Raw genomic sequence first — 54,861 nt, forward strand, 5'->3', positions numbered from 1 at the left:
CTCGGCCAGGAATTTGCGTTGGAAGTGCGCGAGATCGCGCCGGGGGCGAATGCGAGGGAGGCCTTTCGCGGGCTGGTGGAGAACGGCAACCGGTTCGTGCTGACGGACGTCTCGGCCGAACAGCTCGTCTCGATCGCCGATCTGGCGGCCGAAGCCGGCGTGATCCTGTTCAATGTCGGGGCGCCGGATGACATTCTGCGCGAGGAGGAATGCCGGGCGAACGTCTTCCACACGGCGCCGACGCGCTCGATGCTGGCCGACGGGCTGGCGCAGTATCTGATGTGGAAGCAGTGGCGGCGCTGGGTGCTGATCCACGGCTCGCACGCGCCGGACCGGCTGTTCGCCGAGGCCCTCAAGCGGGCGGCGGAACGCTTCGGCGGCGAGATCGTGGCCGAGAAGCTCTACGAGGACCGCGGCACGGCGCGGCGCGCCGATTCGGGCGTCACCCAGATCCAGCGCGAGATGCCGGTCTTCACGCAAGGGCTGCCGGAGCACGACGTGGTGCTGGTGGCCGACGAGAGCGAGGTGTTCGGCACCTATCTGCCCTACCGCACCTGGGTGCCGCGGCCGGTGGCCGGCACGGCGGGGCTGGTGCCCTCGGCCTGGCACCCGGCGAGCGAGCAATGGGGCGGCACGCAGATCCAGAACCGGTTCGCGGACAGGATCGGCCGGCGCATGGTGTCGAAGGACATGTCGGCCTGGACGGCGGCGCGCTCGATCGGCGAGGCGGTGACGCGCACGGGCAGCGGCGATCCTGAAGAGGTGGCCGCCTTCATCCGTTCCGACGATTTCGCGGTGGCCGCCTTCCGCGGCCAGAAGCTGACCTACCGCGACTGGAACCAGCAATTGCGCCAGCCGATCTTTCTGGGCGACGGGCGTTCGGTGGTGTCGACCTCGCCGCAGGAGGGTTTCCTGCACCAGGTCTCCGAGCTCGACACGCTGGGCGTCGACCGGCCGGAGACGCGCTGCGTGCTTGACTAGTTTTTCACCGATCGGGAGGAGCCTGCATGCATAGAACCCTGTCCGCGCTCGCCGGCGCCGCGCTGGCGGCGGCGCTCGCCACGCCGGCTTCGGCCACCATGGCCTATGTGTCGAACGAGCGGGGCAACACCGTCAGCGTCATCGACACCGAGACGATGGCGGTGGTCGAGACCATCGAGACCGGCCAGCGCCCGCGCGGCATCACCATCTCCCATGACGGCAGGTTCATCTATCTGTGCGCCAGCGACGACGACACGGTGGAGATCATCGACACGGAGACGCACCGGATCGTCGGCACGCTGCCGTCGGGGCCGGACCCGGAGCTGTTCGTGCTGTCGCCCGACGGCAAGACGCTCTATGTGGCCAACGAGGACGACAATCTGGTGACCGTGATCGACATCGAGAACCGCAGCGTGGTGACCGAGATCCCGGTCGGGGTGGAGCCGGAGGGGATGGGCATCAGCCCCGACGGCAGGACGCTGGTCAACACCTCGGAGACCACCAACATGGCGCATTTCATCGACACGGAGAGCCACGAGATCACCGACAACGTGCTGGTCGATTCGCGCCCGCGCTTCGCCGAGTTCACGCCCGACGGGGCGGAGGTGTGGGTGAGCGCGGAGATCGGCGGCACGGTGTCGGTGATCGACAACGAGAGCCGCGAGATCAAGCACAAGATCACCTTCGAGATCCCGGGTCTGAGGCCGGAATCGATCCAGCCGGTGGGGGTGCGCATCACCAGGGACGGCACCAAGGCCTATGTGGCGCTCGGCCCGGCCAACCGGGTGGCAGTGGTCGACACGAAAACCTACGAGGTGCTCGACTACATCCTGGTCGGCCAGCGCGTGTGGCAGCTCGCCTTCACGCCGGACCAGGCGATGGTCATCAGCACCAACGGCATCTCCAACGACGTGACCTTCATCGACGTGGCGAGCGACGAGCCGGTGCAGTCGGTGACGGTGGGCCAGCAGCCCTGGGGCGTGGTGGTGGCGCCGGAATGATCACACAAGCGGAGGGAGGAAGACCCATGAAGAAGCTGGCGACATTGCTCCTGGCGGCAAGCCTTGCGCTGCTGCCGCAGGGCCTCGCCTGGGCGCAGGACGACGACGATGACGACGACGGCCCGGAGATCACGCTATCGAGCAAGGACGTGCCGGAGCTGGTGCTGGGCGCGCCCGACGACGACTTCGCCGTCAACCGGCAGAACTTCGAGCTGGTGGCCGGCCAGGCCTATCGCTGGCAGATCACGTCGAAGGGGCGGCTGGAATACAAGTTCTTCACCGACCTCTTCCGCAATGTGTGGATGAACCAGATCGTCATCGAGGACCTGGAAGTGCACATGAACGGCGCCCCCGCCTGGCTCGAATTCGACGCCCCAGGCACCATCCAGGTCCAGTTCGTCGCCGCAAGACCAGGCTTCTTCACATGGTCCGTCCCAGACCTTGAAGACAGAGGCATGAAGGGCACGATTGTGATTAAGTAGCGTCCGGGGGAAGGTGCGAAGGGAGGCTTAGGCGTGCGGCATGCACAGGCGGGAAACGGACCGGACACGGTGGCGGCGCTCGCGGTCGAGGCGGTGAGCCACACCTACGGCCGCAGCCAAGCGCTGGACGATGTGAGCTTCGCGATTCCGCCGGGGCGCTTCACGGTGCTTCTCGGGCTCAACGGCGCGGGCAAGACGACGCTCTTCTCGCTGATCAGCCGGCTTTACGCCACGCAAAAGGGGGCAATCCGCATTTTCGGCCATGAGATCGGGCGCTCCCCGCGCGAGGCGCTGAGGCGTCTCGGCATCGTCTTCCAGGCGCGCACGCTGGACCTCGACCTCACCGTGCGGCAGAATCTCGCCTACCACGCTTCGCTGCACGGCATTGGCGCGGGCGCAGCGCGCCGGCGCATCGCTTCCGTCCTGGAGACGGTCGAGATGAGCGACCGCCTCGGCGACAAGGCGCGCAGCCTGTCGGGCGGCCAGATGCGCCGCGTCGAGATCGCCCGCGCGCTGCTGCACGAGCCGCGGCTCATGCTTCTCGACGAGCCCACCGTGGGGCTCGACATCCAGTCGCGTGCCGCCATCCTGGCCTTTATCCGCAGGCTTGTGAACAGGGACGGCATCAGCGTCTTGTGGGCGACCCATCTGATCGACGAGGTCGAACAAGGTGATGATGCGGTGGTGCTGAGCGCGGGTAAGGTGACGGCCAAGGGACCGGTCGCCGATGTGGTGAAGGCGACGGGCACGGCGGATATCGCAGGAGCCTTCTCGCATCTGTGCCGGGCCGGCTTCCAGCGGGAGGAGCATTCGCCATGAGCACACCGGCGAAGGAATCGGCAGCCGCCACCCCCCTGCCCGCAGAGCGCTTCGGCCTGCGCAACTATCTCGTCTGCCTCAGGGGCATTCTGGTGCGCGAGGGGTTGCGCTTCCTGCACCAGCGCGAGCGTTTCGTCGCCTCTCTCGTGCGGCCGCTGATCTGGCTCTTCATCTTCGCCGCCGGTTTCCGGCAGGTGCTGGGCGTGTCCATCGTGCCGCCCTACAAGACCTATGTCCTCTACGAGGTCTACATCACCCCCGGCCTGGCCGGCATGATCCTGCTCTTCAGCGGCATGCAGTCCTCGCTGTCGATGGTCTACGACCGCGAGATGGGCAACATGCGCACCCTGCTCGTCAGCCCCTTCCCGCGCTGGTATCTGCTTGTCTCCAAGCTTCTCGCCGGGGTCACCGTCGCGATTGCCCAGGTCTACGTCTTCCTGGCGATTGCTTGGTTCTGGGGCGTCAAGCCGCCGCCACTCGGCTATCTCTTCGCACTGCCGGCGCTGTTTCTGTCGGGGTTGATGCTGGGCTCGCTCGGCATGCTTTTGTCCTCGCTCATCAAGCAGCTCGAGAATTTCTCCGGCATCATGAACTTCGTGATCTTTCCCATGTATTTCGCCTCCTCCGCGCTCTATCCGCTGTGGCGCGTGCAGGAATCGAGCCCGCTCTTGTACAAGATCTGTCTCGCCAACCCCTTCACCTATGTGGTCGAGCTGATCCGCTTCGCCTTCTACCAGGAGGTGGAGTGGACCTCGCTCGCCGTCGTCATCGGGTTCACGGCCGTCTTTCTCGTCGGCGCGATCATCGCCTACGACCCCTCGCGCGGGCTCATGAACCGGAAACAGGAAACGGGAGGAAATGCCTGATGTGCTGGAAACGGCTTGCAAACCGCTTGGCCATCGCCGGCCTGGCGATGACGATCGCGGCCCCGGCCCTGTCGTTCGAGGAACAGGCGGATGGATTCTGGCCCTGCGTGCAGCGCAAGGTGCCGCAGCTTTCGCTGCCGCAGATCTGGAACGGGCCGCAACTGCCCGAAGCGGCCGAGAACTGGCAGGAGGATCCGGAGGTTTCCGCCCTGGTGACGGATGTCGCCCAGCGGCGCGTGCCGCTCGAAGAGGCACAACAGCAGATCCGCGATTTTGCCGGGCAAGTCTCCGAGGACAAGCGCGAGGAGCGCCTGTTCAAGCTGGTGCGCGGCCTGTTCGATCAGATGGATTCGGAACGTTCGGAGGTGATGGCCGGGATCGAGCGCTACACGCGCAAACAGGTGCGCATGGCCGACGCGCTGCGCCAGCAGACGGACGCGGTCGACCGGCTGCGTAAGGACCCGGACGCCGATCCGCAAGCGGTGGCCGAACGCGTCCGGCAGCTCGATTTCCAGACACGGGTCTATCAGGAACGCGCGCAATCGCTGACCTATGTCTGCGAGGTGCCGACCCTGATTGAGCAGCGGCTTTACCGGCTCGCCAACACGGTCGCCACGCTTCTCGCGCCCTCAAACGGTGGGTGAGACGGCATCGGCGGGATAGAGCTTGCCGACCAGCGGCAGTTGCGCTGCGCCCTTGCGCGTGAGGAAATCGTGGAATGCGGCCATGGTCGGCGAGATGCTCCGGTCGGAGCGCCTGACCGCGAACCATTGCCGGCGAATCGGCAGACCCGCCACGTCGAGAATGACCAGCCTGCCGGCCTCCACCTCGGCCTCGATCGTATGGGCGGAGATGAAGGCGATGCCGAGCCCGGCCATCACCGCCTGCTTGATGGTCTCGTTGGAGTCCATCTCCAGCCCGAGATTATCCACCCGGCCGGGAATGTCGCTGAAGAATATCTCCAGCGAGATGCGCGTGCCCGAGCCGCGCTCGCGGATCAGGAAGTTCTCGCCCGCGATGCGCTTCTTGGGGATGTCGTGGACGTCCGCCAACGGATGGTCCGGCGGCGCGACGATCACCAGCGGATGGTCCCCGAACGGCACGGCTTCCACCGGCACGCCCCCCTTTGGCGGGCGGCCCATCAGGGCGACGTCGACGGCGTGGCTCTTCAGGTTGTCGATCGTCTCGGCGCGGTTGCCGACCAGAAGGTGCATCTCGATATCGGGATGCTCCCGCATAAAGGCCGCCATCATGCGCGGCGCGAAATATTTCGCCGTCGAGACCACGCCGAGCCTTAAGCTGCCGGCGCGCACGCCCTTGATCGCGTCGATCGCGTCGACCATCAGCCGCAGCCGTTCCTCGATCGCCTGGGCAGCGTCGGTGGCGACGAGCCCTGCGGCAGTGGGACGCATCCCCGTCGCGGTGCGGTCGAAGAGCTCCAGGCCGAGTTCCTCCTCAAGCTGGCGAAGCTGGATGGTGACGGCCGGCGCGGTGAGCCCTAACGCCTTGGCTGCATTGACGATTTTGCCGTGTTCCGCAATCGCCTGAAGGGTCCGCAACTGTCTCAGAGTGAGGTTTCGCATGTCATAACATAAGCAAAATTTAGTACGTCCGTAAAGTAATTAAAGTGTACTTAACATCGCGGCGCTGCTCTCCTGAAGCCGATCCGAGAGCGGGTCGCCAAGAGGAGGACTTAGCGTTGACCGCCACGCTCGATGCGTTTCTGAGTTCCTACGCCCTTCAGCAGGATAGCGTCCGGCCGGCCGTGGTGGCCGTCGTGCACCAGCTTGCCGCGGCGGCCCTGAAAGTCCGCCATGCGATCAACCAGGGCCCGCTGGGGACGGAATTGCGCGCCAAGCGCGGCTCCCACGGCGACGGCGACGACCAGAAGGGACTGGACGTCTATGCCGACCAGCTCTTCCTGGAGGCCTGCCGCAACGCACCGGTGGCGGTCTACGCCTCCGAGGAGCAGGAAAACGCCGTCCGCCTTGACGGCACCGCCCCGCTTGCCATCGCCATCGACCCCGTCGACGGCTCCTCGAACATCGACACGAACGTTTCCATCGGGACCATCTTTTCTCTTCTCCCCGCAGCTGGCGTGCCGGGTGAAGACCCGGCCGCCCTTTTTTTCCAGCCGGGGAGCAGGCAGGTCGCGGCCGGTTTCTTCATCTACGGGCCGCAGCTGGCATTGGTGCTGACGCTCGGCAGCGGCACGCATATCTTCGTCCATTCCGCGCGCCTCGGTACCTTCGTCCAGGCGCCCGAGAGCCCGGTCATCCCACAGCGCACCCGCGAGTTCGCCATCAACATGTCGAACTACCGTCACTGGGACGGCGGCGTGCGCCTCTATGTCGATGACTGCCTGAAGGGCAGCGAGGGTCCGCGCGAGGCGAACTTCAACATGCGCTGGAACGCCTCCATGGTGGCCGAGTGCTACCGCATCCTGATGCGCGGCGGCATCTATCTCTATCCCGCCGACGAGAGGAAGGGCTACCACAACGGGCGTTTGCGCCTCGTCTATGAGGCGAACCCGGTCGCCTTCCTGGTCGAGCAGGCCGCCGGCGCGGCAACCAACGTGATGACGCGCATCCTCGACCTTACGCCCGAAAGCCTGCACCAGCGCGTGCCCTTCGTCTTCGGCTCCGCCGAGGAGGTGGCTCGGGTTACACGCTATCAGGCAGAACCCAGCATGATCGCCGAGCGCGCGCCGCTTTTCGGCCGCCGCGGCCTCCTGCGCGCCTGAGGGAGGCAATCATGTCGGCACGTCATCCCATCATCTCCGTCACGGGCTCATCGGGTGCGGGAACCACCTCGGTCAAGAGGACCTTCGAGCAGATCTTCCGCCGCGAGAAGATCGAGGCCGCCTTCATCGAGGGCGACGCCTTCCATCGCTACGACCGCGAGGCGATGAAGAAGAAGGTCGCGGAGGAGGCCGAAAACGGCAATCCCAACTTCACCCATTTCAATGTCGAGGCCAATGAGCTCGAGACCCTGGAATCCGTTTTCGAGGAATATGGCCGCCGCGGCACGGGGCGCACGCGCACCTATGTGCACGACGCGCAGGAGGCCGAGCAGTACGGCACCCCGCCGGGCACCTTCACCGAGTGGCGCGATTTCCCGCCGAGCCAGCTTCTCTTCTACGAGGGCCTGCACGGCTGCGTCGTCACGGACAAGCTGAACCTCGCCAAGTATTGCGACCTGAAGATCGGCGTCGTGCCGGTGATCAATCTGGAATGGATCCAGAAGATCCACCGCGACCGGGAAGCGCGCGGCTATTCCGTCGAGGCGGTGATGGACCTGATTCTGCGGCGCATGCCGGACTATGTCCGCTACATCACGCCGCAATTCACCGAGACCGACATCAACTTCCAGCGCGTGCCGATCGTCGACACGTCGAACCCCTTCATCGCGCGCTGGATCCCGACGCCGGACGAATCGATGCTTGTCATCCGTTTCGCCAACCCGCGCGGCATCGACTTCCCGTATCTCCTGTCGATGATCCACGATTCCTTCATGTCGCGGGCAAACTCCATCGTCGTGCCGGGCAACAAGCTGGATCTGGCGATGCAGCTCATCCTCACGCCCCACATCCTGCAACTGATCGAGCGCCAGAGGCGCGTGTCCTGAGGAGGAGACGATGACCCATCAAGCAGCCGTCCAGACCGCCGCCTCCGCCGCCGTTTCCGAGCGCGACATGGCCAACGCGATCCGCGCGCTTGCGATGGACAGCGTCCAGAAGGCGAAGTCCGGCCATCCCGGCATGCCGATGGGCATGGCGGATGTGGCGACCGTGCTCTTCACCCGCTTCATCAAGCTCGATCCGGCCCGCCCGGACTGGCCGGACCGCGACCGCTTCGTGCTGTCGGCCGGCCACGGCTCGATGCTGCAATACGCGCTGCATCATCTCATCGGCTATCAGGACATGCCGATGGAAGAGCTGAAGCGCTTCCGCCAGCTTGGCAGCCGCATGGCCGGCCATCCCGAATACGGCCATGCGCTGGGCATCGAGACAACCACCGGCCCGCTCGGCCAGGGGATCGCGACCGCCGTCGGCATGGCGCTTGCCGAGCGCATGATGGCCGCACGCTTCGGTGCCGACCTGGTCGACCACGACACCTATGTGATCGCCGGCGACGGCTGCCTGCAGGAAGGGATCAGCCACGAGGCCATAGACCTCGCCGGACATCTCCGGCTTAGCCGGCTGATCGTTTTCTGGGACGACAACTCAATTTCCATCGATGGCCCCACTTCCCTGTCGACATCGATGGACCAGCCGGCGCGGTTTGCCGCCGCTGGCTGGCAAATTCAGGCGGTGGACGGCCACGACCCAGAGGCTGTCGCCGCCGCCATCGAGCGCGCCAGGGCGGACGACCGGCCGTCGCTGATCGCCTGCCGCACCACCATCGGCAAGGGCGCGCCCAATCTGGAGGGCTCGGAAAAGACCCACGGCGCGCCGTTGGGCGAGGACGAGGTCGCCGCCACGCGCGAGAATATCGGCTGGCCGTACCCGCCCTTCGTCGTGCCGCAGGAGATCATCACCAATTGGCGTGAGGTGGGAGTGCGCGGGAAGAAGGCGCGCGAGGCATGGGAGGGCAGGCTTGCCGCCTCCCCGTCTCGCGCAGCCTTCTCCAAGGCTATCGCCGGCGCCCTGCCCGAATCCGTGTTCGAGGCCATTCGCGCCTTCCGGGCCGACCATGCGCAGAAGGCCACCAAGGTGGCGACACGCAAGGCTTCCGAGATGGTGCTTTCGGTCATCAACGAGGCGACCGGCCTGACCGTCGGCGGCTCGGCCGACCTCACACATTCGAACCTGACGGTGACCAAGGGCTTGCGCTCCGTCGCGCCGGGTGACTATTCGGGCCGCTACATCCATTACGGCATCCGCGAGCACGCCATGGCCGCGGCCATGAACGGTATCGCGCTCCATGGCGGGCTTATCCCCTATGGCGGCACGTTCGTGTGCTTTGCCGACTATGCGCGCGGCGCGATGCGCCTGTCGGCCCTGATGCGCCAGCGCGTAATCTACGTAATGACGCACGATTCCATCGGCCTCGGCGAGGACGGACCGACGCACCAGCCGATCGAGCACCTGGCGATGCTGCGGGCGACGCCGAACCTGAACGTCTTCCGGCCCGCCGATATCGTCGAGACCGCCGAGTGCTGGGAACTGGCGCTCAGGAGCGAAGACCGGCCGAGCGTGCTCGTGCTGTCGCGCCAGGGCCTGCCGGCGGTGCGCCCGGACGGTGGCAACGGCAACCTTTCGGCGCGCGGCGCCTATGTGCTGCGCGAGGCAGGCGGCGAAAGGGCTATCACCTTGCTCGCCACCGGTTCGGAGGTGGAAATTGCGCTGGCCGCAGCCGGCCGCATGCGCACCGACCACGGCGTCGAGGCGGCGGTGGTCTCCATGCCCTGCTGGGAATTGTTTGCCGAGCAGAATGCCGAATACCGCAGGGCCGTGCTGGGCACGGCGCCGCGCGTCGCGGTGGAGGCCGCCGCGCGGCTCGGCTGGGACCGCTGGATCGGCGAGAACGGCGCCTTCATCGGCATGGAAGGTTTCGGCGCCAGCGCGCCGGCGGGCGACCTCTACCGGCATTTCAACATCACTGAGGCAGCCGTGACCGAGGCGGCCCTGCGGCTCGTCCCGTGAGAAGGGACCGACGGTTCGTGCCGCGATGCATGGGATCTGGCTGCATGCACGCATCGTGCGGCGCAAACGAAACGATGACAGAGGAGGCCTGACCGTGGCGCTGATTACGCTCAGACAATTGCTCGACCACGCCGCCGAACACGGCTACGGCGTGCCGGCGTTCAACATCAACAATATGGAGCAGGGCCTCGCCATCATGGAGGCGGCCAGGGCCTGCGATGCGCCGGTCATCATGCAGGCCTCGCGCGGGGCGCGTTCGTACGCCGGCGACATCATGCTTTCGCGGATGATCCAGGCGCTTTCCGAGATGTATCCGGAGATCCCGATCTGCCTGCATCAGGATCACGGCAATGACGAAGCCACCTGCCTTTCCGCCATCCGGCATGGCTTCACCTCGGTGATGATGGACGGCTCGCTGACGGCGGACGCGAAGACGCCTGCGAGCTACGACTACAATGTCGAGATCACCGGGCGCGTGGCCCGCATGGCCCACTGGGTCGGCGCCTCGGTCGAGGGCGAGCTGGGCGTGCTCGGTTCGCTGGAGACTGGTGAGAGTGAGGCCGAGGACGGGCACGGCGCACAAGGCAAGCTCTCGCACGACCAGCTGCTCACCGATCCCGACCAGGCGGTGGATTTCGTCACCGCTACGCATGTGGACGCGCTGGCGATCGCCTGCGGCACCTCGCACGGCGCCTACAAGTTCACGCGCCGGCCGGACGGAGACATCCTGGCCATGCATGTGATCGAGTCGATCAACGAGAAGCTGCCCGACACGCATCTCGTCATGCACGGCTCCTCCTCCGTGCCGCAGGAGCTGCAGGACGTGATCAACCGCCATGGCGGCGAGATGCCCCAGACCTACGGCGTGCCGGTCGAGGAGATCGAGCGTGGCATCCGCCACGGGGTGCGTAAGGTGAATATCGACACCGACTGCCGCATGGCGATGACCGGGCAGTTCCGCCGCATCGCGACGGAGAACCCGGCCGAGTTCGACCCGCGCAAGTTCATGAAGCCGGCGATGGACGCGCTGCGCGATCTGTGCCGCGACCGCTTCGAGCGCTTCGGCACGGCCGGCCGCGCCGCGAAGATCAAGGTGATCCCCCTGGACGAGATGGCCAAGCGCTATGCCGCCGGCCAGCTCGATCCGCAAATCGCAACCGCCAAGGCCGCCTGAGCAAGCGACCGACACAAGAAGAGGACCAGTGCCATGGCAGACACCACAAAGACCGTCACCGGAGCCGAGCGCTACAAAGCCGGCGTCATGCAATACAAGAAGATGGGCTATTGGGAGCCTGACTACGAGCCGAAGGACACGGATATCATCTCCCTCTTCCGGATCACGCCGCAGGACGGCGTCGATCCGATCGAGGCGGCGGCGGCGGTAGCGGGCGAATCCTCGACGGCCACCTGGACGGTGGTGTGGACCGACCGGCTGACGGCCTGCGAGAAGTACCGCGCCAAGGCCTACCGCGTCGATCCGGTTCCCAACGCGCCGGGCCAGTACTTCGCCTACATCGCCTACGATCTCGACCTGTTCGAGCCGGGCTCCATCGCCAACCTGACGGCGTCGATCATCGGCAACGTCTTCGGCTTCAAGCCCCTGAAGGCGCTGCGGCTCGAGGACATGCGCCTGCCGGTGGCCTATGTGAAAACCTTCCAGGGCCCGGCGACCGGGATCGTGGTCGAGCGCGAGCGGCTCGACAAGTTCGGCCGGCCGCTGCTCGGCGCGACGGTCAAGCCGAAGCTGGGCCTGTCTGGCCGCAACTATGGCCGCGTCGTCTACGAGGCGCTGAAGGGCGGGCTCGACTTCACCAAGGATGACGAGAACATCAACTCGCAGCCCTTCATGCACTGGCGCGACCGGTTCCTCTACTGCATGGAGGCGGTTAACAAGGCGCAGGCCGAAACCGGCGAGGTCAAGGGAACCTATCTCAACGTCACCGCCGCCACCATGGAGGACATGTACGAGCGCGCGGAACTGGCGAAGGAGCTCGGCTCCTGCATCGTCATGATCGATCTCGTGATCGGCTACACCGCCATCCAGTCGATGGCGAAGTGGGCGCGCAAGAACGACATGGTCCTGCACCTGCACCGCGCAGGCCACTCGACCTACACCCGGCAGAAGAGCCACGGCGTTTCCTTCCGCGTCATCGCCAAGTGGATGCGGCTTGCCGGCGTCGACCACATCCACGCGGGAACCGTGGTCGGCAAGCTCGAAGGCGATCCGGCGACGACGAAGGGCTACTACGACGTCTGCCGCGAGGAGTTCAATCCGATGCGGCTCGAAAACGGCATCTTCTTCGACCAGAACTGGGCATCGCTCAACAAGCTGATGCCGGTGGCCTCGGGCGGCATCCATGCCGGCCAGATGCACCAGCTCCTCGACCTTTTGGGCGAGGATGTGGTGCTCCAGTTCGGCGGTGGCACGATCGGCCATCCGATGGGGATCGCCGCGGGCGCGACGGCAAACCGCGTGGCGCTGGAGGCGATGATCATGGCCCGCAACGAAGGCCGCGACTACGTCAACGAAGGGCCGGAGATCCTGGAGGCTGCGGCGCGCCACTGCCTGCCGCTCAAGCAGGCGCTCGAGACCTGGAAGGACGTCACCTTCAACTACGCTTCGACCGACTCGCCGGACTTCGTCCCGGTCGCAACCGCAGCGGCGTAGTGACCATGGCGACGTTCCTGATTGCGCTCACGCTGGCCCTGATCCTCTCACCGTTCACGTGGGAGAGGAACGCCGCCGTGGCCCTTCGGCCCGCCGCCTGGCCGCGCCACCCCGGGCAGCCGCAACGCGGCTGCCGAGAGAGCCGAACGCACCGGACGCAGATGAAGTGATCCGGTCCAATTCAAGAAGATGGAGAACACGATCATGCGCGTGACACAAGGAGCCTTCTCATTCCTCCCCGATCTGACCGAAGACCAGATCCGGGCACAGGTGCAGTACTGCATCGACAATGGCTGGGCCGTGAGCCTGGAGTTCACGGACGATCCGCACCCCCGCAACACCTATTGGGACATGTGGGGCCATCCGATGTTCGACAACCCGGACGCGGCCGCGCTCATCATGGAGCTCGATCAGTGCCGCAAGGTCTATGGCGACCGCTACATCCGCGTGGTGGCATTCGACGCTACTCATGGATGGGAGTCGGTGAAGCTCTCCTTCATCGTCAACCGGCCGGCTGAGGAGCCGGGCTACCGGCTGGAGCGCGAGGAGATCGGCGGCCGCATGCTCCGCTACACGACGAAGCCCTACGCGGCGGACCGCCCGGCGGGAAACAGGTACGCGTGAACCCCTCCCCGCACGTCATCCAGGAAGACGGAGCGGTAGCGGAGGCTGTCCGGGTCCATTCCGAAACATGGCCGTGTCACGGAATGGATCCCGGCTCGCGGCCGCAAGCCGCGAACATGAACAACGACAACTGCACCCGAAAGGCAGGAGATTTCCATGTCGGCAGCAGCAATCACCGAAGAGACACCGCAAGAACTTCCCACCGCTGTCGATCTGCACGCGGAGTTCGAGGCTTCCGGCGTCAAGGATGTGCTGGCCGAGCTCGACCGCGACCTGATCGGCCTGGCGCCGGTGAAGAAGCGTATCCGCGAGACGGCGGCGCTTCTGCTCGTCGAGCGCGCCCGTCGCAGCATGGGGCTCGCCCACGATACGCCGACGTTGCATATGAGCTTCACCGGCAATCCCGGCACTGGCAAGACGACCGTGGCGCTGAGGATGGCCGATCTGCTCCACAGGCTCGGCTATATCCGCAAGGGCCACCTCGTCTCGGTGACGCGCGACGATCTGGTGGGGCAATATATCGGCCATACCGCGCCGAAGACGAAGGAGATCCTCAAGAAGGCGATGGGCGGCGTCCTGTTCATCGACGAGGCCTATTACCTTTACCGACCCGAGAACGAGCGCGACTACGGACAGGAAGCGATCGAGATCCTGCTGCAGGTGATGGAGAACCAGCGAGACGATCTGGTCGTCATCCTGGCCGGTTACGGCAGCCGCATGGATCGCTTCTTCGAGAGCAATCCGGGTTTCCGCTCGCGTATTGCCCACCACATCGATTTTCCCGATTATGAGAGCGAGGAACTGGTCCGGATTGCGGAGAAGATGCTGGAGCAGCAGAGTTACCGTTTCGATGAAACCGGCTTGAAGGCCATGCGCGATTATATCCGCAGGCGAAGGCAGCAGCCGCACTTCGCCAACGCGCGCTCGATCCGCAATGCGCTCGACCGCGCGCGGCTGCGCCAGGCGAACCGACTGTTCCAGACCGCGGACGGGCCCGTCGGCGCCGACGCCCTTTCGACCATCTCGGATGAGGACATCCGGGCGAGCCGCGTCTTCGAGGCGCAAGCGCAGGAGACGACATGACGAGGCAAACCATCATTGCGCCGTCGGTGCTTTCGGCGGACTTTTCCCGCCTTGGCGAAGAGGTCGAAGCGGTGGCCCGCTCCGGCGCGGACTGGATCCATCTCGACGTGATGGACGGCCATTTCGTGCCCAACATCACCTTCGGCCCACCGGTCGTGAAGGCGATCCGCGGCCGCACGGACAAGGTGTTCGACTGCCATCTGATGATCGCGCCGGCCGATCCCTACATCGCCGCCTTCGCGGAAGCCGGCTGCGACATCATCACCGTTCATGCCGAGGCCGGCCCGCATCTCGACCGCTCGCTGCAAGCGATCAAGGCGCTCGGCAAGAGGGCCGGCGTCTCACTCAATCCCGGGACGTCCGAAAGCGTGATCGAATATGTGCTCGACCGGCTCGACCTCATTCTCCTGATGACCGTCAACCCCGGCTTCGGCGGACAGGCCTTCATCCCGGCGGTGCTGGACAAGATCCGCCGCGTGCGCGCCATGGTCGGCGACCGCCCGATCGACATTCAGGTCGATGGCGGTATCGCGCCGGAGACCGCGGGTGCGGTGGCCGCCGCCGGCGCCAATGTGCTGGTGGCCGGCTCGGCCGTTTTCCGCGGCGGTACTGCGGAGGCTTACCGGAGCAATATGGACGCCCTGCGCCAGGCGGCGCGGGATGGACTGCGGGAGGCGGCGTAAGCCGCCTTCGATTTGATGGCCGCCGGGGTCCGCCTTATCCCCGTCGCGATTGCGCCCCAGCATGCCTTTCGGGCGACGGGGCTTCATCTGTTTTTCCCCTGAAGGAAGGAGCGCCGATTGATCATGGGCAGGAATGTTTTCGACGGACAGCCCCGGGCCGTCCTATTCGACCTTGACGGAACGCTGATCGATTCGGCACCCGACATCACCGCCGCCGCCAATGAACTGCTCGAGCTCTACGGCCTGCCGCCGCTGACGCTTACCCAGGTCAGGTCCATGATCGGCGAAGGCGTCAAGAAACTGGTCGAGCGCGCCTTCGCCGCCTCTGGCGTGCCACTTTCGCAGGATCGGCTGGAGGAGGCCAACCGCGCCATGGCCGGCATCTATGCGCGGCACCTGACCGGCCTGACCGAGCTCATGCCGGGCGCGGCGGAGACGCTTGCCCAACTGCACGCCTCCGGCATCCGTCTCGGTCTCGTCACCAACAAACCGCAACTTGCGGCCCGTTCCATCCTCCTGCATTTCCATCTTGCCGAACGGTTCGGTGCGATCGTCGGCGGCGACGCCGTGGTCCGTGGAAAGCCGTCGCCGGACCCGTTGCTCTTCGCACTGGAACAGCTCGGCGTCCCGCCGGAAGAGGCGCTGATGGTCGGTGACAGTGCGACCGACGTCGCCGCCGCGCGCGCGGCCGGCGTTCCCGTCGTCGTGATGCGTGGGGGCTATACGCGTGTGCCGGTCGAAGAGCTGGATGCCGATCTTGTGTGCGAAGGTCTTGCGGACCTGCCGGCGGCGCTGCGGCACATGCGCAGCGCGGCTTGATACCGGGCGGCGGCATTGAGGGCCGCCGCGCGGAGGCGGCGGCCGAAGTGAAAATTCATTCGGAGAATTGAGCGATATAGGCGATCACGTTGGCGACCACCTCGTCATCCTTGAGACCGGGAAACGCCATCTTGGTGCCCGGCACCACCTCACGCGGATTCTTGAGGAACTCTGACATGCTCTCCTCGTCCCAGACGAGGCCGTTTTCTCCGGCCTCGACCATGGCGGTGGAGTATCTGTACCCCTCGACCGCGCCCGCGGTTCTGCCCATCACACCCATCAGCGTGGGGCCGACCTTGTTCCTGTCGTCTTCCACATTGTGACAGGCCATGCATTGGGTGAAGGCCTGCTTCCCGGCTTCGGCATCCTGGGCATGAACAGGGCCGGCCAGCGCCATGACCGGCAAAACGAGTGCAATGAATCGCATAGGCATTTCCTCGGTTTTTCTAGGTGCCCTGGTTATGGTGCCCGGGTCGTGTCCGTCCGCACCCCTCGCGCCGGGCGTCGAGGTGTGGCAGCACTATATGGCAGGCTAGCTTGCGGGGCCAGGAAGTCAACAAGATGAGGAGGGGTTCGGAGCGTGTGCCGAGCGTGTTGACGCCGTGATACCTTGCGCGTAGCTTATTTTGAGATCGGTTTCCCGCCCGGGCACCGTGGGAAACCGTGGCGCCCTCCGCATAGCGCGGAGGCGCATGGGCTTGACTGCGTGATCAACCCAGAGGTGCCAATTGAGCCTGATTGATCTCGTTCTGACGGTTTGCCTGGTGGCAAACGCGAATGCGTGTCGCACCGAGCACATCTACTTCGAGCACACGGGCTCGATGATGCAATGCATGCTGCGCGCCCCGATCTATATAGCGCAATGGACCGAGGATCATCCCGAGTTCCGGGTCGTACGCTGGCACTGCTCGGTCCCAGAGTACACGGACATCTAGAGGCTGTTACGGACTTTGGACGGAGGCTGCGTTGGGCATGGAAGGCCGGATGTCGGAAGAAGAACGCGGCCGGCATGATATGTACCGGCAAGGCCTTCGACGCGGCAGGCCGGCACACCCCTCATCCAGGGTCCCTAAGAGCCTCTAAGATACGCCGACGACGGGGAGGAAGACGGCGCATGTATTCGCGACGCGATGTTCTTTATCTGGCGCTTGCGCTTGCCGCACAGGCGGGTCTCGCACTCCGGCCGTATCCGGCAGCCGCGGCCGAGAGGGTCCGGGTGGGCGTGCTGAAATTCGGCACGGTGAGCTGGGCGCTCGACACGATCAAGCATCATGGCTTCGATATAGAGAACGGCATCGATCTCGACATCGTCCATTTCGCCGGGGAGGACGCCTCGAACGTCGCCATGCTGGCAGGCGAAGTCGACATCATCGTCTCCGACTGGCTGTGGGTGTCGCGCCAGCGGGCGATGGGCGACGATCTCACGCTGCTGCCCTATTCCGCCGCCGTGGGGGCGATCATGGTGCGGGAGGACTCCCCGCTCACCACGCTCGCCGACCTGAAGGGCCGGAGAATCGGCATTGCCGGCGGTCCGCTGGACAAAAGCTGGCTTCTCATCCGGGCGGTCGCCCGCCGCGACCACGATCTCGATCTGGCCGGCGAAAACGAGCTCGTCTACGGCGCGCCGCCGCTGCTGGCGGAAAAGGCGATGCAGGGCGAGCTCGATGCGGTGCTGAACTTCTGGCACTACTGCGCGCGACTCGAGGCGGACGGTTTCCGGCGCCTGTTCGGCGCCGACGATGCGATCCGCGCCCTCGGTGCGTCCGGCAAGGTTTCGGCGCTCGGCTACGTTTTTCACGAGTCCTGGGCGGCCCGCAATACTGCCGCCATCACCGGCTTCGCCAGGGCCTCGGCGGCGGCGAAGGAACTGCTCGCCACCTCCGATGAAGAGTGGCAGCGCCTGGCGCCGCTCGCGCGTGCACAGGGCAAGGAGTTGGAAAAGCTGCGCGAGCGCTATCGCGAAGGCATCCCAAGGCGCCCGATATCCGACGAAGAGGCCGACGCGGCCAGGCTCTACGACATCCTAGCCCAGATCGGCGGGGAGGCGCTGGTGGGACCCTCCCCTGACATGGCGCCCGGCACCTACTGGACCGGTGTGATGCGATGACGCTCGTGCGTGGTGCACTGCAGGGCGAACGGACGGCCCTGGGCGGCGCGCGGGGTGTCCTGCGGGCCCTGGCGCGGTCTCACCTGCTCACCGTTTTCCTCTCGCTTGCCGGCTTGTGCCTCGTCTGGCAGCTTGCCGCCAACGCCTGGCCGAGCCGGGCGCTGCCGACGCCGCCTGCGGTCTGGGACGCGCTCGTCCGGCAAGCCGCAAGCGGCGAGCTCTTCTTCCATCTCGGCATGACACTCGGCCGCGTGGCGGCCGCCTTCGTCCTGGCTATGGGGATCGGCTCGGTGGTCGGCGTGCTCCTGGGCATAAGCCGGCGCGCGGACCGCTTCTTCAACGCCTGGGTGGTGCTGTTCCTCAACATCCCCGCGCTTGTCGTCATCGTGCTCGCCTATATCTGGTTCGGCCTCAACGAGATCGCCGCCATCGGGGCGGTCGCCGTCAACAAGATTCCCAATGTGGTGGTGACGATGCGCGAGGGCGCGCGGGCGCTGGAGCCGCGCTACGCGGAGATGGCCGCCGTCTACCGGCTGGGGCCGTTCGACCGCGTCCGCCATATCCTCGCTCCCCAGCTTCAGCCCTATTTCGCGGCCGCCGCCCGCTCCGGCATCGCGCTCATCTGGAAGATCGTCCTGGTGGTCGAGCTGCTCGGCCGGCCGAACGGCGTGGGGTTCCAGATCCACCTTTATTTCCAGCTCTTCGACGTGGCGTCGATTCTGGCCTACACGCTGGCCTTCGTCGCCATCATGCTTGTGGTCGAATTACTCCTGGTGCAGCCCTTTGAACGATACTCCACCCGTTGGCGCGGAAAGCCCGCTTAAGGTCGACATCGCCGAAAAGGCATTCCGTTCCGCCGAGGGCGTGCCGCTGGTGGCGATCCGCGACCTGTCCTTCGAAGTCCCGGAAGGGGAGTTTGCGTGCCTCCTCGGCCCGTCTGGCTGCGGCAAGACGACCACGCTGCGCGTCCTTCTCGGCCTCGACAAGGAATTCTCCGGCACGTTCCGGCTCCCCGACGGCAGCGACGGGCGGGTCGCCGCCGTCTTCCAGGAGCCCACGCTTCTTCCCTGGCGCACGGTGGAGCAAAACGTGCGCCTCGTCCTGCCCGGAAAGGAACGCGACAAGGACCTCGATTCCCTGTTCCGGAGCCTAGGGCTGACCGCGGTGCGTGCGCTCTACCCGGCGGAGCTTTCGCTGGGGCTGGCCCGTCGCGCGGCTCTGGCGCGGGCCTTCGCCACCGAGCCGGCCGTCCTTTTCCTCGACGAACCCTTCGTCTCGCTCGACGAGCGGACGGCCGAAAGGTTGCGCCATCTCCTGCTGTCCGTCTGGTCCGCGCGCCGCACGACGGCGCTGATGGTCACGCACAACCTGCGCGAGGCACTGATGCTGTCGGACCGCATCATCGTGCTTTCGCCGGGACCGGCCCGGGTTCTCGGCACCTTTCTCGTCCGCCTGCCGCGGGAATACCGCAAGCCGCAGACGATGGAGGATCTCCTGCGTTCCTTCAGGGAAAGGTTCCCCGAGCACCGTTGAGACCGCCGGGTGGCCGCAGACGTGCATTGCCGTCCTGGGTCAGAAGCAGCGCATGTCCGCCTCGGCCTGAGCGCGCCTGAGGTTGGCCGTCGTGTTCCTGGCCGGTGCCGTCTGGCGGAAGATCACCCCTTTCTCGCCGGGGAGTTGTCCCATCCGCTGGAACGTCTCGGCCGCCTCGTATTCCTCGTACGGGATGATCGTGGAGATGACGTCGATCGAACACGAACATCGCTCCAGCGTCTCGCGCGTTTGCCCGTTGGCGATCATGCAGCCGAGCACGTAATCGGCGACCGCGACCGTGGGATAGCTGTTGGCCGCCTGCGCCGAAGCGCCCGGCAGCAGAAGTATGGCCGGCAGGCTGAAGAGGATTGCCTGCATTCCCGTGCGTTTCTTCATCATCATCCTCCGCTAGAGGGCAGCATGGGAACAAGTCGGCGGCCCCGTCAAGCCGTTTCGCGCCGATGCGGAAAGTTTACAAGCGCGCAGTCCATGTAAGCACTCTCCTTTTCACCTGCAGAAAGTGGCCTCCTTCGGGTTTCGCAAGAAAAACACGCGCTTGCGCCAAGTTTTTTCAAGTTGAAGCAATAATTTTCCGGGGATTTCGCGTCGCACCAAATCATTGCTGCACTGCAATGTAAAACGCTGAATTTTTTCTCTTGTGTGCCGCGATCTTCTAGCATAACCTTCCCCTGTTTCCGGCTTCAAGGACTTCTCTGTCTTAGGGAGCGGAGTTTGTCTTTCGTAGGCCAAGTGAGGTGGGCAGTTATGGTGCCCGCTGCTCATCTGGCTTAGGTCGTGACACGCTGCCGGAAATACTTCCCCTCACAATATCGCAGACGTGCCTCCTGGGAGGAGTCACACGCGATTGTGGTCTGTGAACGTCGGGAGGATTTCATGCGTGTACTCAAGAGAAATGCCCTCATTCCGCTGACTGTGACGGCTTTGGCCTGTTCCTTCGCTTTTGGAGCCCAGGCCAATGAACAGCTTCAGCAGATGTCGGGCGACGACAAGAACTGGGTGATGCCGACGGGTGACTATGCCAACACCCGCTATTCGGAGCTGGACCAGATCAACAAGGACAATGTCTCGGACCTGCAGGTGAAGTGGACCTTCTCCACAGGTGTTCTGCGCGGCCACGAGGGAGGACCGTTGGTCGTCGACGACGTGATGTACTTCAACACGCCGTTTCCGAACATCGTCTACGCCCTCGACCTCAACGAGGACGGGCGCATCCTGTGGAAATACCAGCCGGAGCAGAATTCCGACGTCATTCCGATCATGTGCTGCGACACGGTCAACCGCGGCGTTGCCTACGCACCTGCGGAAGGCGATCGCCCGGCGCTGATTCTCCAGTACCAGGCCGATACGACGCTGGTCGCCCTCAATGCCGAGACCGGCGAGGTGGCCTGGGAAGTGCAGAACGGCGAGCAGACCGACGGCAGCCTGGCCGAATCGGGAACGTCCGCGCCGATGGTCGTCGGCGACAAGGTCTATGTCGGCATCTCCGGCGGTGAGTTCGGCGTGCGCGGCCATTTCACGGCCTACAATCTCGCCGACGGGTCCGAGGCCTGGCGCGCCTATTCGACGGGACCTGACAGCGAGACGCTGATGGACCCGGAGAACACCACGCATCTGGGCGAGCCGGTCGGAGTCGATTCCGGCATTGCCACGTGGGAAGGCGACCAGTGGCAACAGGGTGGCGGGACCACCTGGGGCTGGTACGCGTATGATCCGGAGCTCAACCTCGTTTATTACGGCACCGGCAACCCCTCGACGTGGAACCCGGTACAGCGCCCCGGCGACAACGCCTGGTCGATGACCATTTTCGCGCGTGACGCCGATACCGGCATGGCCAAGTGGGTTTACCAGATGACGCCCCACGACGAGTGGGACTACGACGGCGTCAACGAGAACATCCTTGTCGACGGCATGGAGATCGACGGCGAGTCGCGCAACGTGCTGGTGCACTTCGACCGCAACGGCTTCGCCTATACGCTCGACCGCGAGACCGGCGAGCTTCTCGTAGCCGAGAAGTACGACCCGACGGTCAACTGGGCGACCCATGTGGAAATGGATCGCGACAGCGACCAGTACGGGCGTCCGCAGGTGGTGCCGGAGTATTCGACACAGCATAACGGCGAGGACACCAACACGACGGGTATCTGCCCGGCGGCCCTCGGAACCAAGGACCAGCAGCCGGCGGCCTATTCGCCCAAGACCGGTCTCTTCTACGTGCCGACGAACCATGTCTGCATGGATTACGAGCCCTACCGGGTGAGCTACACGGCCGGACAGCCCTATGTGGGCGCGACGGTGTCGATGTATCCCACGCCCGACAGCCATGGCGGCATGGGCAACTTCATCGCCTGGGACGCTGCCAAGGGTGAGATCGTCTGGTCGATCCCCGAGCGTTTCTCGGTGTGGTCGGGTGCGCTCGCCACGGCCGGCGACGTGGTTTTCTACGGCACGCTCGAAGGCTACATCAAGGCCGTCGATACGGAAGGCAACGAGCTCTACAGGTTCAAGACGCCCTCCGGCATCATCGGCAACATCAACACCTACGAGCACGACGGCAAGCAGTACATCGCGGTGCTGTCGGGTGTCGGCGGATGGGCCGGTATCGGCCTGGCCGGCGGCCTGCTGGAAGCCGAAGGCGCTGAAGCCTGGCAGACGGCTGTGGCCGGCGAGCGGGCTCCGACCGATGAGGAAACGGCGATCGGAACCGCCGGCCTCGGCGCGGTCGGTGGTTATGCCGCGCTGGCCGACTACACCACCTTGGGTGGTCAGCTGACGGTGTTCGGCCTTCCGGACTGATCCGGCAGACCGAAATGAACGGTCCCGCAAGGGGCAGTAAATCGGGAGAGTTCGGATCGCACCGGTGCCGTATCCGGGCTCTCCCACCTCAAGACAAGCGAGATAGGGAGCCCCCTCTGCGCCGGAACGACGTGCGCAGTGCCAGTGGCTGAACAAGAGGTCCTCAATGGCAGTTCGTATCGCACTCTCGGCCTTCGCCGCCACATTGCTCACCCTGGGTGTCGCCCACGGCCAGGACGGTCGGGACACCAAGGAGAAGGCGGCGGCCGTGAGCGAGGAAGACGGCAAGTATTTCGACGCGAACGGCGTCCCGACCTTCAACATCCAGGACGATGGAACGGTTGACTGGTACACCTACAGCGGATACCGCCGCTATCATGGCGAATGCCATACCTGCCACGGGCCCGACGGCGTGGGATCGTCCTATGCACCTGCCCTCGTCGATTCGCTGAAGAGGATGGATTACGGCACTTTCCTGTCGGTGGTAGCACAGGGTCGCAAGGATCTCGGCGCCGGCAAGGAAAACGTCATGCCGGCCTTCGGCGACAACAAGAACGTCTACTGCTTCATGGACGACATCTACGTCTATCTCAGGGCGCGGGCCGTGGGCGGCATCCCGCGCGGGCGGCCTCCCAAGAAGGAGGACAAGCCCGAGGCCGCCCGAGAATTTGAAGCAAGCTGCATGGAGGGATGACCGTGTCGGACCGCAGGCTCTCCCGCATCGCCGTGACGCTCTGCCTGCCCGTTCTGGCGACGGCGGTTGCCCTCGGGGCGACCGCTTCCCGGGCGGCCGGGCCGAACGCGGCGTGGGAGCTGGTCGACCCGGATCACCTGCGCGTTTGTGCGGATCCCTCCAACATGCCCTTCACGGACGAAAGCGAGGAGGGTTTCGAAAACAAGCTCGCCGAGCTGGTCGCCGAGAAGCTCGGGCGCGAGAGCGTCCGCTACGAATGGTTCCCGATGGCGACCGGTTTCGTGCGCAACACGCTGCGGTCCAACCGCTGCGACGTGATCATGGGCTATGCCCAGGGCGACGAGCTCGTGCAGAACACGAACGCATATTACCGCTCCGCCTATGTGCTGATCTACAAGAAGGGTGACGGCCTCGACGGCGTGGAAACGATCGAGGACGGCAAGCTTGCAGACAAGCGGATCGGCATTGTCCAGGGCACGCCGCCGTCCAGCAACATCGCCGCGGCGGGGCTGATGAAAAACGCCAAGGTCTACCCGCTGATGGTGGACACGCGCTTTGCGCCCAGTGTCGCCGAAACCATGGTCGCGGACCTTGTCGAGGGCAAGATCGACGCGGCCGCGGTTTGGGGGCCGATGGCGGGCTATTACGTGAAACAGGCGGATGCCGACCTCGTTATGGTGCCCCTCGTCAAGGAACAAACCGGTTCGCGGATGACTTACCGCATCACCATGGGCGTGCGGCCCTCGGACCAGGAATGGAAGCGGACGCTCAACCGGTTCATCCGGGACAATCAGGACGAGATCAACCGCATTCTGCTCGAATATAACGTCCCGTTGCTGGATGAGCAAAATCAAGCGATTACCCAGTAATGTGGGACCATGTGAAAAGGAGGTGAGCGCGCACGGTGTTTGTTTTATAATGTTTGAGAACCTATATATTCATTTGTCCATTTTTGCGAGGAAGTGGACCCGCTATTGCAAAGGTGCTCTGCAGTGGCGGCAAGCAACCGGTGACTTCGGTCGCCAGCAATAGGAGGAAACTCATGAAGAAGAATTGGAAGAAACCTTCCATGTGCCAGGTGCCGGCCGGCATGGAAATCTCGCGGTATCTCCCGGCTGAGATCGCTCCCAAGAAGTAAGCTGCGGTGCGCGTGCCCGTGAGGGCACGCGCATTTTCTCGCAGAGGGAAGGTCCTGCGCTTGGCGTCAATGGCGTACTGCGCCGTGGGTGCCAAGCGGTCTTTGCTCTTTTCGCGAAACGGAGAAGGATGCGCCTCAAGATCATCGGATCGGCGGCGGGTGGCGGCTTTCCCCAGTGGAACTGCAATTACCGGCTAAGCCGCGCCGCGCGAACCGGCGCCCAGAGCGTGCGCGCACGCACCCAGTCGAGCCTCGCCGCCTCGGCCGACGGCAAGCGCTGGGTTCTCTTCAACGCTTCACCCGACATCCGGCAGCAGATCGCCGAAACGCCCGAACTGCAGCCGGCCGCGGACGGCCCGCTGCGGGCCACGCCGATCGCCGCGGTGGTGCTGACGAACGCCGATGTGGACCACATCGCCGGGCTGCTCAGCCTGCGCGAGCGACAGCCCTTCGCGCTCTACGCCACGCGGCGCGTGCTGGACGTGCTCGAGGAGAACCCTATTTTCAAGGTACTCGATCCGGCCATCGTGCCGCGCCGCGAACTTGCCACCGACGGCGCGTGCGATCTGCGCGACGCGGCCGATGTGCCCACCGGGCTTACGGTGGAAGGCTTTGCTGTTCCCGGCAAGGTGGCGCTTTATCTGGAGGATTTGAGCCGTCCGGACGCCGATTACGGGTCCGAGGAGGGCGACACGATCGCGCTCAGGATCCGCTCGCGCGAGGCGGACGCCGCCGCTTTTTACATCCCCGGTTGCGCGCGCATCAGTGCGGATCTCCTGCGCCGGCTCGACGGCGCCGACTGCCTGCTCTTCGACGGCACGGTCTACACCGACGACGAGATGATCACGGCCGGCGTCGGGCGGAAGACGGGTGCGCGCATGGGCCATATCGCCATGTCCGGCGAGAACGGCTCGATCGCCGGGCTTGCTGAGGTGGCGATCGGGCGCCGCGTCTTCGTCCACATCAACAACACCAATCCCGTCCTCGATGAGGCGTCGCGCGAGCGCCGGGCGGTGACGGCGGCCGGCTGGGAAGTCGCCCACGACGGCATGGAGATAACGCTTTGACGGATTTCGCCAACGCAGCGCAAAACGGGCTCTCGGCAAGAGAGCTCGAAGAGGTGCTGCGCCAGGTCGGCGCCGAGCGCTACCATAACCGGCATCCCTTCCACCGGCTGATGACCGAGGGCGCGCTGACGAAGGGCCAGATGCAGGCCTGGGCGCTGAACCGCTACTGCTATCAGGCCGTCATTCCGCGCAAGGACGCCATGATCCTGGCGCGCAGCGACGATCCGGCCTTCCGCGCCGCCTGGCGCACGCGCATCGAGGACCATGACGGCGATGACGGCTGGAGCGGCGGTATCGCCCGCTGGCTGAAGCTCGCAACCGGTCTCGGGGTCGATGCGGAAATGGTGAAGAGCAAGCGCCGTGCCCTGCCCGCCACCCGCTTTGCGGTCGGGGCCTACCTCTCCTTCTGCACGGAACGGCCGCTCCTGGAAGCGGTGGCCTCCTCGCTCACCGAGCTTTTCTCGCCCGTCATCATCGGCGAGCGGGTGCCGGCCATGCTCGCCAGATACGACTACATCACCGAAGAGACGCTCGCCTATTTCAAGCCACGTCTCGGCCAGGCGCCGCGTGACGCGGAATTCGCGCTCGCCTATGTGCTGGAGCGTGCCGACACGCCGGAAAAGCAGCAGGCGGTTATCGACGCCCTCGTCTTCAAGTGTGATGTGTTGTGGTCTATGCTGGACGCACTGATGCATTCCTATGGCGAAAAGGGTCATATCCCGCCGGGGGCATTCCGGCCGGAGGAGCCGTGATGCAAGTGCTTTGCGAAAGGGCCGTCGTTACCCGCCGCGCACGCCCCGTCCTGCCGCGGCATGTCCGCCTGCAGTTCGACCCCGTTCGCCAGGCCTGGGCCGTGCTTTCGCCCGAGCGCATCTTCTGGCCCAACGAAATCGGCGTGGACATCCTGCGCCGCTGCGACGGGCAGACTTCGGTGCGCGCCATCGTCCAGGCGCTCGCCGCCGAATACGACGCGGAGGAGGAGGACGTCGAGGACGACGTGCTGGCCTTTCTGCAGGAATGGTCGGACAATCTGCTTGTGAGGCTGTCATGAACGCCCCTCTCCTGCCCCCGATCGCCATGCTGGCGGAGCTGACGCACCGCTGCCCGCTGCAGTGTCCCTATTGCTCGAACCCGCTGGAGCTGATGAAGGCCAACCGCGAGATGGAGACGGGCCCTTGGCTCGATCTGTTCGACGAGGCGGCGGATATGGGCGTGCTCCAGGTGCACCTTTCCGGCGGGGAGCCGACCTTGCGGCGCGATCTGGAAGAGATCGTTGCAAGGCTCGCCGCGCGCGGCGTCTATAGTAACCTCATCACCGCCGGTGTCGGCCTTTCGGCACAGCGCATCGAGGCGCTGGCCGATGCCGGGCTCGACCATGTGCAGCTTAGCCTCCAGGGCGCCCGGTCCGAGACGGCGGAGCGCATCGGCCATTACAAGGGCGCGCTCGAAAAGAAGATCGAGACGGCGCGGCACGTGCGTGCGGCCGGCCTGCCGCTCACCGTCAACGCGCCGATCCACCGGCACAATATCGAGGAGGTGGAGGAGTTCATCGATCTTGCGCTGACCCTCGACGCCGAAAGGCTGGAGATCGCAAATGTGCAGTTCTCCGGCTGGGCGCTGCTCAACCGCAAGGCCCTGATGCCCAGCCGCGCGGCGATCGAACGCGAGATCGAGATCGTCGAGGCCGCCCGTATCCGCCTGCGCGGGGTGCTCAACATCGATTTCGTGCCGCCGGACTACTACGCCATCTACCCCAAGCCCTGCATGGGGGGCTGGGCGCGCGATGCCTTCGCCGTGGCCCCGGACGGCACGGTGCTGCCCTGCCATTCCGCGCAGACGATCCCGACGCTTACCTTCGAGCGTTTCGGCGAGCGGTCGCTTTCCGAGATCTGGGCGGATTCGCCCGCCTTCACCGCCTTCCGCGGAACGGACTGGATGCAGGAGCCCTGCCGCAGCTGCGAGCGGCGCGAGATCGACTGGGGCGGCTGCCGCTGCCAGGCGATGGCGATCGCCGGAGACGCAGCGGCCACCGATCCTGTCTGCTCCAAGTCGCCGCTCCACGAGCGTGTGCTGGCGCTGGCCGAAGAGGCGGACGAGGATGCCGCCTTCACCTACCGCCGCATCCGCGCGCTGCAGCCTGTTTGAAGGAATAGGCGCCAGGGCGCGAAGGGGACTCAATAGCTCTTTGATGCGCAACTCCCCATCCCACGCGGAACAATGCAAGGACCTGTTCGGTTGGGTGGGAACCCGACCGGGATAGGTCTCGTGTGCGGGCCGGGATAGAGCATTTTGCAGCCAAGTGGACTCACTTGGCGTGGCACAAATGCAGCCAAAACAAATAGATAGAGCACCCAAGCGAACGAATGTGAGCGCACCCTGCCCTAGTGGCCGGCTGATTGGAGCGGTGAGGATAGGCACGATGGATGAACGGCAAGCCACGCCCCCGGAAGAGTTTCCGCTGCTGCGCTCCCGTTCCGCCGAAATGTTCGGCGACCTCCTTCTGTGCGCGGCGGTGCGCCAGCTTGTCGAGACCGGCGGCGAGGCGGCCGTCGATGCGTTGCGCAAGCGGGCGGAAATGCGGATCCAGGAGAGTGCGGACCGCACAGCGGAAGACGACAGGCCCGCGCGATTGGCACTCGAAGAGCTGGAGCGGGCGATACAGCTCGCACAGACAGGGCGAAGCGAACTGCGTGGCTGGGACGGTGACGCGCCGCCGAGCCTCGAGGAGCAGAAGAAATCCTCCCTGCCCCGCCGTACCGATATATGAAACGCCCATTCCCTCCGTGCGAAAAAGGGGCCGGCGCCCCCGGGAGTGAGGGGCGTTGAGACCGGCCCCGCGGGTACCGTGAAGGTCCGCCGCAAATCGAAGGGTTTCATGATTCGCGGCGCACAGTCCAGGCAAGCGACGCATTGAGCGGTTGAAAACCCGGGAACTTGGCCGTTTGTCGGTTGTTGGGTCTTCGGGCAACGGATGGAGACCGCAAAAATGAGGTTCATTTCGACCAGAACACATGGAATCGCCGATTATCTCATCGGCATCCTGTTGATCATCGCTCCGTGGCTCCTCGGATTTGCCAATGGCGGTGCCGCCCAATGGGTGCCGATTATTCTCGGGCTCGGCTTGATCGCCTACAGCCTGCTCACGGACTATGAGCTGGGTGTCTCGGCAATGATCCCCATGCCAATTCACCTCGGTCTCGACATCGCCGGTGGCGCGATCCTGGCCGTTTCGCCCTGGCTCTTCGGCTTTGCGGACACGGTGTTCTGGCCGCACCTGATCGTGGGCCTGGTCGAGATCGCCGCGGGCCTGACCACCCGGAGGGTGCCCGGGTATGCCCGCGCCTCCGAGACGATGAGCCCGCGTTGAGGTGAGGCGCAGTTTCGGAGTCGGCGCGTGCCCGAGTTCGGATTCGATCTCCAGAAACTGGCCAGCGACGTTGCCCTGGTGCTGCTTGCATTCGTGCTGGCGCTGCCCATCGGCTGGCAACGCGGCAAGGGTCACCACAGCGTCGGATTTCGCACGCTGCCCATCGTGGCAGTCGCCTCCTGCGGCTTCGCCATTATCATCGATACGTCGGCAGCCGAAAACATCGAGGCGCGGGCCCGTGTCCTGCAGGGCGTTGTCACCGGCATCGGCTTCATCGGCGGCGGCGCAATCCTCAAGCACGGAACCAGCATCAGGGGCCTGGTGACCGCGGCCAGCATCTGGAACGCCGGTGCGATCGGGGTCGCTGTCGGGTTCGGCCGTGCCAATATCGCCCTCGTTCTGAGCCTCGTGAATTTCACGAGCCTCGTGGTGCTGAGCCTGTTCGGCGTGCATGACAATGACGGCGAATGAAGCTGGGAACATTTCCGCCCGCCGTCGATTGGACAGCCGTCAAAATAATGGAGACCGATGATGCCGGATCCCAGAGACCATCTGTTATCGTGGCTGAAAGATGCCCACGCGGCCGAGGAGCAGGCCATTACCATGCTCAGCAATCTCGACAGGCGTATCGAGAACTACCCCGAACTGAAGGCCCGCATCGAACAACACATCGACGAGACGCGGCGGCAGAGCGCGCGGGTCGAGGAATGCCTCAAGAGTCTTGGTTCCGATACCTCGATGCTCAAGGCCGTAGGCACCAAGCTGATGGGTCTCGGCCAGGGCATCAGCGGGATCTTCACCAGTGATGAAATCGCCAAGGGCGTGCTCGCCTGCTACACCTTCGAGCATATGGAAATCGCCAGCTACAGGATGCTGGTCGGGGCCGCCAAGCAGGCTGGAGAACCGGAAGTGCAACGCGTCTGCGAGGAAATTTTGGAGGAAGAGAAGGCCATGGCCAAATGGCTCGAGGACCATTTGGAAGACCTCACGCAAAAGTTTCTCGCCCGCGAGGCAACCGAGGCGACGGCGAAACATTAAAGCCGGTGCACACGCAAACCGGGCTTTGCCGCTCACGCGACCGGGCGCGCGCGGCGGCAGCGTCCGGTATTGGCTTCAAAAGAATTTTGCATGATCATAATACTGCGCCGAACGAAACTGCCGCCGTCATGTCCCTTGACCTCCACCCCTCCGACATTGCCGAAGCCAAGCGCCTGAACCGGAAGCTCGCCTGGATGCCGAAGTTCAGGCCGCGGGGCAGGATCAAGGCGGCGCTCATGCAGGGCGCCATGAAGGTCATGCAGATGAAGCCGCAGTCTTATCTCAAAAGGCTCGGCGTCACCGTGGAGACCCGCCATGTCGAATATGGGGGAAACAGCGTTTCGCTGCGCATACTGAGGCCTGACGGGCCGCCGAGGGGTATCTATCTCGACATTCATGGCGGCGCCTGGATCGTCGGCAACGCGCGCTGTGACGACCCCTGCAATGCGATGATCGCCGTGGAGTGCGGCATGGCGGTCGTCAGCGTCGACTATCATCTCGCCCTCGACAACCGGCTCGACCTCAGCATCCGCGATTGCCGGGATGCGGCCTTCTGGCTTGTGGAGAACTGCGTGCGCGAATTCGGCACCGACTGCATTGTCATCGGCGGTGAGTCGGCCGGCGCGCACCTCGCCGCCTGCACGCTGCTCGCCATGCGTGACCGCGGACTGCAGGCAAAGATTGCGGGGGCGGTGCTGTTTTACGGCGTCTTCGACCTGTCGGGCAGCCGAAGCCTGCGCGCGGCGGGACCGGAGACGCTGGTGCTGCACGGCCCATCCGCGTTCAGCAACCTCAAGCGTCTGACGGCAGACCGCAGTGAGGCGGAAAGGCGCAGACCGGACATCTCCCCGCTCTACGCCGATCTGCGCGATCTGCCGCCGGCCCTCTTTCTGGTGGGGGCTCTCGATCCGCTTCTGGACGACACGCTGCAGATGGCCGAGCGGTGGCAAAGCGCCAACGTCAATGTCGAGCGCGTCGTTGTGCCGGAGGCGCCGCATGCCTTCAACCGGCTGAACACCGGGCTTGCCCGCAAGGCCAACGCCTATGTGCGCAGGTGGGTGGCATGCAACATTGCCGCAACGGCGTCCCGCCGGGTGGAAGCGGCCTGAACGGTCCGGAGAGCATCTTTTCTCGCCCGGTCCAGGAACCTTTGCCCATACGGAATATTTCCCGCAAGGCTTCCCACCCGTGGTGTGGCAGCGTCTTGCAACGGCGATGCACAGCAGCGCCCCTTCAGGAGTTCCGGCCATGGCCAAAAAACAGAAGACGATGAACGACCTCTTTCACGACACCCTGAAAGACATCTACTACGCGGAAAAGAAGATCTTGAAGGCGCTGCCGAAGATGGCGCGCGGCGCGGAGTCGGAGGAAGTGCGCCGGGCGTTCGAGAAGCACCGGGACGAGACGGAAGCGCAGGTCGAGCGTCTCGAGCAGGTTTTCGAGATCATCGGCAAGTCCGCCAAGGGAAAGACCTGTCCGGCCATCGACGGGATCATCGAGGAAGGCGCCGAGATTCTCGACGAGTACAAGGGCGCGCCGGCGATCGATGCGGGCCTCGTAGCCGCCGCGCAGTCCGTGGAGCATTACGAGATTTCGCGGTACGGTACGCTGAAGCGCTGGGCGCAGCTCATGAAGATGGACGATGCGGTGAAGCTGCTCGACCAGACTCTGAGCGAGGAGATCAAAACCGACGAGGCATTGACCAAGGTCGCCGACAAGGTTGCCAACGAGGAGGCGCTGCAGGCCAAGTAATGAGACGGTAGAACGCGCCATGGTGACACAGCGCCAGGCAGCAGGTGCCGGCCAGACGCCGGCACCTGCCTCGCCGCAACGCAAGATCCTCGTCGGGCTCGGCCGCGGCTTCGGCGGGGCCTTGATCTTCAGCCTGCCGATGCTGATGACCATGGAGATGTGGTGGCTGGGCTTCTACATGGACCGCTTCCGCCTGGCACTGCTGTTGATTCTCAACCTGCCGCTTCTGACGATCCTTTCCCACTATGCCGGTTTCGAGGAGACGTTTTTCTGGCGTGACGACCTGCGCGACATGGCCGTCGCCTACGCAATCGGTATCGTCTCCAGCTTTGTCGCTCTGAGCGTCTTCGGCATCATCACCTTGGCCATGCCGCCCGGAGAGTTTGTCGGCAAGATCGCCGTCCAGTCCGTGCCGGCCAGCATCGGTGCACTGCTCGGCCGCAGCCAGCTCGGCGGCGGCAAAGCCCGTCCCGAGGGCGGCACGGAGCAGGCGAGCTACGCCAGCGAGCTTTTCCTCATGGCAGTGGGCGCGCTTTTTCTGGGCCTCAACGTGGCGCCTACGGAAGAAATGGTACTGATCTCCTACAAGATGACGGAATGGCACGCGCTGGCGCTGATCGTGCTTTCCATGCTGCTGATGCACGCCTTCGTCTATGCGGTGGAGTTCAAGGGCAGTGATCCCGCCCTGCCGCCCGGCACACCGTGGTGGAGCGCTTTTTTGCGCTTCACGGTCGCGGGATACGCGATTGCGTCGCTCATCAGCCTGTACACCCTATGGACGTTTGGCCGGACCGATGACGTTTCGCTCGTGCAGATCCTGATGTCGGTGGTCGTTCTCGGTTTCCCCGCGGCCATCGGCGCGGCCGCGGCACGGTTGATCATCTGAGGCGGACGCGAATGGAGCAGCGCACAAAACAGACGGGCCGCGCACACGCGAAAGGGCGACCGCAGGACGAGCGCCCTCACATTCTGGAATGGGTGATCGGTGCCGCTTCGGCGCTCCTCGTCCTGGCGATGATCGGATTCGTCCTCTACCAGGCCCTCACCGCGACATCGACGCGTCCGGAACTCCAAGTCGTGGCGGAGACGATCGAACCGGCCGGCGACGGATTCCGCGTGATCTTCCGCGCCGTGAACCGCGGCGGCGCCACGGCTGCGGGCGTGGAGGTCGAGGGCCGGATCGAACGCGGCGGCGAAACGTTCGAAACCGGCCGTGTGACCCTTGACTACGTGCCGGCGCACTCGTGGCAGAAAGGCGGTCTCCTGTTCAGCGAAGACCCGCGGCAGGGACGGCTGGTGCTCGAGGCGGTCGGTTATTCCGAACCTTGAGAAGACCGGGGCGCGCCCGAATGCCGCACTGCACAAAAATGCAAGGCAGATATGCATTCGAGCCCTTTAAACGTCCCCGGACGCGGACTATGTAGGGGTCAAGTTCTCGACGGGGTTTTCCTCCTCCCAACTTCGTCGAGCGCGGTCAGCGCTCTCCTCCTCCCAAGTGCTGGCCGACTTAAAGAGCACCCGCCGGTCCTCCTCCCCCGGCGGGTGCTTTTTTTTGTCCGTGCAGCGGGGTTCGCCACGTCCCGCTTGGTCCCTTCTTGGGAGGCTTCTACCGCTTACGGTGTAGTCGCTAAACAAGGCCTGGAGGAGCACAATGGCACGCTCGACCAGGTTTCCTGTTCGCGCGAGGGAGGAAAAAATGGGCGATGTTCAATGGGCCATCAAGGGCCAGGAATTCATCCACTGCAATTGTGCGTATGGCTGCCCCTGCCAGTTCAATTCTCTGCCGACCCACGGGGATTGTCAGGCCATCGGCTTCGTGAAGATCCGGGAGGGCCACCATGGGGATACGAAGCTCGACGGGCTGAATATCGGCATCGTCGTACGCTGGCCGGGCGCCATCCATGAGGGCGGCGGCGAGGTCGTTCCGATCGTCGATGAGCGGGCGAGCGAGGAACAGCGGGAGGCGCTTTTGCGCATCATGAGCGGCGAGGATACCGAGCCGGGCGCCACTTTCTTCCAGGTTTTCTCGACGACCTTCGACAAGATCCACGACCCGGTCTTCACGCGAATCGATTTCGAGGTTGATCCGGGTGCGCGCATGGCGCGGGTGAACGTTCCGGGCCTGGTCGAAGGCCGGGGCGAGCCCATCCAGAATCCCGTCTCGGGTGAGGAGCATCGCGCACGCATCACCCTGCCGCACGGATTCGAGTACGACACGTGCGAGGTCGGCAGGGGCTGGGGCGAGACGCAAGGGCCGATCTCCATATCGCTCAAGGATTCGCACGCCCATTTCGCCAGCCTCAACATGACGGGCGCCGGCGTCGTCCACTGATCCGATGCGCGAGACCGCACTCGAATCCCTGTTACGTCGCGACAGGGTCATCGTCGCCGGCGCGCTGGCGCTGCTGACGGTCCTCGCCTGGGCGTATCTTCTCTGGCTCGCCGATTCCATGGCGGGCATGGGGATGCCCGCGATGGGCGGCGACCCAATGCCGGGCGGTGTCATGGCACCGGGGCTGGCAATGTGGTCCCCGGCCGAATTCGGCTTCATGTTCATCATGTGGTTCGTCATGATGATCGGCATGATGAGCCCGTCCGTCACGCCGATGATCCTCATCTACGCGCGGGTCGGCCGGCAGGCCGCCGCGCAGGGCAAACCGCTGGCGGCCACCGGGGTGTTCGTCGCCGGTTATCTTCTCGCCTGGGGCGTTTTCTCCCTGGCGGCGACGGTCTGCCAGTGGGCGCTTGAAAGTGCGCTCCTCTTAAGCCCGACCATGAGCAGCGCCAGTGCGCGCTTCAGCGGCCTTCTGCTGATGGCCACCGGCCTCTACCAGTGGACGCCGCAGAAGGACGTCTGCCTGAGCCGCTGCCAGTCTCCGCTGCATTTCATCCAGCAGCATGGCGGGTTTCGGCGCGATGTTCCCGGCTCGTTGCGGCTCGGCCTCAGGCACGGCCTCTACTGTATCGGCTGCTGCTGGATGCTGATGGCCCTGCTCTTCGTGGGTGGTGTCATGAACATCGCCTGGATTGCCGCCATCGCGATCTTCGTGCTGCTGGAAAAGATCGTGCCCGCGGGCAGGCTTCTTTCCCGCGCCGCCGGGGTAGCCCTGCTCGCGGCCGGCCTGTGGCTCCTGGCAGCGGGATGAATTAAGACGGAATCGGCGAGGCGCGCCTTCGCCCTTGCCCTGCGGCAAGGCACGGATGCCGATTGTCGCCCTCTTGGATATGTGACAGCATGTGAGCCAACATCCCTGCTACAGACCTGACGGTGTATCGGTGATGCAAATAAGATCCGCCGACGCCGCCGAGATCGATCATCTCGCGCGGTTGTGGCATGAGGGCTGGCACGAGACGCATGCGCCGTTGCTGCCGCCACATCTCACGCGCCTCCGCACCCTCGAGAGCTTTCGAGAGCGGTTGCAGGCGGCACTTTCGGATACCCGCGTTGCCGGCCCGCCCGGTGCTCCCGTCGGCTTCAGCGTCCTGAAGGGTGAGGAGTTGTATCAGCTTTTCGTGTCGCCCCGAGGCACGAGGCTCGGGTGTCGCCGCGGCACTGATTGCCGACGCGGAGGCACGGCTCGCCGGGTCCGGCGTCGAGACGGCATGGCTCGCTTGCGCGATCGGCAACGAGCGCGCGGCGCGGTTTTATGAAAAGAGCGGCTGGCGCCTGGCCGGCACGGTGGTCAATCAAGCGGAAACGTCGACTGGCCCGTTTCCGCTTGAAGTGTGGCGCTACGAGAAACGGCTCGCACGCCCGACGTGAGAACGCCTTTCCGGACGCTGCACGTCACTCACCCTTCTTCGCCTCGGCAAAGAAGATGTGCCGTTTGCCGCCCTTCAGCGGCGCTTCGGCGCGGATTTCGAAATGGGCGGCCAACAATGCACGGAAGGTCTGAAGCGTGTAGTCGTCGTACTGGTCCTCGCGATTGGCCAGGAGCGTTTGCACCATCTCGTCCTCGCGGCCCACGAACTCGATGACCACTGCCGTGCCAAGTCCCGCCAGCCAGCCGATGAAGTCGGCCAGCGGAATGTTGGCGCTGATGACGATGTGATGGACGAGCGCCAGGCAAAGGGTGAGGTCCGGCCGGCCGCGCTCGGCGAGGCCCTTGCGCTCCACGCCGCGCCAGCCCTGGTTGGGCGAGGCATCCGCGAGATTCACGACCAGCGGCAGGATCCTGCGTCCGTCCGAACTCGCCTTTCCACGCTGATAGAGATGCTCGATCGCCATCCAGTCGCCGTCCATGGCCACCACGTAATCGGCGTGTTCGGCGGCAATCCGGGAAAAGGTGCCCGTGTTCGCGCCGAGATCCCAGGCGAGCCGCCAGCGCCGCCTGGCCGCCGCCTTGCGGACAAATGCCTTTTTCTTTTCGAGTTCCGCTTCTTCGTAGGAATGGGTGCGGTCGTAGTCGGCCCACGTGGTTTTCGTGCCGGCGGGCTCCAGCCGCGTCACCAGCGCCGTGAGCTTTTCCACGTTGCGCTCGATCAGCGCCTTGTCGAAACCGGCTTCCGCCAGCGCGCCGCGCACGTTGCCGCCGCCCGTATAGCGCTTTTGCAGCGCGTCCTGCGCCATCACGTGCAGGAGCACGCCCGGGCGCAGGAGATCGCGTTTCGACATCACCGCGCGCATCTGGCCCGACGGAATGCCGTCGATCTGTCCGCGCAGCCAGGGCCGGTAGTCGATGCCCTTGTAGGCGGCGAGCATCAGCGGGTAGAGGAACAGCTCGCAGAATTGGCGATAGCCCACCCAGGGTTCGCCCTGCCGGAGCGGCTCGAAGGACGGCACGTCGATGAAGACCGGGTGCACACCTTCCCACTGGACGTTGTAGGCCGACGAATCCTTCAGGATCATGCCGTCGGCGAGCGCCTCGCGCATCAGCTTGAGATGAAGCAGCGCGGCGTCCTTCAGCATGCCGAAGGTCCACTCGTAGGGATAGGAGACGTAGGGGATCCGCGCGTGCTCCAGAAGGCCGGCCCAACGGTCGAGGCCGATCCCTTTCCCTTCCGGGTCCGCTTCGCGCGTCTCGACGATATGGCCTTCGCGCGACAGGCGCTTGAAGAAGGACGCTTGCTGCAATTGCCGCCAGTTTTCGAGCGCGCGGTTGCTCAGGAAGCGGAAGACGCGTCCGTCGCGGTAAAAGACGGCACCGTTGCGATCGCGGTAAGAGCCGGGTTCTGGTTCGCCCGCGCCGTCCGAAGGAACCGAGCTCGCGCCTCCGCCGCTCGCCGGCGGGGCCGAACCCGGCGGGCGTTGCGGCCGTGCTTCGTTCACCTATCGGGCCGTATCTGCGGGCGGGCCTTGCGCTCGTCCTCGGCTTCCCCGGCTTGGCCCTGCTCCCGCCTGATGCCGACCAGGGAAAGGAACCTGTACCAGTAGAGCTTGCCGGCGATCAGCAGCCCGGCAATACCGCCGAGCAGGACCTGAAGGATCATACTGCCGGTGCCGGCATCGAGATAGGCGTGGGCGCCGGATGCGGACATGCCCACGAAGAGAAGCGACAGGGTTGCGAGATGAAGAGAAGATGAAATTTTCACGCGCATCAGGCTGCCTTTCGTCCAACAGTGGCGGACAGGGTTGACGGTTTTCAACGTAGCCGAGCCGAGACTGTTCCTTGTTGCTTCAAGAAAGTGACATAAATTCGTCATATACACGCGGTCGGTCACGAAGGTGAGCCGATTTTCCGAGTAATTCCCGCCGGAAAGCAGTTGTCGCGCGCGGGGGAGGAGAGTGCGCCGATGGCTGACGGGCCACACGCAATGCGCGAAAGCAGAGCTGCCGGCCTCTGGGATCGCACCTATCCGCTTCATCCCTTTCTGTTTGCCGCGGCGGCCGTCTTCGCGCTGTGGGTGCGAAACCTGAACCATGCTTCGCCGGCGGATATCGCGCCCTCGCTCCTCGGCTCGCTCGCCTTCGCGCTCGTTCTCTACCTTGCCGTTTCGGCACTCCGCCGGCGCTTCGACGCCACCGGTGCGGTGATCGCCAGCATCTGGGTCGCGGGCGTTCTTTTCTATGCCGACCTGTTCGGGCGCTTGAACGGGCTGCTCGACGGCGGCTATTCCATGCTGCGCTCCCTGCCCGTTGCGCTCCTCGTGCTTGCGGTCGTGACCGTGGCCGCCCTGCGGTTGCGCAGGATCACGCGCTTCAGCCACAGCGTTCTGAACGGCATTGCGCTGGTGCTTTTCATCACGCCCGCCTGGCAGGCTGCGTCCTATGAGTGGCGCCACGGCGAGGCGCGCGCGGCCTACGATGGGGATCGGGCTTATGCTGAAATGCAGCAGCATCTCCCGGCGAACGCTGAAGCCTCGCGCCCGCCGGACATCTACCATTTCGTTTTCGACCGCTATGCTTCGGAAGAGGTCCTGGCGCGGCACTACGGTCTGGATAACAGTGCCATCGTCAAGTTCCTGGAAGAGCACGGCTTCTATGTGGCCCATGCCAGCAATTCGAATTACCAGAAGACCGGCCATTCCCTCGCCTCGACCTTCTACATGGATTATCTCGACGTGCTGGCGGACGACGGCCGCGCGACCGGCGCCAACTGGCATCCAATCTATAAGATGCTGGACGATCACCGCGTGGCACGTTTCCTGAAGGCGCGCGGCTACGATTTCATCCAGTTCGGCTCCTGGTGGGTCGGCACATTCCACAACCCGCTGGCCGACGAGAACCGTCCGCACGGCTTCAGCGAGTTCGGGATGCTCTATCTGCGCCGCACGATGCTGAAGCCCCTCTTCCACGCCCTGCCCGACACCCCGCTCACCATGCGCCTCGACTGGGACAACGCCCAATGCCAGCGCGTCGCGCGCCAGGTGGAGGAGATCAGGGCCATCGGCCCGCGCGAAGAGCCGGTCTATGTCTTCGCGCACTTCCTCGTGCCGCATGGGCCGTACCCCTTCGCCGCCGACGGGCGCTGCCTTGGTCAGAAGGAGTCGGCCGAGCGCGGCAGCAGGCAGGGCTTCATCGATCAGGTCGCCTATGCCAACCGCATCATCGAGGAGATCGTCACCACCTTGCAGGGCGAAGACCGGGAGCCTCCGATCATCCTGATCCAGGCGGACGAAGGCCCCTTCCCCGAGCGCGACGGCCGCGTGCCGTGGCAACAGGCTTCGACCGAGGAACTGCGCATCAAGACCGGTATCCTCAACGCGTACTATTTCCCCAACGGAGACTACCGGCTGCTGCGCCCGGACATCACGCCCGTGAACAGCTACCGGGTGCTCTTCAACAGCTATTTCGGCGGCGATTTCCCGCTGCTTGCCGACCGCATCTTCGCCTTCCCGAATGACGGCACGCTTTATGAATTTCACGATGTGACGCGGAAGGTCCGCGCGCCCGCGCATATGGCCGGCGGGGCACCTGGAGAGCCACCTTCCGGATCGGACGAGCTATTCGCGCCGCCACCTTTTTAGAGCGCGGTAAACGCATGGCGTGTGCCTCCGCCCTCGTCCTTCGACAGGCTCAGGATGAGGGCGGAGGCATTTCAGCGTCTTGCCAGTCTCGATATCGACGGATGGCGCCGACCCCAGCCTGACCCTCATCCTGAGCCTGAAGGCGAGGATGGGAGCGAAGGCATTTCAGCGCCCTGCCAGCTTCGACATTGATGGGTAGCGCCGACCCCAGCCCTCACCCTCATCCTGAGCCTGTCGAAGGACGAGGGTGAGGGCGATTTGCCGGTCTCGGTTCCACCTTGTCTGCCTACCCCACCGTCTCCCAACTTCGGCTTTCCGCCGACCGATAGATCGCCTCCAGCGTGCGCTGCACTGCCAGCCCCTCGCGGAAATCGGCGTGGCCCGTCTCTTCGCCGGCGATCGCGCGCAGGAGGTCGCGGGCCTCAATGGCTTTCAGGTCGTTGAAGCCGAGCTGGTGGCCCGGCGCCACGCAGAAGGCGCCGTAAGGCTCGTTGGCGGGGCCGGACAGGATCTTGCGGAAACCCGCGCGGCCGGATTGGCCCGAGGCGACGTAGAGCTCGAGCTCGTTCATGCGTTCGCCGCAATAGGCGATGGAGCCTTTCGATCCGGTGATCTCGAAATCCTGTCGCATCTTGCGCCCGCCGGCCAGCCAGTTGGCCTCCAAGACACCATTGCAACCGTTCTCGAAATGCAGGAAGGCGCGGCCGACATCCTCGACCTCCACCGGCACGCGGCGGGCGGAGCCCGGGGCGTCGGGGCGCGTGGGCACCAGCGTCGCCACCTCGCCGCAGACCTCCGCGACCGGCCCCACGAGATAACGTGCCGCCGCGATCAAGTGGCTGCCGAGGTCGGCCAGCGCGCCGCCGCCACCGGCCGGGTCCAGCCGCCAGGTCCAGGGCGCTTCCGAATCCATCATGTAGTCCTCGGCATGGATGGCGCTGAAGGCGCGGATCTCGCCGATCTCGCCGCTGTCGATGATCTCCCTGGCAAGACGCATCATGGGATTCTTCAGGTAATTGAAGCCGACCGCCGTCACGACGCCCCTTGCCTCGGCGGCCCGGGTCATTTCCTCCGCGTCGCTTGCCCCGGGCGCCAGCGGCTTCTCGCAATAGACGTGCTTGCCCGCTTCGATCGCCGCAAGCGCCATCTCCTTGTGCAGCACGTTGGGGGCGGTGATGGAGACGATGTGAACGCGCGGATCCGTCACGAGACGCCGCCAGTCGCCGGTCGATTCGCCGAAGCCGAGCGCGCCGGCGGCGCGCGCGGCGAGTGTCTCGTTCGCATCGGCGAGCATGACGGGCTGCACCTTCACCGGCAGGTCGAAGACACGATTGACGTTGTTGAAGGCGAAGGCGTGCGTCCGGCCCATGAAGCCCGAGCCGATCAGCCCCAGTCCCAGCTGCATGCGGTTTTCTCCTGGTGAAGCTTTGAAATCCTGATTGTTTCGGAACGGCCGAACCGTCCCGCCTGTCCTTAAAGGTCGGTCCAGACACCGCCGGCTTCGTTGCTGTCTGCGGCGGCGTGGACGAAGGCGACGCCGCGGACGCCGTCGTCGATGCCCGGAAGCGCGACAAGCCCGTCCGGCAGCGCCTTGCCCGCGCGCCGCGCTTCCACGGCGATGGCGATCTCGCGATAGAGGTTGGCCCAGGCGTCGCTCAGCGCCTCGCCGTGGCCGCGCGGCAGGAGCACCATCCGCTCCGCCGCAGGCAGCACGCCGGCGCCGTGGCCGCGCACGATCATCCGCTCCGGCTCGTTGAGGGGCGTGTAGCGCAGATATTCGGGCTTTTCCTGATCCCATTCGAGCCCGCCCTTTTGGCCATAGACGCGCAGGCGCAGCCCGCAGTAGTTGCCGGGGGCGGCCTGGGTGAGCCACATGGCGCCCGGGGCGTCGTTGTCGAGCCGGAGATTGAGGAAGGCCGTGTCCTCCATGGCCTTCGGCGCGCCGCAGACGTGAAAGTCGGCGCGCAGCCGCGCGACCCGCCGGCCGGTGACGAATTCGAGCAGATGCAGCGCGTGCGTGCCGATGTCGCCGGTAGCCGACGCCCGCCCGACCTTGGCAGGGTCGCGGCGCCATTGCACCGCCTTGAAGTCCGGGTCGTCGGGTTCCGTGGCCCAGTCCTGGGCGTATTCGATCGTGAACTGGGTGATCTCGCCGACAGCATCTTGAGCGATCATCTCACGCGCCTGGCGCACCATCGGATGAAACGCATAAGGATGCGTGACGGCGAAGACGAGACCCGTTTCGCGGGCAAGCTCTGCCAGCGCCCGGGCATCCTCCAGCGTGGTGGTGATGGGCTTGTCGCAGATTACGTCTATGCCCGCTCTCATGAAGGCTTCGGCGATGGGCCTGTGGGTGAAATTCGGCGTGCAGATCGCAACCGCGTCGATTCCGTCCCCGCGTGCTGCCTCGGCGCGGGCCATCCCGGAATAGTCGGTATAGATCCGGTCGTCGGAAAGCATCCAGTCGCGGCCCGACCGGCGCGCCGTCTCGGGATCGGCGGAAAGCGCGCCGGCCACGATCTCCCAGCGGTCGGAGAGCCGGGCCCCCGAGGCGTGCCACTGGCCGACCACCGCTCCGCGCCCGCCGCCGACCATGCCCAGCCGCAGCCGTCGCTCCGCCTGCGGATAGACTTCCGAACCCAACAAACCCATGATCGCCTCCTCCCGCGGGTGAAATCCCCCGGTACGGCCCATGACGCAATTCAATGCCGCCTCCGGAGCGCTTTTCAGCCCGGCATTTCTCGAATTTACTCGGTCGCCCGATGGTGCCGCCTCCGTCCCTGCACTTGCAATCGGCAAAAAGAAGTTGCAACAAACTTTCCGTGATTGCAAGTTATGCAAAGTACTGTTCGCCGCGCGAGCAACGCACCGGGAAGGGGAGGTCATGCCCGATAATCCGCCGCAAAGCTACGAGGAGATCGTGGCGGCGATTCACGACCGGTACGAGAAGCTCAGCCGCGGCTACCAGAAGATCGCGCGCTACGTGACCCAGAATCCGAACGACGTGGCGATGCAGTCCATCTCCGCCCTGGCCGAGCGGGGCGGAGTGCACCCCTCGAGCCTCGTGCGCTTTGCCCAACTCTTCGGCTACAAGGGGTTCAAGGAGCTGCAGATCGTTTTCCAGAGCCGGCTCGCCACGGCCGCACAGGGGTTCGAGGCGCGGGTAAGCGCGCTCAAGACCGAACTGCAGATGCACCGCAAGGACGGCTATGCGAGCCTGCTCGGGAACCTCGTGGCGCGCGACATCGCCTCCCTCCAGGACCTCTTGCGTGAAACGCCGGAGGAGGATCTCGACCGCGCCGTGGACATTCTGGCGGGTGCCGACACGATCTATATCGTCGGTCAGCTCCGCTCGGCCCCCATCGCCGTATTCATGCGCTATGTCTTGAGCATGCTGCGCCGCCGCGCGGTGCTGCTCGACGCCGATGGCGGGCTGTCGACCGAGATGGCGCGGGTGATGCGCCCGAGCGACTGCCTGATCGCCGTCTCCTTCCGCTTCTATGCCAAGGAGGTGGTCAATATTGCCGAGGCAGCCAACGCGGCCGGCATCCCGATCGTCGCCATTTCCGACAGCACATTGTCGCCGCTTGCCAAGTGCGCCACCGTCCAGTTCTCGATTCCGGAAGACGAATACACCTTCTCCCGTTCCCTTGCCGCGCCGATGTGCCTTGCGCAGGCATTGCTGATCGCATTGGCGGACCGGCTCGACCCCGAAGCCGGGGAGGCACTGCGCATTCCCACCGTCACTCAGCTCAACCGCAGCGCAAGCAACAGCGGTTGAGCGGGCTCAAGCCACCTCGCCGATGGAGCATTTAAAGGCGATGCAGTTGCGCCCACTGTGCTTGGCGGCGTAGAGGCAGCGGTCGGCCCGGCTGAGCACGTCGGAGACCTTGGCCGGGTGATCGCGCAGGGCCGCCCCGCCGATGCTCACGGTCAGTGCCCTGCTCAGTCCGTTCGGCGCGCACCAGGGAATCTGCTCGACCGCGCGCCGCATCCGCTCGGCGGTTTCCGCTGCTTGCGCAAGGTCGACATCCTTGAGGAGGACACCGAACTCCTCTCCGCCGATCCGGCCGACGACGTCCTTCTCCCGCACCGACCTGCGGATGGCACGGGCGATTTCAACCAGCGCATCGTCCCCCTTGAGGTGGCCCAGGCGATCGTTGATCTGCTTGAAGTGGTCGGCGTCGACGATCAGCAGCACATCCCCTTCGCTGTTCCGATGCGCATCCTCCAGGCGGTCGAGAAAGCGTTCGCGGTTGGGCAGCCCGGTCATCTTGTCGTGGCTGGCCGCATAGGCCATCAGTTCGTGCGCGACCTTCAGTTGGCGATGGGCGGACTGCATCTCCGCATTCAGGGCCGATAGCGCATCGCGCGCGGCGCGTAGCCTTTCCAACTGCAGGAAGACGTAGGAAGCGATCGGAAAGCCGACGACCACCGGGATGAGACCGCATTCAACCAAGTCGAGCCTTGTGTAGGGCACCCCGAGAAAGCCCCTGGCGGCAAGGAAAACCGCATAGGTTGCGGCGACGGCGACCACCGTGACGACAGAGGCTCGTGCAATGATTGAAGTTGCCCGCCCACGCATGTGGCGTCTGTAGGCAAGTCCCGTAAACGGCGCCTTGAACGGATTGTTCGAATTTGACGGAAGGGCTTCAAAACCCTGTGAAGTTCACAGGCAGGGCCTCGTTCATTTCGAGGGGGCCGGGATTTCCATGACGAAACCGCCTCGCGGGCCGGTCGGGAAGCGGTTCATCGGAATCTCCAGATCCTGCGCGGGGACGTGATACTCCGTCGCCAGAAGCCGGCGTACCGCCTCGCCGGTGAGCGCAATGGTCAGCCATTCGCCGGGACAGCGATGCCCGGTAAGAAATCCACCGCCGCCCTGGGGGACGGGCATATAAGCGTTTCCCGCCCAATCGTAAAAGCGCGCCGGAGCGAATGTCTCCGGCTCGGTCCAAGCGCCCGGATCGTGATTGGTGCCGTAGAGGTCGAGCAGCACCCAGTCGCCGGGAGCGAATTGATGCCCGCGCCAGGTGAAGGCCTCCAGCACGCGGCCGCCGATAACGGGAAAGAAGGGATAAAAGCGCCGCACTTCCTGGACAAAGGCTGTCACCTCCTCCTCCGGCGCGTCGGCGGAAAGACGGCCGGCGGCCGAGGGCTGCGTGTGAAGGGCATGGGCTGCAAAGACGACGAAGCGCCCGACCGCGACGATGGGGCGCAACAGATTGATGAGCTCCACGGCGGCGGTCTTCAGTGACAGCAGGTCACCCGAGGGGTCGCGGTGAAGTGCGATGCGCTCGGCCGGCATGCCGTGGTCGAGGAGCAGCAGGCCCTTGCGAACGCCATGGATGACGCCGCGCGCCCAGCGTTCGCAACGCCGGCGCAACAGGCGCGCCCTGGCATGGGAGGGACCGATGCGCCCCGCCCCGTCGATCATGGCGGCAAACTCTTCCGCCCGCCGCTCGGGCTCCGCATCCCTGAGCCCGAGGCCGCACCATCGGATGGCGGTGCGCGTCAGCATCCTGCCCACGGCATCGTGAAGGACGATGTGCCGACCGGTCCGATCCTGCATCACGGCTTCCCATTCCCCGCGGAAGAGATCGGCTGCCCGCGCCAGGGCACCGTCGCTCATCATCTCCATGAACATGTGCTTGCGATGGCGATGGGCCTCCCCGTCGAGCATCTGCACACTTTCCCGGCCCTGCAGCAGCGCGAGGGCGGTGCGCGGCATGGCACCACGACGCGTGAAGCGCCCTTTCCGGTAGAAGATTTCAGCGGCGGCGGGTCCGCGCATGCACACGACGTCGGACAGCATGATGCGGGTGCGGAAAATGTCGCTGCCCAGCGCATCGCATCGGTCGCCGATGAAGCGATAGCCCTCCTTGAGGACGGCCACGCTGCTGTCGAAGGCGGAAAGGACGGGAATGGACGACCGGCTCATGCCGTTCCAACCGGGTGGCGGCTGTCGTGTTCCCACCCGGCCGTTACGGCCCGGCAGTACCTTTCAGCCGGAGGAGGAAGAGACGTGGTCGCCCGACTTCCGCGCGGCCGCGCCCTTGTCCTGCGGCTGACGCTCCGGGCCTTTGTCGAGGCTGTCGTCGGTGACCAGTCGCGCCCCGCGCTCATAGGTCAGGTAGCGCCACAACCATTGCATCGAGACCATCAGCCGGTGCTCGAAGCCCACGAGCAGATAGACGTGGATCAGCGCCCAGGCGAACCATGCCGTCCAGCCCGTCATCTTGAGGCGGCCCTGCTCGAAGATGCCGGCGTGGCGGCCTACGATCGCAGTATTGCCGCGGCTGTGATAGGCGAAAGGCTTGAGCGGCGTACCATCCTTCAGATGCGCGGCAAGGCTGCGACCGAGATGTGTACCCTGCTGTTTGGCGACCTGGGCGAGGCCGGGCAGCGGCTGTCCCTCCTCGTCCGTGAAGAGGGCGGCGTCTCCGAGCGCGAAGACGTTGTCGAGACCACCCACCTTCAGCGTCTCGTCCACAGGCACCCGGCCGGACTTGTCCGTCTCCACGCCGAGCTTTCGGGCGAGCGGCGAGGCCGCCACACCGGCCGCCCACAGCACCAGCCCGACGGGCACGCTCTCTCCTCCGAAAGTAATGGATCGCTCGGCGATGTTCTCTACCGGTGTGCCGGTGTGGACTTCCACGCCCAGCTTCTCCAGTCGGCGCTGCGCATAGTTCGACGCCTTTTCGGAGAAGCCCGGCAGGACAAGCGGACCGGCCTCGATGAGCATGATCCGCGCTGTCGCGGGCCGAATGTTGCGGAAATCGCGGGCAAGGGTGAAGCGGCTAAGCTCGGCGAGGGAACCGGCCAGCTCGACCCCGGTCGGTCCGCCGCCGACGATCGCTATCGTCATCAGCCGCGCCTGCTCGGCCGGATCGGTCACCCGTTCGGCGCGTTCGAACGCGAGCAGCACGCGGGCGCGGATCTGCCGCGCGTCGCCGAGCGTCTTCAGCCCGGGCGCGAAGCGGGCCCATTCGTCGTGGCCGAAGTAGCCGTGCGTGGCGCCGCTCGCCAGCACCAGGTAATCGAACGCGAGCCGTGTGCCGTCGGCCAATAGCACCGAGCGTGCATGGATATCGATATCGGTCACTTCGCCCAGGAGGATCTGCACGCTTTTATGTCGGCGCAGGATCTTGCGGATCGGTTCGCCGATATTGGCCGCCGACAGGGCAGCCGTCGCCACTTGGTAGAGGAGCGGTTGAAACAGATGGTGGTTCTGGCGGTCGACGAGTGTCACCGGCAGACCGGCACGGCCGAGTTCCCGCGCGACCTCGAGGCCGGCGAAACCGGCTCCGATGACGACGATCCGCGGCGTGGCCACATTGGCGACCGGGCCTGCGCTCAGGGTCGATGAGTCTGTACTCACGGCGCTTTCTCCAGAACTTATGTGCGTCCGCAGTATGGATGCCAAAAGGCCGGATGTCTTCCAGCCTGTCTATCCCCGCCGCCAGCCTGTGGAGTGTCAACCGGACGCGGGGCGGCTCGGTTCCCTCGAGCGAAGCGGAAGGTGCGGAACGGTCGGGTGCCCGCCGACGTTGTGAGACGCGAAGAGACTGCAAGGGAGCGTCGAATGACCATTGCGCGGTATGTTATCTGCTGCGGAACGGCGGCGGGTTTCGCCACCCTCGCCGCCATGACGGTATCCGCCCGGCGCGCGGGAAAGCATCCGCTGCAGCCCGTCAACGCGACCAGCCATTGGCTTCATGGTGAAAAGGCGGCGGCGGTGCGCCGGGCCGACCTTGCACACACGGCCCCTGCCCTCATCACCCACTTCGCTTCGTGTGCCTTCTGGGCGCTTCCTTTCGCCCGCTGGCTTGTTTCCCGGCCGCCGCGAACCCCGCTGCACATGCTGGGCGAGGCCTCCCTGCTGTCGGCCTTTGCCGCGGCGTTCGATTACGGCGTGGTGCCGAAGCGCCTGACCCCCGGGTGGGAACTCGCCCTGCCCGGCCGTGCCGTCGCTGCCATCTTCGCCGCCATGGCACTCGGCCTTGCCGCCGGCGGGCTGGCGGCCCAGGACAAGTACCCGTTGTAGAAGCCGCCTCCCGGAACTTTCCCCCCGCCCCCTTGTTGGGAAGCACCGTCGGCATTTTGGAGGCAGCGTGGAAAGGCTCGCATTCGGTGCCCTCGCAGGGCTCTCCGCCACAATGGCGATGACCGCGGCCATGCGGCACCTCTGGCCCAGACTTGAGCCGCAGGATCGCTATCCGCTGCCGCCGCGCGAGATCGTGGAAGATACTGCGCCGCCGGCTCCGGAACGTTCGAAGCGGCTTTTCTCCGTGCTCGCGCATTTCGGTTTCGGCGCCGTTGTCGGAGCGGCCTACGCGCTCTTGCCGGAACGCCGGCGCAACGGCGTCGTCTACGGGCTTACGGTCTGGGCGGCGAGCTATCTCGGCTGGCTTCCCGGCCTCGGCATCCTGAAGCCTGCCACCGAGCACCCGGTCGGACGCAACCTCCTGATGATCGCCGTTCATGTCGTCTGGGGCGGCACGCTCGCCGCCGCTTTGAACGAACTCGAACGGTCCGCAGACGAGGTGTTTGCAAGCGGACGGGCACCCGACGCGAAAGGCGAGGCGCAAGCTGAATGAGGAAACACCATGAAATCCGGGATTCCGTTCTGGTTTGACGGCGTCGATGCGCCGGCCCATCCGCCGCTCACCGAAGACGTGGAGGCGGACGTCGCAATCATCGGCGGCGGCATCGTCGGCCTGACCTGTGCCCACCGGCTGCAGAACAGCGGCCTCAAGACGGTCGTTCTGGAGGCACGCAGGATCGGTCGCCAGGCCACCGGGCGCTCGACCGCGAAGGTCACCGCCCAGCACGGCCGCAAATATTCGATGCTCAGATCCAAATTCGGCGATGAGGGCGCGCGGCTCTATGCGGAGGTCAACCAGCGGGCCGTCGACGAGATCGCCGCGCTCGCCTCGGCCATGGACGGGCAGGCCGGCCTGGAGCCGCGCTCCGCCTACATCTACGCGGCCGATGAAAAACAGGCCGAGCAGTTGGAAGACGAGGACGAGGCGGCGCGCGCACTGGGCCTGCCGTCGCGCATCGTACAGAATGCGGGACTGCCCTTCCCCGCGGTCTCACTGCTGGAATTCACCGGCCAGTATCAGTTCGATCCCTACCGCTATCTCCTCGGCCTTGCCGAAGCGGTGCGTGCCGCCGTGCCCATTTACGAGGAAAGCCGCGTCATGGAGATCGACGACGGCGACCCCTGCCGGCTGAGCGTCAACGGCCGCACCGTGACGGCCCGCCACGTCGTGATCGCCACGCAAACGCCCGTCGTCAATGAAGGCATGTTCTTCGCCAAGGCATTTCCTTTCGCCCATCCCGTGGCGGCTGCCTTGCTGCCGGAAGGCAAGCCCCTCGACGGCATGTTCATCAGCGCAGGCAGCCCCTCCCATTCGTTGCGCACGGCCGAGAAGGCGGGCCGCACTTACCTGATCGCCGCCGGCGGTGAGTACAAGAACGGCGAGCCGGATGAAGAAAGGCAGATGGTCGATGACCTGACCGCCTTCCTTGACAGCGCTTTCGGGATAAAGCAGCTTTCGCATTTTTGGACGAATGAGGATTTCAGACCAATGGATAATGCCGCCTTTGTGGGGCCTGTCAGCAGCGGCTCCGATCACCTGCTCGTGGCAACCGGTTTTGAAGCTTGGGGGATCAGTCAGGGCACGGTCGCGGCCGATATTCTCGCCGAGCGCATTTTGGGCAGGGAGCACCGCGCGGCCGCGCTTTTCGACTCCACCCGCATCAAGCCCATTGCGGGCGGCGCGGAGTTTACCAAGGAAAACCTCAAGGCCGCCGGCCATCTGGTCGGCGACCGGGTCTTTAAGCGGGCAAGCGTTCCCTATGAAAGCATCGCGCCGGGAAGCGGCGGCGTGATTTCCCATGGCGGCGAGCAGCTTGCCGTCCACAAACGCACCGATGGCACGGCCACGGCGCTTTCGGCCGTCTGCACGCATATGGGCTGTATCGTCGGCTGGAACGAGGTGGACCGCACCTGGGACTGCCCCTGCCATGGGTCGCGCTTCGACGAATGGGGCGAGGTGATCGCCGGTCCGGCGGTAATGCCCTTGAAGGCGCATGACACGGCGGAGCTGGACGACGAGACCGAATGAAAGTCCTTGTCACCGGCGCCACAGGCCTGATCGGCTCGGCTATCTGCGCCAGGCTTTCCAAGGACGGACACGAGATCGTCGCGGCCGTCAGGCCGGGTAGCCGCCCGCTGCCGATGGCCGTCGGCCGAATTGCCGAGATCGACGTGGCGAAGGCCGCCGGGCCCGAAGCCTGGGTGCCGCATCTGAAAGGCGTCGATGCGGTGGTCAATTGCGTCGGTGTCTTCCAGGACAATCCGCGCGACAGCACCAGGGGCGTCCACGTCACCGGCACGGCGGCGCTTTTCGACGCCTGCGAAAAGCAGGACGTACGCCGTGTGGTTCATATCTCGGCGATCGGAATCAACCGCCATCAAGCGTCTGCCTTCTCGCGCACCAAGCTGGAAGGCGACAAGCTGTTGATGGAGCGTGATCTGGACTGGGTGATTTTGCGCCCTTCGGTCGTGCTCGGCCGCGCGATCTTCGGCGCCAGCGCTCTCTTCCGCGGGCTGGCGGCGCTGCCGGTCCTTCCGGTGATGAGGGGCACCGGGCCGCTTCAGGTGGTCCAGCTCGACGATGTCTCCGAGACGGTGGCGTTCTTCCTCGATCCCGGCGCGCCGGCGAGGGTGACGCTCGAGCTTGCCGGGCCGGAGCGGCTTTCCATGGGTGAGGTAGTCGCCACCTATCGCCGCTGGCTCGGCTGGCCGCCGGCGCGGGTATTCACGCTGCCCGACTGGCTGACGGCGCTGACCTACCGTTTGGGCGACTTCGCCGGTTCGCTCGGCTGGCGTCCGCCCATGCGCAGCACGGCCCGCAAGGAGATCGCCCACGGCGCCGTCGGCGATCCATCGCAATGGACGGGCGTGACCGGCATCCCGCCGCAATCTCTGTCCGCAGCGCTGAAAGCGCGGCCTGCCAGTGTGCAGGAGCGCTGGTTCGCGAAGCTCTACTTTCTCAAACCGGTCATCTTCGTTGTCCTGCCGGTCTTCTGGATCGCCACCGGCATCGTCTCGCTCAGCACCGGCTTCGGCGAAGGCATGGAGCTGATGCGGAGAGCCGGCACGGGGCTGCTTGCCGCGCCGGGCGTGGTGGCCGGTGCCATTGCCGACATCCTCGTCGGCCTTGCCATCGCCTGGCGCCCTGCGGCGCGATATGGGCTCTATGGCGCGATCGCGCTCTCGGTCTTCTATATCGTTGCAGGAACGATCCTCTTGCCCGAATTGTGGAACGAGCCGCTTGGGCCGCTGATGAAGATCTGGCCGATCCTCGTCCTTCACCTGGTGGCGCTCGGCATTCTGGAAGAACGTTAGTGCTTTATTTCTTTCTCAAATATCTGCACATCATCGGCGCCGCGGTGCTGTTGGGCACGGGCGCCGGGATCGCCTTCTTCATGCTTCTCGCCCACCGGACGAAGAATGCCGTCGTGATCGCCGGCGTCGCCCGCATCGTCGTGATCGCCGACTTCCTGTTCACGGCGACCGCGGTGGTGGCGCAGCCGCTGACGGGCTTTCTCCTCGTGTGGCACCTCGGCTACCCTATCTGGGAAGGCTGGATCGTATTGTCGATCCTGCTCTACCTCGTCACTGGCGCCTTCTGGCTGCCCGTCGTGTGGATGCAGATGGAAATGCGGCGGCTTGCCGACGCGGCAGTTGCGAACGGCACGCCGCTGCCCGCGCGCTATCATAAACTCTTCCGACTTTGGTTCGCCTTCGGCTTTCCTGCCTTCGCCGCCGTCATGGCGATCTTCTGGCTGATGATCACCCGCCCGGTCGATATCTGGTAGATGCGGCCCCGGGCCGGCTGTCCAGCCGGAAGGTCTGGCAAGCATGCACGCCGATGGTCACCGCCCGCTCCGCCGGCGCAGAAGGTAGGTGTCCATGATCCACCCCTTGGCCCGGCGGGCGGCCTCGCGCTTGTCGGCGATCGCTTCGGCCACCTCGCCGAGCTTCCCGGAGACGGTGATCTCGTCTTCCGCGCCCAGATAGGCTCCCCAATAGATGGTGAAATCGTCACCGGGCAGCGCCCGGAACGCCGTCTTGCCGTCGAGCAGCACCACGGCGGTGTCGGCATTCTCGGGAAAGCCGGCCGAAAGATTGCGCCCGGTGGTGAGTTGCACCGCCCCGCCCACCGTGTTGAGGGCGATGCCATGGCTGGCGGCCAGCGCCTGGATGCTGGTGATGCCGGGGATAACCTCGCGGGCGAGGGCGAACCCGGCGACGTCGCCCAGCCGGTCGAGGATGCGCAGCGTGCTGTCATAGAGCGAGGGATCGCCCCAGACGAGGAAGGCGACCGTACCGTCTTGGCCCGTGTGCTCGGCGATCAGGTCGCGATAGGTGGCGGCGATCGCCTGGTGCCAGTCGGCCACGCGCTTGCCGTAGGAGGGCTCCGCCTCATCGCGCACCGGCAAGTCGAATTCGACGAGCCGGGTCCGTTCATTGGTGAGATAGCGCCGGCAGATCTCGCGCCTCAGCTCTGCCAGATCCTCCTTCTCCTCGCCCTTGCGCGGCACGAGCACGATGTCGGCGCGGTTCAGCGCATTGATCGCCTGCACGGTCATGTGCTCGGGATTGCCCGTGCCGATGCCGATGACGAGGAGCTTGCGCATCGCCCTATCCTCCCGAAACGCCCGCTTCCGCGAAGGTCGCCATGCCGTTGTGGCAGGCGAGCGCAGCGCGCAGGACGGAGATTGCAACAGCCGCGCCCGACCCCTCGCCGAGGCGCATGCCGAGATCGAGCAGCGGGTCAAACCCGAGGGCGGAAAGCAGCTTGCCGTGCGCGGCTTCGGCCGAGACATGGCCCGCGAGCGCGTGCGCCAGGCCTTGGCTGTCGAGCCGAGCCAGCGGCGCGACCGCCGCCGTCGACACGAAGCCGTCGATCAGCAGCGGAACGCGCTTGCGCCGCGCGGCAAGGGCGGCGCCGAACATGGCGGCAAGCTCCCGCCCGCCGACGAGACGCAGCGCTTCGAGCGGATCGGCCAGTGCGTCCCCATGGCGGGCACATGCGGTATCCACCGCCTCAGCCTTGCGCTTCAGGCCCGCCTCGTCCACGCCGGTGCCGCGGCCCACCCAGTCGGCGCCCGTGCCGCCGAAAAGGGCTGCGGCGACGGCGGCCGCCGTCGTCGTGTTGCCGATGCCCATCTCGCCGAGGCAGACAAGGTCGGCATCGCCGGAGACCGCGTCGAAGCCCTTCTGCACCGCGTCTGCGAATTCGGCTTCCGCCATGGCGGGCGCGCGGGTGAAATCGCCCGTCGGTTGCGCGATGGCGAGCGGCATGACGTTGAGCCGCGCGCCGCCGGCCTCGGCAAGCTGGTTGATCGCCGCGCCGCCGGCCTCGAAATTTGCCACCATCTGCTGCGTGACCTCGGCGGGGAAGGCGGAAACGCCCTGCGCCACAACGCCGTGGGAGCCGGCGAAGACAAGGATGTCCACCCGGTCGAGCGCCGGCTTCGCCCTGCCCTGCCACTTCGCCAGGAAGATGGCGATCTCCTCCAGCCGGCCGAGGCTGCCGGGCGGCTTTGTCAGCGTATTTTGCCGGTCGGCGGCGGCACGCGCGGCGACCTCGTCGCCCGCCGGCAGGTTGCGGCAGGCGGCGCGGATGGCGTCGATGGAGGAAAGCTCGGACATCAAGATCTCCGTCAGGCAAGCATTGCGGAAGCTGTGACCAGGACGGCGGCTTCGCCGCCCTGCTGGAGCGCACCGAGCACGTCTCCCGTCTGCCCGCCGATCTGGTGCCGGCACAGCCGCTCTAGGATCCAGAACCAGAGGGCGAGGAGGACGGCAGCAAGCACGGCGACCCCCGGCCCCATGAGGATCAGCAGGACAAGACCGATCAGGAGTGCCGCGAAGGCCGTCTGTCCTTCAATGCGCCCGGTACCGGCCGAGAGCCCGTCTTCGCGCGCCGGTGGCACACGCTGCATGAAAAGCGGCATCAGTGCACGGGAGGCGGCATGCGCGGCCACGAGTCCCAGAACGGCGGTTCCGCCGCCATGGGCGGCGAGCGCCGACAACGCCGTCCAGCGGACCAACAAGGTGATACCGAGCGCCAGGACGCCATAGGTGCCGATGCGGCTGTCGCGCATGATGGCGAGCTTCTCGTCGCGGCTCTTGCCGCCGCCGAAGCCGTCGGCGAGATCCGCCAGCCCGTCCTCGTGCAGCGCACCGGTCAACAGCATGGACGCGCCGAGCGCAATTGCCGCGGCGACCGGCACCGGGACACCCGCCCATAGACCGGCGAGCAGCACCAGGCCGGAGACCAGCCCCACCACCACGCCGGCGACGGGGGCCGCCCATTGCGCCGCGGCGAAGGAATCGACCTCCGCCGAAATCGGCAGACGCGTGTAGAAGCCGATGCATGCCTTCGCCTCGGCGACCAGGTCTCGACGGTCGGGCATCTCGCGCTCCATGGTTCAGCCCCGCGCGATAGCGTGGAAATAGGTGCCGGTGACCAGGCCACGCCGGCCGCCGGAGGGCCCGAGCGCATTGCCCAAGGCATCGGCGAGCGCGGCGAGCGGTTCGTCCGTGCCGCGCTCGGTCAGCCGAGAATAGTGGAACTCGTGGCCGCGCACCGTCTCGCCGGCCCGGCCGATGGGGCAGTCGGAAAGAAGCCGTGCCGCGCGGTAGCCGAGATTGATCTTGCGCCGGGCGAAGCTCGTCACATGGCCGAGCAGGCCCGTCATGGCGTGGGTGACGCCGTCGGCATCCTCCAGCGCGGCCCCCAGAACCATGTAGCCGCCGCACTCGCCGTGCACCGGCTTCGTCTCGGCAAAACGGGCGAGCCCTGCCTTGAAACCGGCGGCAGCGGCGAGCTTCCCCGCGTGAAGCTCCGGGTAGCCGCCCGGCAGCCAGCAGGCGTCGCAGGAAGCCTCCGGCGCCTCGTCGGCGAGCGGCGAGAAGGGGATGAGCTCCGCCCCCGCCTCGCGCCAGTGCCGGGCCGAATGGGGGTAGACGAAGGAGAAGGCTGCATCCTGCGCGATGGCGATGCGCTGGCCGGGTGGCGGCAGGAAGTGTCCCTCCTCCGTTCCGGCGGCGGAGAGGGAGGCTGCGGCGCGCAGGATCGCGTCGAGATCGAGCGATGTTTCCATGACGTCCGCCAGGCGCTCGATGAAAGCTTCGAGCGCGGCGTGCTCGCTCGCCTGAACGAGACCCAGATGCCGTTCGGGAAGCGCCATGTCGGGATTGCGGTAGATCGCGCCGAGGACGGCAAGTCCCGCCGCCTCGATGGCCTCGCGCGCCTGCCGTTCGTGCCGTTCACTGGCGACCTGGTTGAGCACCACGCCGGCGATCTTCACGTCCGGATCGAAGGTGGCGAAGCCATGGGCGACGGCCGCCGCCGTTTGCGACTGGCCGGAAATGTCGAGCACGAGCAGTGCCGGCAGCCGATGGCGCCGGGCGAGATCGGCGGCCGCACCCGAGCGCCCGTCCTCGGTGCGCACCCCGTCGAAAAGCCCCATGGCGCTTTCCACAATGAGCGCGTCGGCGCCGTCGGCCTGTCTGGAAAGCAAGGTGTCCAGCAATCCGGGTGCCATCGCCCAACTGTCGAGATTGACGCCCGGTCGCCCGGTCGCGGCGGCGTGGAAGCCGGGGTCGATATAGTCCGGACCCGACTTGGCGCCGGCGACGACAAGGCCCCGGCGTCGCAACGCCCGCATCAGGCCGATGGCGACGCTGGTCTTGCCGGAGCCGGAACGCGGCGCGCCGACGATGAGGCCACGGGTGGTCATAAGGCCAATGCTCCTTCCTCTTGCAATCGGTGCAGCGTTTCGCGCATGCCGACGATCTCGCCCACGACGATCAGCGCCGGTGCGCCAAAGCCCCTGGCGCGCGCCTCTTCTGCGATATCGCCCAGCGTGCCGATAAGTACCCGTTCCTCGGCCGTGGTCGCGGCCATGAGGACGGCGGCCGGCGTGGCTTTCGCAAGCCCGCCCGCCGTCAGGGCGTCGGCGATCCGGTCCAGGTTGCGCATGCCCATGTAGATCACCAGCGGCTGACCGGTCTTTGCCAGCGCGGCCCAGTCGAGATCGTCTTCCGTACCCGCTGCGTGGCCGGTGACAAGGATGACGGCCTTGTTGACGCCGCGCAGCGTGGCCGGAATGCCGGCCGCGGCGAGCGCCCCGAAGGCGGAGGTGATGCCCGGCAGGAAGCGGAAGGGAATGCCGGCTTC

General features: G+C 65.5%; 59 protein-coding genes (1 of these 59 only partly in view). 44 read left to right on the forward strand and 15 right to left on the reverse strand.

From position 1 onward, the window contains the following. The 6 genes from SIN08_RS00780 to SIN08_RS00805 all read left to right on the forward strand — a co-directional run. A partial coding sequence (locus tag SIN08_RS00780) for an ABC transporter substrate-binding protein (RefSeq protein WP_322449566.1) occupies nt 1-981 on the forward strand: 981 nt, incomplete at its 5' end. A gap of 26 nt (nt 982-1,007) precedes the next feature. After that, nucleotides 1,008-1,982: a YVTN family beta-propeller repeat protein gene (locus SIN08_RS00785; protein ID WP_322449405.1), complete on the forward strand. Its 975-nt coding sequence runs from the start codon at nt 1,008-1,010 to the stop codon at nt 1,980-1,982. Nucleotides 1,983-2,008: 26 nt separating this feature from the next. Next, entirely contained in the window at nt 2,009-2,464 is a 456-nt protein-coding gene (locus SIN08_RS00790) for a hypothetical protein (protein WP_322449567.1), read from the forward strand. A 33-nt stretch (nt 2,465-2,497) separates the two neighbouring features. Next, on the forward strand, nt 2,498-3,283 hold the full coding sequence (locus SIN08_RS00795; protein WP_322449568.1) for an ABC transporter ATP-binding protein: 786 nt from the start codon (nt 2,498-2,500) through the stop codon (nt 3,281-3,283). Next, entirely contained in the window at nt 3,280-4,149 is an 870-nt protein-coding gene (locus SIN08_RS00800; protein WP_322449569.1) for an ABC transporter permease, read from the forward strand. Before SIN08_RS00795 ends, SIN08_RS00800 begins: the two co-directional genes overlap by 4 nt. Further along, on the forward strand, nt 4,149-4,793 hold the full coding sequence (locus tag SIN08_RS00805) for a hypothetical protein (RefSeq protein ID WP_322449570.1): 645 nt from the start codon (nt 4,149-4,151) through the stop codon (nt 4,791-4,793). The genes SIN08_RS00800 and SIN08_RS00805 overlap by 1 nt, the downstream gene beginning before the upstream one ends. Here the strand turns inward: SIN08_RS00805 and SIN08_RS00810 are convergent. Then, a complete protein-coding gene (locus SIN08_RS00810; protein ID WP_322449571.1) occupies nt 4,779-5,732 on the reverse strand; it encodes a LysR family transcriptional regulator in 954 nt (317 codons plus the stop codon). The genes SIN08_RS00805 and SIN08_RS00810 overlap by 15 nt on opposite strands. 116 nt (nt 5,733-5,848) lie before the next feature. On the opposite strand from SIN08_RS00810, the gene SIN08_RS00815 reads away from it, so the two are divergent. The 9 genes from SIN08_RS00815 to gph all read left to right on the forward strand — a co-directional run bounded on the left by SIN08_RS00815 (nt 5,849) and on the right by gph (nt 15,673). Next, nucleotides 5,849-6,892 (forward strand): class 1 fructose-bisphosphatase, encoded by a 1,044-nt coding sequence (locus SIN08_RS00815; RefSeq protein ID WP_322449572.1) that lies wholly within the window; start codon nt 5,849-5,851, stop codon nt 6,890-6,892. An 11-nt stretch (nt 6,893-6,903) separates the two neighbouring features. Then, nucleotides 6,904-7,776 (forward strand): phosphoribulokinase, encoded by an 873-nt coding sequence (locus SIN08_RS00820; RefSeq protein WP_322449573.1) that lies wholly within the window; start codon nt 6,904-6,906, stop codon nt 7,774-7,776. 10 nt (nt 7,777-7,786) lie between these two features. After that, entirely contained in the window at nt 7,787-9,796 is a 2,010-nt protein-coding gene (tkt, locus tag SIN08_RS00825; RefSeq protein ID WP_322449574.1) for a transketolase, read from the forward strand. Between the two features lie 94 nt (nt 9,797-9,890). After that, nucleotides 9,891-10,970 (forward strand): class II fructose-bisphosphate aldolase, encoded by a 1,080-nt coding sequence (gene fba, locus SIN08_RS00830; protein WP_322449575.1) that lies wholly within the window; start codon nt 9,891-9,893, stop codon nt 10,968-10,970. Nucleotides 10,971-11,003: 33 nt separating this feature from the next. Beyond that, nucleotides 11,004-12,464 (forward strand): form I ribulose bisphosphate carboxylase large subunit, encoded by a 1,461-nt coding sequence (locus SIN08_RS00835; RefSeq protein ID WP_322449576.1) that lies wholly within the window; start codon nt 11,004-11,006, stop codon nt 12,462-12,464. A gap of 204 nt (nt 12,465-12,668) precedes the next feature. Continuing rightward, nucleotides 12,669-13,088 carry a ribulose bisphosphate carboxylase small subunit gene (locus tag SIN08_RS00840; protein ID WP_322449577.1) on the forward strand — a complete coding sequence of 140 codons (420 nt, stop codon included), beginning with the start codon at nt 12,669-12,671 and terminating at the stop codon, nt 13,086-13,088. Nucleotides 13,089-13,244: 156 nt separating this feature from the next. Further along, complete coding sequence (cbbX, locus tag SIN08_RS00845) at nt 13,245-14,171, forward strand: CbbX protein (RefSeq protein ID WP_322449578.1); 927 nt, start codon at nt 13,245-13,247, stop codon at nt 14,169-14,171. Next, on the forward strand, nt 14,168-14,854 hold the full coding sequence (rpe, locus tag SIN08_RS00850; RefSeq protein WP_322449580.1) for a ribulose-phosphate 3-epimerase: 687 nt from the start codon (nt 14,168-14,170) through the stop codon (nt 14,852-14,854). The genes cbbX and rpe overlap by 4 nt, the downstream gene beginning before the upstream one ends. Before the next feature lie 123 nt (nt 14,855-14,977). Beyond that, nucleotides 14,978-15,673, forward strand: coding sequence for a phosphoglycolate phosphatase (gene gph / locus SIN08_RS00855; RefSeq protein ID WP_322449582.1), 696 nt, complete (start codon nt 14,978-14,980; stop codon nt 15,671-15,673). Between the two features lie 55 nt (nt 15,674-15,728). Here the strand turns inward: gph and SIN08_RS00860 are convergent, their stop codons facing one another. After that, nucleotides 15,729-16,100 (reverse strand): cytochrome c family protein, encoded by a 372-nt coding sequence (locus SIN08_RS00860; protein ID WP_322449583.1) that lies wholly within the window; start codon nt 16,098-16,100, stop codon nt 15,729-15,731. A 301-nt stretch (nt 16,101-16,401) separates the two neighbouring features. Between SIN08_RS00860 and SIN08_RS00865 the strand changes: the two genes are divergently transcribed. From SIN08_RS00865 to SIN08_RS00880, 4 genes are all read left to right on the forward strand, one after another. Then, nucleotides 16,402-16,608, forward strand: a complete 207-nt coding sequence (locus SIN08_RS00865) for a hypothetical protein (RefSeq protein ID WP_322449584.1) — start codon at nt 16,402-16,404, stop codon at nt 16,606-16,608. A 179-nt stretch (nt 16,609-16,787) separates the two neighbouring features. After that, entirely contained in the window at nt 16,788-17,780 is a 993-nt protein-coding gene (locus SIN08_RS00870; RefSeq protein ID WP_322449586.1) for an ABC transporter substrate-binding protein, read from the forward strand. Next, nucleotides 17,777-18,604: an ABC transporter permease gene (locus tag SIN08_RS00875; protein WP_322449587.1), complete on the forward strand. Its 828-nt coding sequence runs from the start codon at nt 17,777-17,779 to the stop codon at nt 18,602-18,604. The genes SIN08_RS00870 and SIN08_RS00875 overlap by 4 nt, the downstream gene beginning before the upstream one ends. Continuing rightward, entirely contained in the window at nt 18,564-19,313 is a 750-nt protein-coding gene (locus SIN08_RS00880) for an ABC transporter ATP-binding protein (protein ID WP_322449588.1), read from the forward strand. The genes SIN08_RS00875 and SIN08_RS00880 overlap by 41 nt, the downstream gene beginning before the upstream one ends. 39 nt (nt 19,314-19,352) lie before the next feature. On the opposite strand, the gene SIN08_RS00885 is transcribed toward SIN08_RS00880, so the two are convergent. After that, nucleotides 19,353-19,709, reverse strand: a complete 357-nt coding sequence (locus tag SIN08_RS00885) for a hypothetical protein (protein WP_322449589.1) — start codon at nt 19,707-19,709, stop codon at nt 19,353-19,355. 498 nt (nt 19,710-20,207) lie between these two features. Between SIN08_RS00885 and SIN08_RS00890 the strand changes: the two genes are divergently transcribed. From SIN08_RS00890 to SIN08_RS00975, 18 genes are all read left to right on the forward strand, one after another. Next, on the forward strand, nt 20,208-22,127 hold the full coding sequence (locus SIN08_RS00890; RefSeq protein WP_322449590.1) for a methanol/ethanol family PQQ-dependent dehydrogenase: 1,920 nt from the start codon (nt 20,208-20,210) through the stop codon (nt 22,125-22,127). Between the two features lie 166 nt (nt 22,128-22,293). Next, nucleotides 22,294-22,821, forward strand: coding sequence for a c-type cytochrome, methanol metabolism-related (locus tag SIN08_RS00895; RefSeq protein ID WP_322449591.1), 528 nt, complete (start codon nt 22,294-22,296; stop codon nt 22,819-22,821). Then, nucleotides 22,818-23,690: a substrate-binding domain-containing protein gene (locus SIN08_RS00900; protein WP_322449592.1), complete on the forward strand. Its 873-nt coding sequence runs from the start codon at nt 22,818-22,820 to the stop codon at nt 23,688-23,690. Before SIN08_RS00895 ends, SIN08_RS00900 begins: the two co-directional genes overlap by 4 nt. 397 nt (nt 23,691-24,087) lie before the next feature. Continuing rightward, complete coding sequence (gene pqqB / locus SIN08_RS00905; RefSeq protein ID WP_322449593.1) at nt 24,088-25,026, forward strand: pyrroloquinoline quinone biosynthesis protein PqqB; 939 nt, start codon at nt 24,088-24,090, stop codon at nt 25,024-25,026. Further along, nucleotides 25,023-25,778 carry a pyrroloquinoline-quinone synthase PqqC gene (pqqC, locus tag SIN08_RS00910; RefSeq protein WP_322449594.1) on the forward strand — a complete coding sequence of 252 codons (756 nt, stop codon included), beginning with the start codon at nt 25,023-25,025 and terminating at the stop codon, nt 25,776-25,778. The genes pqqB and pqqC overlap by 4 nt, the downstream gene beginning before the upstream one ends. Next, nucleotides 25,778-26,077 carry a pyrroloquinoline quinone biosynthesis peptide chaperone PqqD gene (gene pqqD, locus SIN08_RS00915; protein WP_322449595.1) on the forward strand — a complete coding sequence of 100 codons (300 nt, stop codon included), beginning with the start codon at nt 25,778-25,780 and terminating at the stop codon, nt 26,075-26,077. Before pqqC ends, pqqD begins: the two co-directional genes overlap by 1 nt. Beyond that, a complete protein-coding gene (gene pqqE / locus SIN08_RS00920; protein ID WP_322449596.1) occupies nt 26,074-27,171 on the forward strand; it encodes a pyrroloquinoline quinone biosynthesis protein PqqE in 1,098 nt (365 codons plus the stop codon). The genes pqqD and pqqE overlap by 4 nt, the downstream gene beginning before the upstream one ends. A 274-nt stretch (nt 27,172-27,445) precedes the next feature. Beyond that, on the forward strand, nt 27,446-27,793 hold the full coding sequence (locus tag SIN08_RS00925) for a hypothetical protein (protein ID WP_322449597.1): 348 nt from the start codon (nt 27,446-27,448) through the stop codon (nt 27,791-27,793). A 219-nt stretch (nt 27,794-28,012) separates the two neighbouring features. Beyond that, nucleotides 28,013-28,393: an SPW repeat domain-containing protein gene (locus SIN08_RS00930; RefSeq protein WP_322449598.1), complete on the forward strand. Its 381-nt coding sequence runs from the start codon at nt 28,013-28,015 to the stop codon at nt 28,391-28,393. Between the two features lie 27 nt (nt 28,394-28,420). Further along, the gene (locus tag SIN08_RS00935; protein ID WP_322449599.1) at nt 28,421-28,864 is read left to right on the forward strand and encodes an MgtC/SapB family protein; all 444 of its coding nucleotides are present in this window, start codon (nt 28,421-28,423) and stop codon (nt 28,862-28,864) included. Nucleotides 28,865-28,924: 60 nt separating this feature from the next. After that, nucleotides 28,925-29,431 carry a ferritin-like domain-containing protein gene (locus SIN08_RS00940; protein WP_322449882.1) on the forward strand — a complete coding sequence of 169 codons (507 nt, stop codon included), beginning with the start codon at nt 28,925-28,927 and terminating at the stop codon, nt 29,429-29,431. Between the two features lie 128 nt (nt 29,432-29,559). Next, on the forward strand, nt 29,560-30,540 hold the full coding sequence (locus SIN08_RS00945) for an alpha/beta hydrolase (protein WP_322449600.1): 981 nt from the start codon (nt 29,560-29,562) through the stop codon (nt 30,538-30,540). 139 nt (nt 30,541-30,679) lie between these two features. Next, nucleotides 30,680-31,183 carry a ferritin-like domain-containing protein gene (locus SIN08_RS00950; RefSeq protein ID WP_322449601.1) on the forward strand — a complete coding sequence of 168 codons (504 nt, stop codon included), beginning with the start codon at nt 30,680-30,682 and terminating at the stop codon, nt 31,181-31,183. A 19-nt stretch (nt 31,184-31,202) separates the two neighbouring features. Then, complete coding sequence (locus SIN08_RS00955; protein ID WP_322449602.1) at nt 31,203-32,069, forward strand: TIGR02587 family membrane protein; 867 nt, start codon at nt 31,203-31,205, stop codon at nt 32,067-32,069. 11 nt (nt 32,070-32,080) lie between these two features. Beyond that, nucleotides 32,081-32,512, forward strand: coding sequence for a TIGR02588 family protein (locus SIN08_RS00960; RefSeq protein WP_322449603.1), 432 nt, complete (start codon nt 32,081-32,083; stop codon nt 32,510-32,512). Between the two features lie 367 nt (nt 32,513-32,879). Then, nucleotides 32,880-33,515, forward strand: coding sequence for a DUF1326 domain-containing protein (locus SIN08_RS00965; protein WP_322449604.1), 636 nt, complete (start codon nt 32,880-32,882; stop codon nt 33,513-33,515). A 4-nt stretch (nt 33,516-33,519) separates the two neighbouring features. Next, nucleotides 33,520-34,329, forward strand: coding sequence for a DUF2182 domain-containing protein (locus tag SIN08_RS00970; protein ID WP_322449605.1), 810 nt, complete (start codon nt 33,520-33,522; stop codon nt 34,327-34,329). Between the two features lie 344 nt (nt 34,330-34,673). Continuing rightward, nucleotides 34,674-34,946, forward strand: a complete 273-nt coding sequence (locus SIN08_RS00975; RefSeq protein WP_322449607.1) for a GNAT family N-acetyltransferase — start codon at nt 34,674-34,676, stop codon at nt 34,944-34,946. A gap of 24 nt (nt 34,947-34,970) precedes the next feature. Here the strand turns inward: SIN08_RS00975 and SIN08_RS00980 are convergent, their stop codons facing one another. Together SIN08_RS00980 and SIN08_RS00985 are read right to left on the reverse strand one after the other, a co-directional pair. Then, complete coding sequence (locus SIN08_RS00980; protein ID WP_322449608.1) at nt 34,971-36,452, reverse strand: hypothetical protein; 1,482 nt, start codon at nt 36,450-36,452, stop codon at nt 34,971-34,973. After that, on the reverse strand, nt 36,449-36,844 hold the full coding sequence (locus SIN08_RS00985) for a hypothetical protein (RefSeq protein WP_322449609.1): 396 nt from the start codon (nt 36,842-36,844) through the stop codon (nt 36,449-36,451). Before SIN08_RS00985 ends, SIN08_RS00980 begins: the two co-directional genes overlap by 4 nt. A 72-nt stretch (nt 36,845-36,916) precedes the next feature. Between SIN08_RS00985 and SIN08_RS00990 the strand changes: the two genes are divergently transcribed. Then, entirely contained in the window at nt 36,917-38,590 is a 1,674-nt protein-coding gene (locus SIN08_RS00990; protein ID WP_322449610.1) for a sulfatase-like hydrolase/transferase, read from the forward strand. 286 nt (nt 38,591-38,876) lie between these two features. Here the strand turns inward: SIN08_RS00990 and SIN08_RS00995 are convergent, their stop codons facing one another. Both SIN08_RS00995 and SIN08_RS01000 read right to left on the reverse strand, forming a co-directional pair. Next, nucleotides 38,877-39,995 (reverse strand): Gfo/Idh/MocA family oxidoreductase, encoded by a 1,119-nt coding sequence (locus SIN08_RS00995; protein WP_322449612.1) that lies wholly within the window; start codon nt 39,993-39,995, stop codon nt 38,877-38,879. Nucleotides 39,996-40,063: 68 nt separating this feature from the next. Then, a complete protein-coding gene (locus SIN08_RS01000; protein ID WP_322449613.1) occupies nt 40,064-41,242 on the reverse strand; it encodes a Gfo/Idh/MocA family oxidoreductase in 1,179 nt (392 codons plus the stop codon). Between the two features lie 232 nt (nt 41,243-41,474). On the opposite strand from SIN08_RS01000, the gene SIN08_RS01005 reads away from it, so the two are divergent. Further along, nucleotides 41,475-42,371, forward strand: coding sequence for a MurR/RpiR family transcriptional regulator (locus tag SIN08_RS01005; RefSeq protein WP_322449614.1), 897 nt, complete (start codon nt 41,475-41,477; stop codon nt 42,369-42,371). Nucleotides 42,372-42,377: 6 nt separating this feature from the next. Here the strand turns inward: SIN08_RS01005 and SIN08_RS01010 are convergent, their stop codons facing one another. The 3 genes from SIN08_RS01010 to SIN08_RS01020 form a co-directional block, all read right to left on the reverse strand. Next, nucleotides 42,378-43,175, reverse strand: a complete 798-nt coding sequence (locus SIN08_RS01010; protein WP_322449615.1) for a GGDEF domain-containing protein — start codon at nt 43,173-43,175, stop codon at nt 42,378-42,380. A gap of 102 nt (nt 43,176-43,277) precedes the next feature. Next, complete coding sequence (locus tag SIN08_RS01015) at nt 43,278-44,531, reverse strand: cytochrome P450 (protein ID WP_322449616.1); 1,254 nt, start codon at nt 44,529-44,531, stop codon at nt 43,278-43,280. Nucleotides 44,532-44,594: 63 nt separating this feature from the next. Then, nucleotides 44,595-45,971 carry an NAD(P)/FAD-dependent oxidoreductase gene (locus SIN08_RS01020; RefSeq protein WP_322449617.1) on the reverse strand — a complete coding sequence of 459 codons (1,377 nt, stop codon included), beginning with the start codon at nt 45,969-45,971 and terminating at the stop codon, nt 44,595-44,597. A gap of 204 nt (nt 45,972-46,175) precedes the next feature. On the opposite strand from SIN08_RS01020, the gene SIN08_RS01025 reads away from it, so the two are divergent. The 5 genes from SIN08_RS01025 (at nt 46,176) to SIN08_RS01045 (ending at nt 50,485) form a co-directional block, all read left to right on the forward strand. Further along, entirely contained in the window at nt 46,176-46,637 is a 462-nt protein-coding gene (locus SIN08_RS01025; protein ID WP_322449618.1) for a hypothetical protein, read from the forward strand. 67 nt (nt 46,638-46,704) lie between these two features. Then, complete coding sequence (locus tag SIN08_RS01030; RefSeq protein ID WP_322449619.1) at nt 46,705-47,190, forward strand: DUF1440 domain-containing protein; 486 nt, start codon at nt 46,705-46,707, stop codon at nt 47,188-47,190. Between the two features lie 9 nt (nt 47,191-47,199). Beyond that, nucleotides 47,200-48,726, forward strand: a complete 1,527-nt coding sequence (locus SIN08_RS01035; RefSeq protein ID WP_322449620.1) for an FAD-dependent oxidoreductase — start codon at nt 47,200-47,202, stop codon at nt 48,724-48,726. After that, entirely contained in the window at nt 48,723-50,012 is a 1,290-nt protein-coding gene (locus SIN08_RS01040; protein ID WP_322449621.1) for an SDR family oxidoreductase, read from the forward strand. The genes SIN08_RS01035 and SIN08_RS01040 overlap by 4 nt, the downstream gene beginning before the upstream one ends. Beyond that, nucleotides 50,012-50,485: a DUF2269 domain-containing protein gene (locus tag SIN08_RS01045; protein WP_322449622.1), complete on the forward strand. Its 474-nt coding sequence runs from the start codon at nt 50,012-50,014 to the stop codon at nt 50,483-50,485. Before SIN08_RS01040 ends, SIN08_RS01045 begins: the two co-directional genes overlap by 1 nt. A 57-nt stretch (nt 50,486-50,542) precedes the next feature. Here the strand turns inward: SIN08_RS01045 and cobF are convergent, their stop codons facing one another. The 5 genes in view from cobF to cobA are tightly spaced (at most 15 nt apart) and all read right to left on the reverse strand, a layout consistent with a single transcriptional unit that may run on beyond the window. After that, nucleotides 50,543-51,307, reverse strand: a complete 765-nt coding sequence (gene cobF, locus SIN08_RS01050) for a precorrin-6A synthase (deacetylating) (RefSeq protein WP_322449623.1) — start codon at nt 51,305-51,307, stop codon at nt 50,543-50,545. 4 nt (nt 51,308-51,311) lie between these two features. After that, complete coding sequence (gene cobT / locus SIN08_RS01055; RefSeq protein ID WP_322449624.1) at nt 51,312-52,325, reverse strand: nicotinate-nucleotide--dimethylbenzimidazole phosphoribosyltransferase; 1,014 nt, start codon at nt 52,323-52,325, stop codon at nt 51,312-51,314. Nucleotides 52,326-52,336: 11 nt separating this feature from the next. Next, a complete protein-coding gene (gene cobS / locus SIN08_RS01060; protein ID WP_322449625.1) occupies nt 52,337-53,092 on the reverse strand; it encodes an adenosylcobinamide-GDP ribazoletransferase in 756 nt (251 codons plus the stop codon). A gap of 15 nt (nt 53,093-53,107) precedes the next feature. Continuing rightward, a complete protein-coding gene (locus tag SIN08_RS01065) occupies nt 53,108-54,421 on the reverse strand; it encodes a cobyrinate a,c-diamide synthase (protein ID WP_322449626.1) in 1,314 nt (437 codons plus the stop codon). Beyond that, on the reverse strand, nt 54,418-54,861 hold the 3' portion of the coding sequence (gene cobA, locus SIN08_RS01070; RefSeq protein WP_322449627.1) for a uroporphyrinogen-III C-methyltransferase. Its footprint extends 363 nt past the window's final position; 444 of the gene's 807 nt are visible here — the last part of the coding sequence; the start codon falls outside the window, past its right edge — the gene reads right to left on this strand; the stop codon is at nt 54,418-54,420. Before cobA ends, SIN08_RS01065 begins: the two co-directional genes overlap by 4 nt.

It is taken from the genome of Chelativorans sp. M5D2P16 (genome assembly GCF_034427935.1).
Classification (GTDB): Bacteria; Pseudomonadota; Alphaproteobacteria; order Rhizobiales; family Rhizobiaceae; genus Chelativorans.

What these genes read in the sequence shown, in the direction of transcription:
- SIN08_RS00785 (WP_322449405.1), top strand. Translation starts at nt 1,008, where the DNA reads ATGCATAGAACCCTGTCCGCGCTCGCCGGCGCCGCGCTGGCGGCGGCG.
- SIN08_RS00790 (WP_322449567.1), top strand. Translation starts at nt 2,009, where the DNA reads ATGAAGAAGCTGGCGACATTGCTCCTGGCGGCAAGCCTTGCGCTGCTG.
- SIN08_RS00800 (WP_322449569.1), top strand. Translation starts at nt 3,280, where the DNA reads ATGAGCACACCGGCGAAGGAATCGGCAGCCGCCACCCCCCTGCCCGCA.
- SIN08_RS00805 (WP_322449570.1), top strand. Translation starts at nt 4,149, where the DNA reads ATGTGCTGGAAACGGCTTGCAAACCGCTTGGCCATCGCCGGCCTGGCG.
- SIN08_RS00810 (WP_322449571.1), bottom strand. Translation starts at nt 5,732, where the DNA reads ATGCGAAACCTCACTCTGAGACAGTTGCGGACCCTTCAGGCGATTGCG.
- SIN08_RS00820 (WP_322449573.1), top strand. Translation starts at nt 6,904, where the DNA reads ATGTCGGCACGTCATCCCATCATCTCCGTCACGGGCTCATCGGGTGCG.
- tkt (WP_322449574.1), top strand. Translation starts at nt 7,787, where the DNA reads ATGACCCATCAAGCAGCCGTCCAGACCGCCGCCTCCGCCGCCGTTTCC.
- SIN08_RS00835 (WP_322449576.1), top strand. Translation starts at nt 11,004, where the DNA reads ATGGCAGACACCACAAAGACCGTCACCGGAGCCGAGCGCTACAAAGCC.
- SIN08_RS00840 (WP_322449577.1), top strand. Translation starts at nt 12,669, where the DNA reads ATGCGCGTGACACAAGGAGCCTTCTCATTCCTCCCCGATCTGACCGAA.
- cbbX (WP_322449578.1), top strand. Translation starts at nt 13,245, where the DNA reads ATGTCGGCAGCAGCAATCACCGAAGAGACACCGCAAGAACTTCCCACC.
- rpe (WP_322449580.1), top strand. Translation starts at nt 14,168, where the DNA reads ATGACGAGGCAAACCATCATTGCGCCGTCGGTGCTTTCGGCGGACTTT.
- gph (WP_322449582.1), top strand. Translation starts at nt 14,978, where the DNA reads ATGGGCAGGAATGTTTTCGACGGACAGCCCCGGGCCGTCCTATTCGAC.
- SIN08_RS00860 (WP_322449583.1), bottom strand. Translation starts at nt 16,100, where the DNA reads ATGCGATTCATTGCACTCGTTTTGCCGGTCATGGCGCTGGCCGGCCCT.
- SIN08_RS00870 (WP_322449586.1), top strand. Translation starts at nt 16,788, where the DNA reads ATGTATTCGCGACGCGATGTTCTTTATCTGGCGCTTGCGCTTGCCGCA.
- SIN08_RS00875 (WP_322449587.1), top strand. Translation starts at nt 17,777, where the DNA reads ATGACGCTCGTGCGTGGTGCACTGCAGGGCGAACGGACGGCCCTGGGC.
- SIN08_RS00885 (WP_322449589.1), bottom strand. Translation starts at nt 19,709, where the DNA reads ATGAAGAAACGCACGGGAATGCAGGCAATCCTCTTCAGCCTGCCGGCC.
- SIN08_RS00890 (WP_322449590.1), top strand. Translation starts at nt 20,208, where the DNA reads ATGCGTGTACTCAAGAGAAATGCCCTCATTCCGCTGACTGTGACGGCT.
- SIN08_RS00895 (WP_322449591.1), top strand. Translation starts at nt 22,294, where the DNA reads ATGGCAGTTCGTATCGCACTCTCGGCCTTCGCCGCCACATTGCTCACC.
- SIN08_RS00900 (WP_322449592.1), top strand. Translation starts at nt 22,818, where the DNA reads ATGACCGTGTCGGACCGCAGGCTCTCCCGCATCGCCGTGACGCTCTGC.
- pqqB (WP_322449593.1), top strand. Translation starts at nt 24,088, where the DNA reads ATGCGCCTCAAGATCATCGGATCGGCGGCGGGTGGCGGCTTTCCCCAG.
- pqqD (WP_322449595.1), top strand. Translation starts at nt 25,778, where the DNA reads ATGCAAGTGCTTTGCGAAAGGGCCGTCGTTACCCGCCGCGCACGCCCC.
- pqqE (WP_322449596.1), top strand. Translation starts at nt 26,074, where the DNA reads ATGAACGCCCCTCTCCTGCCCCCGATCGCCATGCTGGCGGAGCTGACG.
- SIN08_RS00925 (WP_322449597.1), top strand. Translation starts at nt 27,446, where the DNA reads ATGGATGAACGGCAAGCCACGCCCCCGGAAGAGTTTCCGCTGCTGCGC.
- SIN08_RS00930 (WP_322449598.1), top strand. Translation starts at nt 28,013, where the DNA reads ATGAGGTTCATTTCGACCAGAACACATGGAATCGCCGATTATCTCATC.
- SIN08_RS00940 (WP_322449882.1), top strand. Translation starts at nt 28,925, where the DNA reads ATGCCGGATCCCAGAGACCATCTGTTATCGTGGCTGAAAGATGCCCAC.
- SIN08_RS00945 (WP_322449600.1), top strand. Translation starts at nt 29,560, where the DNA reads ATGTCCCTTGACCTCCACCCCTCCGACATTGCCGAAGCCAAGCGCCTG.
- SIN08_RS00950 (WP_322449601.1), top strand. Translation starts at nt 30,680, where the DNA reads ATGGCCAAAAAACAGAAGACGATGAACGACCTCTTTCACGACACCCTG.
- SIN08_RS00955 (WP_322449602.1), top strand. Translation starts at nt 31,203, where the DNA reads ATGGTGACACAGCGCCAGGCAGCAGGTGCCGGCCAGACGCCGGCACCT.
- SIN08_RS00960 (WP_322449603.1), top strand. Translation starts at nt 32,081, where the DNA reads ATGGAGCAGCGCACAAAACAGACGGGCCGCGCACACGCGAAAGGGCGA.
- SIN08_RS00965 (WP_322449604.1), top strand. Translation starts at nt 32,880, where the DNA reads ATGGGCGATGTTCAATGGGCCATCAAGGGCCAGGAATTCATCCACTGC.
- SIN08_RS00970 (WP_322449605.1), top strand. Translation starts at nt 33,520, where the DNA reads ATGCGCGAGACCGCACTCGAATCCCTGTTACGTCGCGACAGGGTCATC.
- SIN08_RS00990 (WP_322449610.1), top strand. Translation starts at nt 36,917, where the DNA reads ATGGCTGACGGGCCACACGCAATGCGCGAAAGCAGAGCTGCCGGCCTC.
- SIN08_RS00995 (WP_322449612.1), bottom strand. Translation starts at nt 39,995, where the DNA reads ATGCAGCTGGGACTGGGGCTGATCGGCTCGGGCTTCATGGGCCGGACG.
- SIN08_RS01000 (WP_322449613.1), bottom strand. Translation starts at nt 41,242, where the DNA reads ATGGGTTTGTTGGGTTCGGAAGTCTATCCGCAGGCGGAGCGACGGCTG.
- SIN08_RS01005 (WP_322449614.1), top strand. Translation starts at nt 41,475, where the DNA reads ATGCCCGATAATCCGCCGCAAAGCTACGAGGAGATCGTGGCGGCGATT.
- SIN08_RS01010 (WP_322449615.1), bottom strand. Translation starts at nt 43,175, where the DNA reads ATGCGTGGGCGGGCAACTTCAATCATTGCACGAGCCTCTGTCGTCACG.
- SIN08_RS01015 (WP_322449616.1), bottom strand. Translation starts at nt 44,531, where the DNA reads ATGAGCCGGTCGTCCATTCCCGTCCTTTCCGCCTTCGACAGCAGCGTG.
- SIN08_RS01025 (WP_322449618.1), top strand. Translation starts at nt 46,176, where the DNA reads ATGACCATTGCGCGGTATGTTATCTGCTGCGGAACGGCGGCGGGTTTC.
- SIN08_RS01035 (WP_322449620.1), top strand. Translation starts at nt 47,200, where the DNA reads ATGAAATCCGGGATTCCGTTCTGGTTTGACGGCGTCGATGCGCCGGCC.
- SIN08_RS01040 (WP_322449621.1), top strand. Translation starts at nt 48,723, where the DNA reads ATGAAAGTCCTTGTCACCGGCGCCACAGGCCTGATCGGCTCGGCTATC.
- cobF (WP_322449623.1), bottom strand. Translation starts at nt 51,307, where the DNA reads ATGCGCAAGCTCCTCGTCATCGGCATCGGCACGGGCAATCCCGAGCAC.
- cobT (WP_322449624.1), bottom strand. Translation starts at nt 52,325, where the DNA reads ATGTCCGAGCTTTCCTCCATCGACGCCATCCGCGCCGCCTGCCGCAAC.
- cobS (WP_322449625.1), bottom strand. Translation starts at nt 53,092, where the DNA reads ATGCCCGACCGTCGAGACCTGGTCGCCGAGGCGAAGGCATGCATCGGC.
- SIN08_RS01065 (WP_322449626.1), bottom strand. Translation starts at nt 54,421, where the DNA reads ATGACCACCCGTGGCCTCATCGTCGGCGCGCCGCGTTCCGGCTCCGGC.